Raw genomic sequence first — 57,671 nt, forward strand, 5'->3', positions numbered from 1 at the left:
GTAAAAATAATATTTCTACTAGAAATATAATATAAAATTATAGTTATGAATAGTTTAGAAGATAAAAACAAAATCATTGATTTGTCAATAAAAACAAGTGAGTTACAAAGGTATTTTATGACAGAAATAACAGATAATATGATTTATAAAACTTTTTTCAAAGATGTTAATGTAATCGATTTCAACAACAATGAAGTTATTTTAACATTTGATTATTTTTATGATAACACTGAAGCTGTTTATAATTCTCTTTATAAAGAAATTATTGATAAAACCATTTCAGAGATTTTTGGTAAAGATGTTAGATATAAAATAATCCATAAAGATGAAGTAAAAAACATAAATAACAAGAATTTAAGCAATGAAAAAGAAATAAATAAGCAAGTTAAATCCTTCTTTCAAAATGAGTATTCAGAAAAATTCACTTTTGATACTTATTTAAAAAGTGAATTTAATAAGGAATCTATCGAAATTTGCAAAAGTATCGTTAATCAAGAAAGCGATTTAAATATATTGTTTATTTCAGGACCTTCAGGTATAGGTAAAACACATTTATTACAGGCTGTTGGTAACAAATTTGATGAAATGGGTAAAAAATCTATTTATATAACCCCAATTATATTTAACAAAAAAATATTAGGCGCACTACAAGATAATAACACAAATTATATTTCTAAGTTATTAAGTCATTTAACCTCTGTAGACATTCTTTTGTTTGATGATTTTCAAATCTTTGGTGAAGGACAAAAAAAACAAACAAAAAACTTTATTTATCAAATCATTGACGCAAGAATGCAAAAAAACAAACCAACTATAATTTCGGCGGAAATGGATCTAAAAGATTTAAAAGTTTATTTTGAAGATAGGCTCTATACAAGACTTCAGGCAGGGTTTTTAACAAAAATAAAAAAACCGGAAATTAAAGAATATAAAGATTTATTGGATTTCTTGCTAGAACAAAACGGAGTGAATTCTGATATTGTTGATCAAGAATCAAAAGATTTTTTTGTTAGGGAGTTTTCAACCTCAATTAGAGCTTTATTAGGCGCTGTTACAAAAGTTAAGTATTATAAAAACGATTTATTAAAAGCTGACTATGTTTTTAGTGTTATAAAAAATATTTTTAAAGATTATTTTTCTTCCTTTATTGCTCCAACCCCAGAAATAATTGTTAAAGCTGTTTCAAATTATTACAAAGTTAATACAAGAGAAATAATGGGTAAAACAAGAAAAAAAGAAATAGTTATAGCAAGACACATTGCAATAATTTTAATGGATAATTTATTAAATATGTCTTCAACTGAAATAGGCAAGTATTTAAACAAAGATCACACAACTATATTGAATGCACTAAAAAAATCCAAGAATGATACACCTGATTCATCTTTAAAATTAACTTTAGATGAAATTAAGAACAAGTTACACACAGGTAAATAGAAGAAAAAGAAGAAATATTAAGATGTTAATAACTTTAAAAAGTTAAAAAAATATAAAAAAATAGGTTTTTTTAATGTTTTCTAAGTTATTAACATAATTCCACAAACATAATAACATTATTAATTAGGAGAATTATGAAATTTACAATTTCTAAGAATTTATTAGAAAATATAATAGAGTTTTTATCAACGTTTGTTGACTCAAATGATTCATATATGCTTTTTAGAGGTATATATATAGAATTGAATAATGAAGAGGCTACATTTATAGCTGGTAATTCAAGTATAGCTTCCAAAAAAACAATAAAAATAGATGAAAAAGAAATCAAATTAGAAAAAACAGGAAGTTTATTAATAAACACAACAATATTAAAAAACCTTGTTAAAAAGTTTGAAAAAGAAATTACATTTATAAAAAATGAAAACTCTTTAGAAGTATTTGAAAATAAGACAAGGTATACACTAACTTTATTAGACGAAACTAAATATAGTCATTTTAATTTTTCAATACCTCAAAATAAAATTGTGATTAAATCAAAAGACTTAAATGAAGCTATAAATAATGTATATATATCATCAAACTTAAACCATGAAAAATCTAATAATATAGTTAATAACCCAGTTACCAAAGTTATAAACCTTAGATCAGAAGGTAATAAAATAAGATTTACTTCAACTGATACTTATAGATTATCAACACATGTGTTGAATATAGGCCAAGAGTCGAATTTGGATATAAACATCGATGTAAAAAATTTCAAAAAACTTTATAACAAAGATATGCCAAGCGAAATAAATTTATTTATCGAAAATAATAGAATTGGTATAAGTTACGAAAATACAATAATCTTTACTTACATTGTCAATATAAAATATATTGATATAGATAGATTAATAAAATTTAAAAATACAAAAAATATAAAAATAAAAAAAGAAGAGCTTTCTAAAATTATTAATAAAACAATATTTTATAGTTCAGAAAAAATTAGAAGATTACAGTTTTCTATTTCTGAAAATGAAATAAAAACAACTTTTGAAATACCGGAGGTTGGTATTTCTGAATTTATCACAACTTCTCTAGAATATAGCGGAAATTCTTTTGAAATAGATATTGATTGACAATTTGTGAAAGAGGCTATAAGTGCATTCAACACAGAATATATATATTTGCATATAACAAATAATGAAGATAGAATTTATATAAAAGGTGAAGATAGTGATGATAATATTCAACTTCTAACACCTATAAGGAGATATTAATGGAACTACCAATTAAAACAGAATCCATAAAAATCTCTCAGGTTTTAAAAATGTGCAATATCGTAGAAACTGGTGGTCAAAGCAAAATGTTTTTAGAAAACAATGTAGTAACAATAAATGGTAAAAGAACTATTTCGAAAAGTTCGAAAGCAAGACCTGGAGATTTTATTTGGATAAATGATAAAGAAGTTATTGAAATAGTAGAAGTTTATTAAAAAATGAAAAGGTGCTTACATGCACTTTTTTATAAAAAAATTTCTTATTTTAAAAAAATTTCTTATAATATATAAAAATATTAAGTGTCAAGCATTTTTACTTGACACAACGGAGGACAAATGGTAAAAATTAGATTAAGAAGAATGGGGAGCAAATTTAGACCAGTATACAAAATTGTTGCTGCTGATGCGAGAGCTCCTCGTGACGGAAAATTTATCGAAGCTTTAGGACACTACAACCCTAACTCAAAAGAACTTGTTTTAAATAAAGAACTTGTAGAAAAATGACTTTCACAAGGTGCTAAACCAACTGACACTGTTGCAAATTTATTAAAAAAACAAAAATAGTTATCTATGAAAATTAATTTCTTAACAATATTCCCTAACTATATAAAACCATTAATCGAAGAAAGTGTAATTAATAAAGCGATATCTAAAAATATAATTGATATTGAAGTTATTGATTTTAGAGATTTTTCTAAAAATAAACACCGCAAAGTTGATGATGAGATATATGGTGGAGGACACGGGTTATTATTACAAATTGAACCTATAGATTTAGCGCTTGAGAGTTTAAGAAATAGAGGAGGATATAAGGTACTTGTTTCCCCTCAAGGAAAGAAATTCGATCAAAAAATTGCTAATGAATTATCTTCTAAAGAACAAATAACATTTATTTGTGGGAGATATGAAGGTTTTGATGAAAGAATAGTTGATCTTGTTGATGCGGAATTATCTATTGGTGATTTTGTATTGACAGGTGGTGAATTGCCTGCTATGGCTATGGCTGATAGTATAATAAGGTTAGTTCCAGGTGTTATTAAAGAGGAATCACATGTATATGATTCATTTCAAAATAAGGGTCTATTAGATTATCCTCAATATACAAGACCAAGAGAATATAAGGGTATGAAAGTACCTGAAGTACTTTTTAACGGTAATCATAAAGAAATTAATGAATGAAAAACGAAAGCGCAATGAGAAAAAACTCTCAAAAATCGCCCAGATATAATTGAAAGGATAAAAAATGAGAAATAAATTAATAGAATTAGTAGAAAAACCACAATTACGTACAGATTTACCTGAATTTCAAACAGGTGACAACGTTAAAGTTCACGTCCGTATTCGTGAAGGTGAAAAAGAACGTATCCAGGTTTTTGAAGGTTTAGTAATTTCTAAAAAAGAGTCAGGAACAAGAGAAAGTTTTACAGTAAGAAAGATTTCATATGGTGTTGGAGTTGAAAGAACATTTCCTGTTAATTCACCTTTAATTGCACATATAGAAGTAATTCGTTCAAACAAAGTTCGTAGAAAAAGATTATTCTATATGAGAGACCGTAAGGGTAAAAGTGCTCGTCTTAAAGAAATTAAGAGATAATATACAATGTTTTCCGATAATATTCATGTAAAAATAGGTAATAAAAACACGAAATAATTTTTGTACATGAATTTACATTTTAGAAACACTGGCCTTTTTGAGTCAGTGTTTTTTTATTTAAATACTATCCATTTTTATGTTGGTTTCATCTATAAAACATTCTGCTATTTTTATTCCTTTTTAAAATGACTTCCGAAATATTTAAAATGTGAAAAATGTGAAAATTTTAGTAAGTCACTAAAATATTTGGAGGAAAAATGAAAAAAATAACATTCTTATTAAATATATTAGCTATTTCTTCGCCCTTAGTTATTACATCTTGTAATTTTAATTCAAACAATATTCATAATGAAACTAAACAAAATAGATATAGTCAATTTCAATACTTGTTAGAAAAATATTATGAAGAAAACAATTTTAAAAGAGATACAACATTTATTTTGGATTTAGTAATGAAAGATAACTATCTCAATTATTTTCAACATAAACCAACTGGAAAATATTATTTTGATACTTACATAGATAGTGTGCAAGAGTTTAATGAATTAGTAATTGATAGGTTTTATGAACTTTTATCAAAAACCAATATAAAAGATAGACCAACAAAAGAAGAAATAGTAAAAGAATTTGAAAGTAAATTTTTAAATAATAAAAAACTTGAAGAAGTTTTAGACAAAAAAAGATTATATTTAAAAATATCGAATGATATTCATTTTTTTGATGAAATGCGTTATGCGATAAAAGATAGCGAAGGAAAATTTAACTGAGTTTTTCTTAATGACGCAAATTCTAATGAGCCTATGATTAAAAATAATGTTATAATTAACAATACACAGTATTTAAATGTTTTTGTATTAGAGAAAGAAGAAAAATTTAAAACAAAGATCTTTTTCTTCAAGTCAAAAAGCCAAAGATATAATTATTTTTATAATTTGCTTAACAAAAAATATTTTATTGAAAATAAAGAAATAATAAATTTTGAAACATCAATGATTAAAGATGTTGTAGAAATATCACGAAAAAAATTCGGCATTAAACAATCTGATTCTTACTTATTATCTTCAATAAACTATAATGTTGCTAAAAAAGATGATAATTTTTTAAATAATAACCATTTTATTATAAAGAATGAATCAGATTTAAATACTATTTTTGAAAAATGATATTCAATTTTACGATTAAAAAATCCTAATTCTAACAAAGAATTAGAAATTAAAAAAGCAAAAAAAGATTTTGAAGAAACTTTTCTTGAAAACAAAACATTCGAAGAAGTGTTACTTAAAAATAACATCTTTATATTTGAAGCCAAAAAAGATAAATATCGTGTTTACAAAGATAAATATGAAACTTTAATGGTCACAAAAGAAAATGATACTCAGATTCATTTAACAAATATAAGAGTTTCTGATTTTCTTTTAGGTTGAAATAATTGAGAAGAACCTTACGACTTTTCTAATGAACCAAAATCTGAAAGATGATTAGAAGTTGTGATAATCCCTAAAAATAAAGAAATAATTTATACTCCTAAATTAAAAAAATCCGATTTAATTGTTGATTTATCTTTTTATAATAATTTTGTTAAAAATAACTAAAACGCATTATGTATGAAATATTACTTAATATCTAAGTTAAGTGGAACAAATTAATTAACCCCTACCAAAACACATAAAATAATTAAGTTTTTCTGTTTTTGGGTAGGGGTTATTATTTTTTAATAAAATAAAAAATTAATTTGGTACTTAAAAAAACTAAATTATAAGCTCGGGAAGTCTTTGATATCAATTTTAAATATTTTGGTTTAAAAAAGTGAATTAGAAATTTTATTCAAAATATCTAATAACATATATTTTGATCCCGATATTGATCTATTAATTAAAAAAAATTAAGGTTTTGATTTTGGTAGTGTAGATAATTTTGTGTAAATCTCCAAATAACAAATATTTATAATGAAATATTTAATATAGGAGATTTTTTAATTTATAAAATAGCGTGTGATGAAGAATAAAAAAACAAACATACTCGATAAATCAGTGGAAGCTCTGATTTATCGAGTATGTTTGTATTTATACAAAATATTCTACAGTACCATTTTTATAAACCAAAAAGGTCTTTTGCAATTTCTAATTGTTCTTTAACAAAATAAGCAGATTTTACATCATCAAGTTGTATTTCTTTTTTTTCAGAATAAAATTCATTACTTTTATATTGGATATAAATTGTATTTTTATACATGGAAATGCTAGTTATTTGATTTAAATTTATTAAAAAATTTTCAAACTCATACTTTCTTTTTCTTTTTACTATTATACTACCGCTAATGCTTTTATCCGTTAAAAGTGCAAATTCTTTATTTTTTTTGACTCTAAAGTATGTTATTAACCTTGAGATAAATAGTATAAAAAAAATCACAGAACCAATCTTGCTACTTTTTAATAAAGGTATAGCCAGTATTAAAAATAAAATTCCTCAAAAAAGTATTTTTATTTGTTTTCTATTCCCGAAAGAAATTTCTAATAACTTTTTCTCTTTATCCATAACAATATATATTTTAATGTTTTTTTTTTTTTTTGGAAGAAAAAAACGTTATATAAAAAATATCTAGGATATTTTTTGTATAATCCAAGATATTCAGTATAAAAAGTTAAAATCTTTACTAAAAATTAATCATTTCAAATTTATTAGGGTTTCGTTTAATTTCTTCTGACAATTTATTTTTAAATGAATTAGGGTTATTATTTGTTTCATAACCAAAATAATCGTATTCGTGTGAAGCTAATAATCCAAAACCATATTGATCATCACCTATATTTTGCATAAATAAAGCAACTATATCTCCGTTTTTGTCATAAACAACACTTCCTGACCCGCCAGATATCAAGTCTAATTGGATATTAGCGTTTCTATCACTTTGAACAAAAGTTCTGAAATGTCCGTATTTTATGAACTCTGGAGCTTGATCGCTTAGCGTTATTTCTTCTATTCTATTTATAATGTGTTCTCTATACCTTCTACCACTAAAACCTGCATGCGGATCTTGTGGGAAACTGGCCAGAGATAAATTTACAATCGAATTACTATCTATATATTTTGTAGTTTTACTCAATTTTAATGATTTTAATTCTTTTCAATTCTCAAAATATTCTTTTATTTTTGTGTTATTTGTAGAAGTAGCTAAATCTAAAATCGGCTTAATATCAATGATTGAAATGGATATATCTGCATTTTGTCTTCCGTCATTTAATAATATACCCTTTCTGGAAGTTTGGTTTTTTGATTCCCAAAAATTAAATTGGAAAAAACTTTTTTCAACATTTATTGAAATATCGCTATTTGCAGTCGAAACTTTATTATCATCAAAATCAGGAATAATAATTTTTTTTAATACTCTATTATCATTCCAACGTGTTTCTAAAATATCAGTAACATGTCTATTTGTAATAAAGTAATATCTATAATCATTATCGTCGCTAGGTTTAACTTTAGATAACATTGTAGATGTACCACCACCTACAACAAATACTCTTTTTCTTATATCCTTAAATATATTTTCTTTATTATTTGTTGGATTCAATCTCTCTGAATATTTTAAAGTTTTATTTAATTCGTTATTAGAAGAAATTTTTGGAAAAACAGAATTTTTAAGGTTATCAAATCCCAAAGAAAAGTTTTTGTCTTGTCCTTCATTAACATAATAACTAATATCAGTTAATGTATTATATTTATCTACATAAATATTGTTATTTATATCATTTGCATCGAATGTAATATTTTTGTTAGTAAATTTAATTTTGGTTGTTAATACATTTTGGTCTAATTCAGTTTTAAATTGAGCAACAAAAGGACTCCCGGGTATATTAGTAAATTCATTATCGATATTTTCTAAATCAATATTAACTCTTAATAATTCGTATTCTTGAATTTGATTTTGCGAATCGTATCTTGAACTAATTTTTATATTAAAAGATAACTTCTTCTTTGTGAAATTATGTTTTGTGAAGTTTGTTAAATCCTTCTTTATGACTATTGTGTTTTCATTTTCTTTTGTTATTTCGTTGTCAACCATATCAATAGGCATTATTTTTCTTACATATTTAATAAAATTTTGATTATCCTTAAATCTAACTTGAAGATCCGGGACATTTCTAAAGAAATATCTTGGAAGACTTAAAAAATCATTTTTTGTATATCAAATAGGTAAAGAATCTTGTGTAAAATTACCAATAAAACCTGTTTTAATAACCTTTACCAATTCGTTTTCGAAGTATCTTTCTATAATTATTTTGTTATTATTACTGTTTTCTAAGACAACATTTTCAGGAAAATCAGTTTTATCAAATATCCTTTTTGGATCGCTAATATTACCTTGAGAAGTTAGTTGAGTATCATTGCTTAAGGCCACTGGGTCTTGAAATTCAAATATTTCGTTATTATTTTCTTTATCTTCTTCTGAATCCGGGATTTCTTCCTCTTTTTTATCTTTATCGGAAGTGTCAGGAATTTCATTGTTTTCTGAATTAGCTCCTTCTTTATTTGTTAAAGTTTTATCGTTTGGTTTTTCTGCTACTTCAACAGGAACTTGAGGTTTAGAGTCTTTTTTCTCTATATCCTTTTTATTTTCAGGATCTTGTATATTTGTTTCTTTTGGTTCTTTTTCAAATTCTTTTGTATTTTTAGTTTTATTATCTTTGTTATCACTATTATTATCTACTTTATTGCTTGTCTGTGTATTTGAAGGTGAACAACTAACAATAGACAAACTTGTAACTAAACTTGTTAATAGTAATAAATTTTTAATTTTTCTCATCATTAACCTTTTTCTATAATGTTTATTAAATCATTTTCATTTATGATTTTTACCCCTAATTTTTGAGCCTTAATAGTCTTTGAACTGCTACCTATTTCGTTACTTACTAAATAAGTTAAATTCTTGTTTATATTATCAGTAAAAACCCCGCCATTTTCCTTTATTAAATTTTCATAATATAATCTAGGGTTGCTCAATTTGCCTGTTATAGCAATAGAAACACCTTTTAATATACCTTCATTTAAATATACTTTATTTTCGTATTCAAATATATTATCCAATTCTAATAACATCTCTTTGTTTTTTACTCTGAAAGTATCCAATTCTTCAATAATTGAAGGACCAATGGTGTTTATATCACTTAATTCATTTAGATCAATATTTAAAAGTTCTTTAAAATTATTCACTTTTTCAGAAATTATTTCAGCTACTTTTAAACCAATATGTTTTATTCCTATCCCATAAAGAACATTTAAAAATTTAGTTTTTTTACTGTTTTGAATAGCTAGAAGTATTTTATCTATTTTAGTTTCTTTAAAACCCTCTCAAGATAATACTACTTCCCTGTATTTTTGTAAATTATATAAACTTTGAAAATTGCTTAGTATTCCATTGTTGTAAAATAAAGCAATATTTTTTTCAGCAAGCGTTTCAATATTTAATGCTTTTTTACTTGCAAAATGAATTAATTTTCTTATTTGTTTTTCAGAACAGTCTTCATTTACACAAAATTGATCAACAAGATCACCCAAATGAATTAATTCACTATTGCAACTAGGGCAAAATAATGTTTTTTGAAAAAATCCATCAACATTTTTCTCTTTTAAACCTGTTATTTTAGGTATTATTTCACCGGATTTAATTAAGTTTACTTCATCGCCTATATTTATATTCATTTCTTTAATAAATTCGTAATTATGAAGTGTGGCTCTTTTGACTGTTGTTTGAGCTAATTCAACAGGTTCTATTTCAGCAATGTAACTAATTTTACCTGTTCTTCCTACTGTAGGTATTATTTCTTTTATAATAGAACTAGTTTCCTCTGTTTCGAATTTATATGCAATTGCATATTTAGGAAATTTCGCTGTTTTCCCGAAATCTTCTCACAATCTAATTTGATTAACTTTTATAACAAAACCATCACAATCAAAATCATATGAATTTTTTAGTTTATCAAATTCCAAAACATTATTTCATATTTCTTCAAAATTATGCGATTCTCTTATGTAAGGGCTTGTTGGGAAGCCTAATTTTTTCAACTTTAAAATTGACTCTGTTTGACTGTTTACACCGAATGTTTCAGGGTCAACGATATCATAAATAATTGATGAAAGTTTTCTTTCTTTTACGAAAGTGTTATCTAATTGTTGGATAGTCCCTGAAGCCGCATTTCTTGGGTTTGCAAAAGGTTTTTCATTATTTTTTATTCTTTTTTCATTAATTTTATTAAATTCAGACTTGGGTAAATATACTTCTCCCCTAACTTCTAATGGTAGTTTATAATCTATTATTTTAGGAATTGAATCTATTTCTTTTATATTATTTGTTAAGTCGCTTCCGATAAGTCCAGTACCTCTTGTAACTGCTCTTATTAACACCCCGTCTTCGTAGTGTAAAGAAATAGAAGCACCATCTATTTTAGGCTCTAAACTAAACGTAAAACTGCGATTAATCAGCTTTGAAACGCCTGTTACAAATTTGTGTAATTCTTCCTTTGAATAAGCTTTAGCTAAAGAAAGCATAGGTTTTTTGTGTTGGTATTCTTTAAATTCTTTAACAATGTTACCACCCACTTTTTTCGTAGGTGAATCTTCTTGAATAAATTCAGGAAAATTTGCTTCTAGCACTTCTAATTTTCTTAATTCTACATCATATTTATTATCAGAAACGGAAGGTTCGGAAAGTTGATAATACTCATAATTTCATTTATTGATTTTCTTAACCAATTCTTTTATTTGTTTCTCGATCATATTTGTTTCATTCATAATAAAATTTTACCATTTAGTAAGCAAAAGAAAAAAGACTTATAAGCATATTATATAGCTTAAAAAGTCTTTTTTATTAAGTTTAAATAAGCAGTTTGAGCAATCATAGCCCCATTGTCTGTTGAATATTTTAAGTCGGGTATAATTGCGTTTTCGTGTAGTTTGATAAATTCATTTCTCAATAATTTATTCGCACTCACACCACCACCCAAAACTAATGAATTTACATTAAATTTTGCTAAAGCAAGTTTGGTTTTTGAAATTAAGTAATCTACAGCTGTTTTTTGAAAACTTACAGCAATTTTAACTTTATCAATATATATATTTTTCATATTCGCTTGATTCATTATATTTAAAACTTGAGTTTTTAACCCGCTAAAAGAAAAATCTAATTCATTTTCAGTTTTAGGTTTAGTAAATTCAATAAAATCATCATCTTTATAATTATCAAACAACTTATCGATAATTGGGCCACCAGGAAACCCTAAGCCTAACCTACTTGAAACTTTATCAAATGCCTCTCCTACAGCATCATCCAAAGTTTCCCCTACAATTTCAAAATCACTAACACTTTTAGCATAAATTAATTGTGTATGACCTCCAGAAACAAGTAAACAAAGAGCAGGAAAAGTAATTTCATTAGTAAGTGTAGAAGATAAAAAATGTCCTTGCAAATGATTTACTGGAATTAAGGGTTTATTTAATACTAAAGAAAGAGCGCTAGCAAAAAGAAAGCCAATTTGTAAAGACCCAATTAAGCCTGGTTCTTTTGTGTATGCTATATAATCAATTGTGTTTAAATCATATTTTTCTTGAATCATAGTTTGAATTAAAGAAATATTTTTAACATGTTCTCTAGATGCTATTTCAGGAATTGTACCCCCAAATTCTTTAAAAATATCAATTTGAGAAAATGTCCACATTTCTAAAACCACACCATCTTCTAGTATAGCAATAGAAGTGTCGTCATGGGATGTTTCTATACCTAAAATTCTCATTATTTTTTAGCTCCTATTTGTGGTTTTTTAATATAAAAAGGTGTTACTTCAAGAAGATTTTTTTCTTCTTTAAAAATATGCTTAAATTTCTCAAAATTTTCAACTAAATATTCATAATTAATAGAAAAAGCGGTTGAAAAATTGTTTTCATGAACTGATACTAAATTTATATAATTATCTTTTCCGAAATCTTCGGACTTTAAAACAAATACCTTACCCCCTTGCGCATCTAAAATCATGTCACAACTTAAATTATTAGCAATTTTTAGAATTTCAAATGAATTTGTTGTGTAAAATTTCTGTTTTTGAAATAAGGCAATAGTTCTTAAATATATTAACGAAGCTCTCACACCAGTAAAAAAACCAGGCCCAAGATTTGTGTAAAAGGAATGAATGTTAGAAGTCTGTAAATTATTTCTTTCTAATATTAATTTAAATTGTTCGACTATTAAATCTACTTTCTTTTTATATCCTTGAATAAAAATTTTGTCCATTATCTTAAAGTTGTTATCAAACAAAATAAGGATAAAATCACTAGTAGCAGTATCTAAAAATATATTCATTAAAATTTCTCTATTCTATAAGTATGTGAGTTATCTATGTTTAATTTACAGTTAATTAAAATATATGATTTATAAGGTAATTTAGCTAAATCTGCTCATTCAAACGCTATTATGTTATCTTCAAAAAAATCTTCAAACTCATCTATATCACCCCTAAAGTTATATAAATCAATATGAACTAGCCCATTGTAATTCTTCATATAATTAAAAGAAGGTGAAGTTATTTTGTCTTTTATACCAATTTGTTTTGCAAGTTCCTTCACAAAACTTGTTTTTCCTGAACCTAAATCACCAATTAAATAAATTTTTTTAATTTGATTAATTGTTGGCAATCATTCATTAATTACGTTAAATAATTCAGATTCCTTTATTAATGTGTATTCTTTCATTATTTTAAATATTTTTCCATTTTATCTTTTAATTTAGGCCCTTTTATAATAACAACAGCTTCAGGTCCTGTGTGGATAGATATAACATTAGGTATTGGCATAGTAAAACTTTGGATTTTATAAGTGGATTGAATGTAAGTTATTAAAGCTTCAACATCACTATTTTTTTCACCTAAGATAATGATTTGGTCTTCTTCGTTTTGATTCTGCATTTTTTCGTCAACAACATTTTGTAACGATTTATTGAAAACCCTTCCTTTTCCTTGTTTTTCTAATGACCCATTAGTGAACCTAATAAAAGGAACAATCTGTAATAATTTAGCTAAAGCAGCAGCGCTTTTTGATAATCTACCACCTTTAACCAAATAATCATTATATTTAGGTAATAAAGTTATGTCCATCTCATCATCAATTCATTTAGAACTAATTTCGAAAGCTTTTTCAAACCCTTCTTTTTTGTAGGTTTCTAAAAACTTATCAACTCTAAATAGGATAGTTTGTGCTACATCAACAGATTCAACTATGAAAACATTATCAAAATCTTGAGCAATTAAATTTAAAGAATTGTATTGACTTGAAAGTTTTGTCGAAATAGGAAAAACAACAACTCTTTTGTATTCTTTTGAAAGTTGTTCTAATAAGTTCTTTGAGTACCCTAAAGGTGTTGCTGAAGTTTTTACATTTTCACTTTTTAAGCTAAATTTTTCGAAAAAGTTTTTAGCTGTTAAATCAATACCATCATTATAGGTAACGTTATCAATTTCTATTTGTAAGGGTAAAAAATAATATCCATATAATTCTGCTTGCTTTTTATCAAGGCCACAAGCTGAATCAACTACTATAGCTAAGTCTTTCATGGTTTTAATTATATAAAATTTGTTATAATTTTAAACATGATTATAGTTAATAATATAAATAACTTTTTTAAAAATTCAGCAATTGTGTTTGTTGATTCAAGAATTAATGGAAAAAATATAGTTAAATCAAATGATTTAGTGTTTTTTGTTGATGATAAAAAAAGGATTCAAAGTATTAATGTGCTGAATAGTGATAAATATAATTTAAACAATAAAAAATTTTATACAACGGATTTAAATTCTTTGGATCTAATCAAAAAAGAAGCTGAGAAAAATGGCTTAGTATTTGAATTTTCTCAAAAATTTATTTATGTAAAAATTACCAAAAGAATTGAGCATCCTAAATCAAATAAACTTTTTATTATAACTGTAAATGATGGAAATAAAGAGTTTGATTTAGTAACAAATACATTAGATTCTGAAGTCGGAAAAGTGGTTGTAATGGCATTGCCAGGATCTGTAACATTTGCTGGAACTAAAGTGTTAAACGGAAAAATAATGGACATAGAAAGTCCTGGTATGTTAGCTGGGTACAAAACTCTTTCAATAAACAAAGAAGGTTTAATTTTTGGAGAGGAATCTCAAATAGGAAAGGATTTTATAATTTAAATATGAAAATTATTGAAGATTTAAAACAAAGAGGGATTTTAAAAGACGTAACTAACATAGAAAAATTTGAAAATATGGATTCAAACGCTGTTATTTATGCTGGTTTTGACCCGACAGCTAAGAGCTTACACTTAGGTAATTTTATTCAAATTTTAACTCTTTTAAGACTTAAAAAAGCAGGTATTAAAGTTTTGGCATTAGTTGGTGGTGCTACAGGAATGATAGGAGACCCAACTTTTAGATCATCAGAAAGAGTTTTGCTAGATAAAGAGAGTATTCTTATTAATAAAAACGCCATTATAAATCAATTAAAAAGTTATGGTTTAGATGTCTTTGATAATTTAGAATTTTATAAAGAAATGAATGTTCTAGAATTCTTGAGAGACGCAGGAACAAGTATAAATGTGTCATATATGCTTGCTAAAGATTCTATTGCAACCAGATTAGAAAATGGATTGAGTTTTACTGAATTTAGTTATACATTAATTCAAGGATGAGATTTTTATAAGTTATATAAAGACAAGAATGTTCATGGTCAATTTGGTGGTTCAGATCAGTGAGGGAATATCACTAGTGGGCTAGAAATTATTTCAAAAAAAGAAGGTAATGACCACAAAGCTTTTGCTTTTACATGTAACTTGCTAACAGATGCTAATGGTAATAAATTCGGAAAATCTACAGGTGGTGGTAGTTTATGATTAGATAAAGAAATGACTAAACCATATGATATGTATCAATTTCTTCTTAATCAACCGGATTCAGAGATTGAAAAATTACTAAAATGACTAACATTCTTATCATTAGATCAAATAAAAGAAATTGTGCAAGAACACAATAAAAATCCACAACTTAGACTAGGACAAAAAACCCTTGCATATGAAGTTATAAAGAATGTTCATAATGAAAAAGAAGCCAATAATGCAAAATCTTTATCATCCATTCTTTTTGACAAAAACTTAAAATTAAGTGACATAAGTATCGAAGATATTACTGACCTAGAAAATGATATGAAGATTTTGGTTTTAGATGAAAACAAAAATTTAGTTGATGAACTAATATCAAAGGGTATTTTGAAGTCAAAAAGAGAAGCGAGAGAATTCATTGAAAAGGGTTCAATAAAATTTAATTTAGATACAATTGAAGAATCCTTTATTATTAAGAGTTTAGTATGAGATTCTAAATATGCTTTACTACATATAGGTAAAAAGAATATATTCTTAGTTAAAATTAAATAAATTTTATAAAAAAGCATTTTCGCTAACGAAAATGCTTTTTTATAAAATAATTTCTTTTGCGTTAGGTTTGCCTGCAAAAATCTTATATGTGCTTAGTGCAACTTGATAACCAAATAAATGAATCAACGCATAAAAAGCTAGTTTTGTTGATGAGAAAGGCGAATTACCGGTAATCAATTTTTTATTTTCAGATGTTACAAGTTGATCGATTCAATTTTCTTTTCTAAAATCAACACTTCAATTAGTTGGATAACCAGAAAAACTTTCGTTTGTTATAATTTTATTTTCGCTGAGTACATTTGGCGCATCACAAACAGCAATAATTCCCTTACCTGAATTAAAATGTTCTTTAATTATTTTTAAGCTCTCTTGATTTTTTCTTAATGACTGAGCTCCGCTTCCGCCAGGGATAAAAATTAGGTCATAATCATTTATATCGATGTTGTTTAAAATATTTTCGATTTTAGCAAATCCATCAGAACCAGTCGCTATTTTAAGGTTTGGATTAAAAAAATCTATTTTATTAAATTGCCTTGATGTTTTAAAAATTGTTAAAGGAGTAACTAATTCAACATCTTTAAATTTATCTTCAATAATAACTAATAAATTCATTACGCTTTCTTTCTTATAAACTTTTTGTATATTAAAAATAATATTAGCACAAAAGGAATCAATACAACTAAAACAAAAATAACTATATAAGTTCTTATTCAAGCTTTGTTTTCAGATTTTCTTTTTAGTTCAACCGCATTTTTTACAGCAGTTTGGTTTTCGGTAGAACCAAGATTCATTAAAATATCTTGAATTCTTTTTTTGTCATAAAGAAGGATTAAAACATATATTGCTACAAAAGATAATATAACAATTGCGTTAACAATTAATAAAACATTTACATTTCCAAATGTGATTTCAAATCTCTTTTTAAAATCTATCAAAAAGTGAATATTAAAACCGTTTGCAACTTCTGTGTTGTTGAAGTTTGTGCCTACTTCAATCACCTGATCTTTGAGGGATAAAATAATTATGTTAAATAGTCCGAAATAAGTTAAAAAGAAAATTAATGCTCATGTCATTCTTAATTTTTTAAGAACTAATGATTGGTAAATTTCAGCAAACATTGAGCTTGATACTGAATCACCTGCGCTATAACTAACTCTATAACTTGCTTCTGCTTTTTTTCACCCTGAAACTCTTATTAAACTTTTAGTCATAAAACCAAATGAGATTATTGTTGGTATTGAAAGAAGTATGTAAAAACCGATCCCTTTGTTTTCTGATTCTAAATGAAAGAAAACATTAAATAAGATTCCAATAATAGAAAAAAAGAAAATACTTCCTCAAAAAATAGAAGAAAAAATTCTCATTCTTTTTTCTTTTTTAATAACTGTATAAGTAGCAGGGTTTAATTGTTTTTTAGGATCCTCATGAATTTTAGTTTGGTTAATTTGATATTGTGCTGTTTTGATTTCTAAATCTTGAGCAGAATTTTTTGGTTTAAACATTATTGATTATCATCTCTACTTTCTTTATTTGCTTTTGATTGTAAAAATGTTAATAAAGAATCAAATGTTTGATTAATATCAACTTGTTTTCTCAATTCTTCATTATCAATTATTTGATCAAGTTCATCTACAATAGCTTTTTTTGTATCTTTTTCAAGATTTGAAGTAATTCCTTGAATTAACTGAATTTTATCCTCTATTTCTGGATCAAGTGTTTTTGCTTCGTTATAAAGTTTTTCCATGTTTTCTTTAATATATTTAGAAGCTATTTCTTTCTTTTCTTTATCATCTGCTAATAAGTATTCGGGTCTATCAGCCTTCATTCTTGAAATAGCTTTATCAACTATATCTTTAACTTGTTCATCTAACTTAGCTTCTTTTGCTTTTTGTCTAAGTACAGGAGCTATAACTTTAAATACACGTTTATCATTTATTAATGAAGAAATATCACTTAACATTTCTTTGAATTGTTCTTGTTCTTCAGGTGTCAATTCAGAATATTTGCTAGCAAATAATTTAACATTAGAAATATTTTTAGCTAAGTTTTCGATATTTTCTACTCTTGTTAATAATGAAGCAAAAGATTCACCTTTTCCTGATGTCATTACTTGTACGCCTATTGTGCTTGTCATTGACTTAAACCCTGACTCTTTTTTAGATGAAACTAATAATATATCAGAAAATAATAGTGCGCCTGGTATAGTTGCAACCGCATTTGTTGCACCAAAAATGATTCTTCTAATTAATTTTAACTTTTTGATTTTAGCTTTTCTTCTTGCTTTTCCTATAAGATGTAAAATTCCGTTAATTGTAAAGAAAATTCCTCTAATAGTTCAATAAGAAAGCAACGCAATTATCGAAACAATAAAAGGTATTGCCCCTTCTGTTGATTGCACATTAGGGTCTTGACTATTTTTAATTGTTTTTACTAAAATTGCATATGCAATTCCACTTATGATCATAGTTAAAACTATCGATGCAACCTTAAAAATAGTTCACTTAAGTCTATAAATAAAACCAACTAAAAAAGCAAAAGCAATTAAAACAATAAAAACAATAGGTACTCAGATATCTGATCTACCATTTTTTAAAGTTTCTGCAAAATTTATTCAAAATTCTTTAATAGATTCCATAAAAACTCCTATAAATATTTAGCACCTTTAATTTTTCTTCAAGGATCTTTTTTGTTAATTCTGTCAATAAATAGCATACCGTTTAGGTGATCTAATTCATGTTGAAAGATAATTGCTAAATAATCTGTTACTTCAATTCTCATGAATTTACGTTCATTATAACTATAAGCATCTACAATTAATCTTTTACTTCTATGTATAAAGCCCTCTTGATTAGGCAATTCTTCAGGTACACTTAAACACCCTTCTCCTTCACTTAATGCCACTTGTGTTTTGCTTGCAAAAACAACTTTTGGATTGAATAATACATCTTTAAAAATGACATTATTATCTCCGTCCTGTAAGAAAACGTAAAAAACATTTTTAAGTATTCCGTATTGCACTGCAGCAACCCCCACACCAGGACGAAATTCAGTGTTTTCGGTTTGCGAATCGTCAATATGATAAATCATTTTTTCTGCTAATTCAATGTCTTCTTCAGTTAAAGGTAGTGTTATATCACTAGATTTTTGTCTTAAAACCTTCTCGGGTAACTCGACAATTTTAATATTAAATTTTTTTTCTTTTTTCATAATTATAATTTTAATTATATAATATTTTTTATATATATTAGGAGAAATAAATGTCAATTTTTTTAGAAATTTTATTAAATTTAGGTTTCTTTTTATTGGGTTATATTTTGGGTTCTTTAAATACTTCAATTATTTATGGAAAACTAACTAAAAGACCTGATTTGAGGGAATTTCATTCAAAAAATGCGGGTGCAACTAATTCATTAAGAGTTTATGGTTCAAAGTCTGCAATTTACATTCTAATAATCGATATTTTTAAAACCTTTTTTGTTGTTTTAATATGCAGATTAATATCAATTTGAATAAATGGTGCAATAACACAAGATTTTGTAGAAATAACACAAGGAGTAAGTTTATTAAATGGTAAATTGTTTTTAATACCATTATTAGGTGGTTTAGGAGTTGTTATTGGAAATATATTTCCTGTCTTTTATAAATTCAAAGGTGGGAAAGGTGTTGCTACTTCAATTGGTCTTTTAATTTCTATTAATATAATTTTATTGCCGATTGCAGCTATTTTCTTTTTTAGCCTTATGTTTTGAAAAAGATATGTTTCATTAGCTAGTGTTACAACTGCATTTCTAATGACTTTATTTATAGCGATTCCATGAATTAGTGAAGGTTTTTTGGGTTGAGTTTCTGGAATTCAATTAGGATTCTTTTGAGTTGCTCTTTTAATTTTTGGTATTGATGCTTCATTGATTATATTTGCGCATAGAGAAAATATAAAAAGATTAGTAAAAGGTACAGAAAGAAAATTTGGAAATAAATAATACATTTTTATATATTTTCAATAACTTTATTATTTTTTAATATAAAATATTAAGTATAAAAAATTTAGATAGGAATTTTTATGATTAAGTATAAAAGAATTTTAATTAAGCTTTCTGGTGAAGGTTTTGCTAATAAAGAAAAACATTTAGCTATTGATAATGAATTAGTTAAAAAGATTGCTCTGCAATTGAAGGATATAGTAAATAAAGGTATTCAAGTTTCTATTGTTATAGGTGGTGGAAATTTTTGAAGAGGTGCTTCAGCTGAAAAAAATGGTATTCCAAGAAATAGGGCAGATTATATAGGTATGTTAGCTACTATAATGAATGGTCTTGCCTTAAGAAGCGGATTTGAACTTGTGGGCCTTAAATCTAGAGTGCAAAGTTCTTTAGCACTTGACCCAAAAATAGCGGAAAACTATGTTAATGAAAAAACTTTAAAATATTTACAAGACGGAGAAGTTGTTATATTTGTTGGAGGAACAGGTAGACCATTTTTCACAACTGACACAGCTTCAACTTTATATGCTTCTGAAATAGGTGCAGAAGTAATTTTGATGGGGAAAAATGGAACTGATGGTGTTTATAATGCAGACCCTAAAACAAACCCAAATGCAAAACGTTATGATAAAATAACTTATGATGAAATTCTTGAGAAGAAATTACAAGTCATGGATCTAACTGCGACAAGTATGGCTCGTGATAATAATATTAATTTAATAATTTTTAATCTTTTAGAAGAAAACTCAATTTTAAAAGCATTAGAAGGAACTATAAAACACACAGAGGTAGTAAAATAATGGAATTCGATATTTACTTATTAGATTTAGAGGATAAGAGCGAAAAATCTATTAGTCATTTTAAATTTAAAATGTCAAAAATTTCAACAGGACGCGCAAATCCGCAAATTATTAAAGGTGTAAAAGTTAATTATTATGATGCATTAACACCATTAGAAGAATTAGCTAATATTAGTGTGCCTGAACCACAACAATTACTAATTAAACCCTATGATATAACATCAGTAAAAGATATAACAAAAGCTTTAGAAAAAGCAAATTTAGGAATACTACCAGTTGATGAAGGAAACCAAGTAAGACTTACATTTCCAGTTTTAACAACTGATAGAAGAAAAGAAATGATTAAAAACCTTGGAAAGTTATCTGAAGCAGCAAAAGTTGGTGTTAGAAACGCAAGACAAGATGTTAATAAAGCAATTAAGGCAGATGAAGAATTATCTGAAGACGAGCAAAAAAATTATTTAGATAGAATCCAAAAAAACGTAGATGCCTTAATAGAAAAAATAAATTCATTAACAAAAGAAAAAGAAGAAGAATTAATGAACAAATAATAAAACTCGGTTTAGTCCGAGTTTTATTATTCTGATTATATAAATCTATGTTTAAAATTGATTAAAAATGCGTGATTCAAACAGAATACACATATTTTATTTTTTATACTGGTCTTTAAGAAGTTCTTCAGGAATAGAATAAAGATTAATGTGACAGTAACCGTTCGGGTTTTTCTCAAGGTATTTTTGATGGTATTCTTCAGCTTTTGTAGCATCTGAGATAGGTAAAAATTCTAGATAATTTTCCTTACCTTCATTCGAAACAAACTCGTCATTAAGTTTTTTGTATTCATTTAGAACTGAACTATCGTTTGAATAAATACCAACTCTATATTGTGTACCTTTATCGTTTCCTTGTTGGTTTAATGAATATGGATCTACAATATTTAAGTATAAATCTCAAATAGTTTTTTCTGAAACAACATTTGAATCATAAATAATTTTAACTGCTTCAACATGATTTGTTGTTGTACAAACTTCTTTGTAACTAACACCTTCAAATCCACCATTAATATAATATGAACTTGATTCCTCAATACCTTTTAATCTAGAAAAGTAAGCTTCTACTCCTCAAAAACATCCACCAGCAATAAATATTTCTTTTTTCATAATTTAAATTATACAAAAAAAGCATGCAAAATGCATACTATCTCTTTGTGTTTTTAATTGTAAAAACAAATTGAGTTGAAAATAATGAAAATGAAATTAATTGTCAAATTATACCACCTACATATGACATATCTACACCCTGTGCAGTTTGGCTTGAACTAATAATTAATAATGCTCATCATATTATTCATACAAAATTATTTGTAATGTAAATAATGAACATCCCGTATGATAATCCGCCTCATTTATTTGTTTTAATAGATTGAATAAATTGAGGTAAAAATGCTAAAGTAGTGAAGGCAGGAAAAACAAATCCCATTGTTGTTTCGGCACTTGATGGTCATGTTAAGTTTTTTAAGTTATCTCTTGTATAGATACCGATATGTAATCCTATAAAGATTAAACCTAAGATTAAATATAATGCTACAGCACTCTGTCCAATTAATTTTTGTTTTTTATCAAACTCAATTTTATATTTATACATTAAATAAAGCATCACAGACTCAGTTACTAACGTAATACCATTAGCAGCTAAAACGTTATGATGATTGTTTGCACTAAATGCTGTTCAAAGAACTCATAACAAAATACCTGTGTGGAAAATTCAAAATGATAAAAAGTTAACATCTCCTGTTTTTTTGTCTTTAATTATTTTAAATAGTTGAGGAATACCTAAAGATGCAACAAGTATAGCACCTAATATTCCAAAAATTTGAATTGCTAGTGACATGCTTTAAATTTTATCACAAATGTGCTAAAATACTAAATTTATGCTTTGTGGAATAAAACTATTTTTTTATATTTAATATAAACAATATATAATTTATTTTATGAATGATACAATTGCTGCAATTAGCTCAGGTTCAAGGATAAATCAACCAATCTCAATAATTCGTTTAGCTGGATCTGATGCCTTAAAAATAATTAAAAAAATTTTTAAGGGCAAAATAGGAACTGACCATAACATAACTTATGGTCATATTTATGATAATGACACATTAATAGATGAAGTTTTAGTGATGTGATTTTTAGGTAAAGAAAAAAATGGAGAATTAGTTTTTAACAATTATGTAGGTGAACCTATTATTGAAATTAATAGCCACGGAGGAATTGTGGTTACTAACAAAATTTTAGAACTCTTATTAAGTCATGGTGCCAGATTAGCAGAACCAGGAGAATTTACTAGAAGAGCGTTTTTAAATGGGAAAATGGATTTAATTAAAGCTGAAGCTATTCATGATTTAATTATGTCAAAAACCATAACACAAGCACATGCAAGTGTTAATCGTTTTAAAGGGAAAACTTCAGATTTAATTGATGAACTATCTAATGACATAGCATTATTGATAGGAATTGCTGAAGTTAATATTGATTATCCAGAGTATGACGATGTTGAAAAACTCGATAATAAAATTATGCTTGAAAAATTGGAGTATTTAATCAATAAATTACAACAAATAGTAAAGGTATCTGAAGATAGCAGATACATTTTTGAAGGTGTTAGAGTATCAATACTAGGGAAACCAAACGTTGGTAAAAGTAGCATTTTAAATGCGTTGCTTTCTGAAGAAAAAGCAATAGTTACTGATATTGCAGGTACAACAAGAGATTTAGTCGAAGCATCATATCAAATTAACGGAATATTATTTAAATTAGTTGATACCGCAGGTTTAAGAACAACTGAAGAAAAAATTGAAAAAATAGGTATTGAAAAATCAATAAAACAAATAGAATTATCAGATTTAATTATTCATGTAATTGATCCGACTCAAGAAAATGATGAGTATGATGAATTAATTTCAAATCAAGCGAAAAAAATGAATAAATTTTATATAAAAGTACATAATAAAAATGACTTAGTCAGTTCAAATGATAAGTCATTAGTTTCCATTTCCGCACTCAAAAATGATATTAAAGAATTAGAAGATGCTTTAGTAGAGCAATTTAAAGATATTGATATTATGGATGAAAAAATATTTTCAAATACAAGACAACTATCTTTGATTAAGGGTTCTTTAAATTCTTTGAAAGAAGCCCAAAATTCAATTAAAAATTATGAGACTTTTGATGTTGTAATTGTTGATTTATATGATGCTTGAGATTCATTACAAAATATTAAAGGAAATGCAAATAGAGAAGACTTACTTGATGTAATGTTTAAAAACTTTTGTTTAGGTAAATAATTATGAGTAAAAAAAGAAACATGTTTATTGATGCACATTGTCATGTATCATCAAAGGCTTATCAAGATTTTCATATTGAAGAAATTGTTTTAGCTTCAAAATATAACAATATTGAGTTCTTTATCAATAATGGTGGTCACCCAGAAGAAAATCTTGAAGTTATAGAACTAGCTAAAAAATATTATGTTTTTAAAGCTTGTATAGGAATTCACCCTGAAGCTGGTGAAAACGGTGATGATTATTTGAAAATAAAACAATTATTAGAAGATAATAAAGAACACATAATTGGTATTGGTGAAATTGGGTTAGATTATTATTATGATGATGCGCCTTCAAGAGAAAACCAAATTAATAGTATGGAAAACCAAATTAAATTAGCCTACGAAAATAATTTACCTGTGGTAATACATATCAGAGATAAAGAGGGTGAGTTTTTAGCTTATGAGGATACTTATAAAATCTTGAAAAAGTATCCTAATTTAAAATCAATGTTGCATACCTTTGCTGGCAATGTAGAATGAGCCAAGAAATTTATGGAATTCCCTAACTTATTTTTTTCTTTTAGTGGCGTTGTTACTTTTGGCTCATCAAATACAACTAGAGAAGTTATTGAATTTTTACCTTTAGAGAGAATTTTGAATGAAACTGATTCACCGTTTTTAAGAGTCCATCCATATTCTGGGCAAAAAAATGAACCTAATACAGTCTTATATGTTTACTATTATATTGCGGGTATTAAAAAAGTTGGTTTAGACAAGTATGTAGATAGAATTAACAAAAATGTAAGGAAATTATTTAATTTATAATGAGAGATAAAAAAGAAGTATTTGCTAAGAAAAAGTTTGGTCAAAACTTTTTACATGATAAAAATATTATTCAAAAAATAGTTTCATTAGTTGATGTATCCGGACTTAATGTTGTTGAAATAGGACCAGGACGAGGCGCTATAACTAAGGAATTAGTTAAAAAAGTAAATAAATTAACTGCATATGAGATTGATGAAGATATGATTAAGATACTACAAAATGAAATTAGTTCTGATAATTTTGAATTAATTTATAAAGATTTTTTGAAAGCAGACATTAGCAACTTAGAAAAATCAATTGTTATCGCCAATATTCCGTATTACATTACAAGTGATATTTTGTTTAAAATTTTTGAAAATAGAGACAAATTTACCCAAGCTATTTTAATGGTACAAAAAGAAGTTGCTGAAAGACTTGTTGCAAATTATAAAACACATGATTATTCCAAATTAACTGTTAGTGCACAATTTTTATCTGATGTAAAGATAGAATTTATAGTTCCTTCAGGTTGTTTTGTCCCTGCACCAAAAGTGGATTCTGCTATTATTTCTCTAAAATTCAAAGAAGGAATTTCTAACCAAAGGTGATTTGAATTGATGGACTTTTTTAAATTATGTTTTAGCAACAGAAGAAAAAAACTTAGCTTTGCTCTTAAATCTAAATATTCAATTGAGCAAATCAATAATTCATTTGTTAAGTTAGGCCTTAATGATAACTCAAGAATACAAGAATTAAGAATAGAAGAAATTGTTCGACTTTATGATTATTTAAAAAAATAAAATGTATAAAACTTAGTTATATATTTAAAATCTTGCAAGAGATTTTTTGTGTATTACTAGGTTTTTTTATTGTATAATTTAGAAAGTTAAGAATTAACTTTAATATAAATTAAAAATAAATCAAGGAGACGAAATGTCAGCAATTAAAAAAATTCATGCTCGTGAAGTTTTAGATTCACGTGGTAATCCTACTGTTCAAGTAGAAGTTTATACACAATTAGGTGGATATGGATCAGCAATGGTTCCTTCAGGTGCTTCAACAGGTTCACGTGAAGCATTAGAATTAAGAGATAAAGGTTCAAAATACGAAGGTAACTGATTTGGAGGGAAAGGTGTTATGTTAGCTGTTGATAATGTTAACAAACACATTGCTCCTGCTATTGAAGGAATTGAAGTTACAGATCAACGTAAAATTGACCAAATTATGATCAAATTAGATGGTACACCAACAAAATCAAAATTAGGTGCTAATGCTATTTTAGGTGTTTCATTAGCTGTTGCTCGTGCTGCAGCACATGAATTAGATTTACCATTATACAAATACTTAGGTGGATTTAATGCACACCAATTACCAGTTCCTATGTTAAACGTTATTAACGGTGGAGAACATGCTTCAAATACAATTGACTTCCAAGAATTTATGATTATGCCTGTTGGAGCAAAATCATTAAGAGAAGCATTACAAATGGCTAACTTTGTTTTCCATAACTTAGCAAAATTACTTAAAAAACACGGACACGGTGTTCAAGTTGGTGATGAAGGTGGATTTGCTCCAAACTTTAAGTCACATGAAGAAGCACTTGACTTCTTAGTTGAAGCTATTAAAGTTTCAGGATATGTTCCTGCAACATCAGGTGAGAAAGCTGTTGCTATTGCAATGGACTGTGCTTCATCAGAATTATATGAAAATGGTGTATATACATTTGGAAAATTAAAAGCTGCTATCGATTCAAAACAACCAGGATTTGAAGAACTTAAAAATGTTAAATTAACATATACAACTGATGAAATGATCGCATACTTAAAAGGATTAATTAATAAATATCCAATTATTTCAATTGAAGATGGATTCGCAGAAAGTGATTGAGAAGGATTTAAGAAATTCACTAAAGAAGTTGGAAATAAAGTACAAATCGTTGGTGATGATTTAACAGTAACAAATACAGCAATTTTAAAACGTGCTATTGAAGAAAAATCAATGAACTCAATTTTAATTAAAGTTAACCAAATTGGTTCATTAACAGAAACATTTGATGCTATTCAAATGGCTCAAAAAGCAAATATGACTGCTGTTGTTTCACACCGTTCAGGAGAAACAGAAGATACAACAATTGCTGATATTGCAGTTGCTATGAATGCAGGACAAATTAAAACAGGTTCAATGTCAAGAACAGACCGTATCGCTAAATACAACCGTTTATTAGCTATTGAAGAAGAATTGGGTGAAGCATCAGAATTTCAAGGTGTAAAATCATTCTACAACATTAATAAATAGTATTAAAAGTGCAACAACTATGTTGCATTTTTTCATTTTTTGTAAATATTTTTAAATAACTTTAATGAAAAAATTTATATTATATATAATATAAATATGAATAAAATTAATAAAGAACAAAGAAGTAATATTTTTAAAGAAAGAGTTATTCCAGCAATATTAATGACATTGTTTATTCTGATATTTATGCTGTTAATTAGATATTCACTTTATTGGTCAGCATCACAGATCAATAATGACTCGTTATATTGATTTTTAATTTGCATTTCTTTGATAATAGTTTTCGCATTAGCATTTTGAGCATTTTTTGAACTGGCTAAAAGTTTTCTGAAAAATAACATTTTAGCTTTTTTTCAAGCAAGCTTAATGCTGCTTAGTTTACTCTTATGAATAAGGATGTATGATCTTTTTAAATTTCAAAGAGCAGATTATACTATTTCACTAAATTTATTACATGAGACAATAATATATGATTACATTTATTGAATTATTTTGTTTGTTAATGTAATTGTCTTTATGATTTCAAGAGCATTAGATTTAGGTAAACAAACTAATGTTATTGGATTATTGAGAAACGCATTGCATTTCTTTATTACATTTTTAGTTATCTCAGCATTTTTTAAAACTTTTCTATTTTTAAATCTTATTAAATCAGGAATTTTTTACATATTGCTGTTTGTAATAATTTCGGTAGCTCACGACATAGGAGGTTTTTTTGGGGGAATGCTTTTTGGGCATAAATTTTTTAGAAACAAATTAGCTCCAACAATAAGTCCTAAAAAGACATATGAAGGAGCTATTGTAGGTATTTTAAGCTCAATAATTATTTCAATTATTTTCTCTTTATCTTATTATGGTGGTTCACGAGCATACGCTATTGATAACGATTTGATATCACTACTAACTCAAGGTGGTGGTAGAACTATAGTATTGATAGTTTTTCTTGTTTTAGCTCCAATTTTTGCTTTAACTGGAGATCTTTATTTTTCATTTGTTAAAAGAACAGTGGAAATAAAAGATTTTTCCAGAATTTTAAGAGGTCATGGTGGTTTATTAGATAGAATTGACAGCATTACCTTTGTTTTCTTTTTATTCTTAATTTTATCTAGAGCGTTATAATTTTTTATTTAAAGGGGTATATATGAATTATAGTAACAAACAATTTGATAAGTTAGCAAAAGGTATTAATTTACCTTTTCTTTATTCAATGCAAGATATTTCTATTGTTAATGCTAGAATTATTGACGGAATTATTCATGGAACAATTCTTTTTCAAAGGGCACCAGAAATTAAAGATCTTTTAAGACTTGCATACCATATTGAAAAACATGCGAAACATATATTAAATCCTTCTTTTGAAGTATTAAATTACTTTCAAGAACAAGAAATATTTAAGACATATATAACAGGTATTTTAAGTTCTTTTCCTAGGTTTGCTAAAATTAATAGTATTTTAAATGAAAATGATATTAAGTACAGTTATGAGAAAGAAAAATGGTTAGTAAGTTATAATGATGCTAACTTAAAAAATGAGTTTGAAGAAGCAGTTAAGTTTTTGAATGCAAATTTATCCTTTTTCGGACTTAGCAGAGTTATGGTCGAAGCGTTTCATAACAAAATAATAATTGAAAATACTACTAATAATAATGAAAATATAAATAAAATATTTGCAGCTCTTAGAAGTGAACAAAAAAAAGATTCATTAAAAAAAGATTTTTCTAATTCAACAGCTAAAAAATTTAAAGGTTTTTCAAATAGAAAATATAGCCCAATTGAGATTCATGAATTAAAGGACTATGATGATGCTCAAGATTTGCCAGTCACTTTTTCTGGAAAAATTTATAAAAATGAAGCTATAGAAAAACCAAATTTAAAAATTTATAAGTATAAAATTACCAATGAGAAAGACGCAATTTCTTTAACACAATTTGTTTTTGTTGATTCAGAAGAAAAATTATTACCAGTTAATTCTGAAGTAATTGTTGAAGGAATTTATAATCCTAGCAATCAAAGCAACTATCAAAATTCTAAAATTGTTAAAGTAGATAAAATCATTCCAACTTCTTTTGATAAAAAAGAAAAGATTGATGAATACCCTGAAAAAAGAGTTGAACTAAATATAAAAACAAATATGAATGCAATGGATGGATTATTAGATCCTTCAGCTTTTGTTAATATAGCTAAAAAGTTTAACCATAAAGCGCTAGCAATTATGGATAGCGTTAGTTGTCAATCTTATCCTGCTTTTGCATCAGCAGCTAAGAAAGCGGGTATCAAACCCATTTATGGTGTTTCTTTTGATGTTATAGATAAAGGTAATATGGTATTCTTAACCGACTTTGAAAATCAAAAGATTAGTGAAGCTAGTTATGTTGTTTTTGACCTGGAAACAACAAGTATTTCGCCTAAGGTTGGTGATATTATTGAGTTTGGTGCATCAATAATAGAAAATGGTCAAATTGTTGATAACGTACAATTTTTTATAAAACCTAGAGAAAAGTTATCTGATTTCACAATTAATTTAACAAAAATAACTAATGAAATGGTTGAGAATGGTATAGAAATCGAAGAAGCGCTAGATAGAATATTTAAAATATTAGATAATAAAGTTGCAGTAGCTCATAATGCTAAATTTGATATGCACTTTTTACTCCAAAAATTTAAAGACCATAACAAAAAAATTCCAAATACAACTTTTATTGACTCCTTAATGATTTCAAAAATGATTTTTGTTGATGCAAAAAAACATGTATTAGAAAGCTTTACCAAAGGATTTAATATTGATTATGATTCAAATGTTGCCCACCGTGCAGATTACGATTCTGACGTATTAGCAAAAGCTTTCTTAAAATCAATAGATAAATTTGCTGAGCGCAATATTTTAGATTTTAAATCTTTATCTGAATATTCACCTGGTGGTGATCAATTTCTTAAAAAAATTATCGCTTACACTAATCAAGTTAGTGTAATTGCTAAAAATCAATCAGGCTTAAAGGAATTGTTTAAACTAGTTTCCTTAGCATCTACTGATAGATACTTAGATGGATCAAAGTTGTTTTGGGATGATTTAAGCAAAAGAGAAAATTTCCTTATAGGATCAGGAGGTATTAAAGGGTTATTAATTGATGCCTTATTACATTCATCTGATTTTAAAATAGATAAAATTATTGATAGATTTGATTATATTGAAATACCTCACCCAGATGCTTTTATTCATAAAATTTCAACCGGTTATTTCACTAAAAAGAATATTGAGTTCTTATTGAAAGATCTTATCCATAAAGCAAAGAAAAAGAATAAAAAAGTAGTTGTAATTGGAGATGTTAGATTCGAAAATGAATCAGATAAAATTTATTATAAATCATTAGTATATGCCAAAGGAATTGGTGGCACATCTCACTTCATTTTTGACCGTAAGAATAAGGAAAAATTAGAAATTCCTGATTTAAGTTATAAAACAACTCAAGAAATGCTTGAGCAATTTTCTTTCTTGGGAGATATTGATTTAATTAAAGAAATCGTTATAGAGAACACGAATTATATTGCTTCTCAAGTTGAAGATAAAATTCAAATTATTAAAGATGGTTTATTTACTCCCGAATTTGATGATTCAAAAAATAAGTTGCCAGAATTAGTTTATAAAACAGCCAAAGAAAAATATGGTGAGAATTTACCTGAAATTATTAAAGAAAGAATAGAAAAAGAATTAAACCCAATTATTAAATATGGATTTGATGTTATATATTGAATTTCACATATTTTGGTTAAGAAATCCAATGATGATGGTTATCTTGTTGGTAGCCGTGGATCAGTAGGCTCTTCATTAGTTGCTACTTTATCTGGTATAACAGAAATCAACCCATTAAATCCACATTATATTTGTTCTAGCTGTAAATATTTTGAAATGGTTGAAAACCCACCAACTTCATCAGGATTTGATTTAGATGATAAAAAATGCCCAAAATGTGGAGAATGATTAGGTAAAGATGGTCATTCAATTCCTTTTGAAACATTCCTTGGTTTTAATGCTGATAAAGTTCCTGATATTGATTTAAACTTCTCAGGGGACTATCAACCAACAATTCATGCGGAAGTAAGAAGGTTATTTGGTGAAGATAAAACATTTAGAGCGGGTACAATCTCCGCTATCCAAGAAAAAACTGCATATGGTTATTTAAAAGCATCTGTTGAAGATTATAAATGAAATTATTCGCCAGATTTTATTGACTATGTTTCATCTAAAATGATAGATGTCAAAAGAACTACTGGACAACACCCTGGAGGAATTATAATAATACCTCAAAATATGGATATAGAAGATTTTACTCCTATTAATTTCCCTGCTAATGATGAGAATAGTGATTGAAAAACAACTCATTTTGATTATAGAGCCATCCATGATAATGTTTTAAAACTAGATTTATTAGGACATGTTGATCCAACTGCGATAAGAATGCTTGAGAGATTAACTGGGCTTGATGTAAAAAAAGATATACCTTCAAAAGATGAGGATGTAATATCGTTATTTAGTTCGCCGAAAGCTTTAAATATAACTTCAAAAGATATAGGTGGTGAACCTACAGGTGCTTATGGTATACCTGAATTTGGTACTGACTTTGTTAGAAGAATGTTAGCAGTAGCAAAACCACAAAGTTTTTCAGATCTTATTGCTATTTCAGGGCTATCTCACGGAACAGACGTTTGAACAGGGAATGCAGAAAAATTAATATCTGAAGAAGGAATGAAATTATCTGAAGTAATTTCATGTCGTGATGATATTATGAGATTCTTGATTAAACATGGAGTACCTAATCTCGATTCTTTCAATATAATGGAAAAAGTGCGTAAAGGAAAAGGGTTGACGCCTGAAGAAGAAAAATTATTACAAGAATATAATGTTCCTGAATGATCTATTAGAAGTATGAAATTAATTAAATATATGTTCCCTAGAGCTCATGCGACTGCTTATGTATTGATGGCTTGACGTATAGCTTGGTTTAAATTATATAAACCATTAGAATATTATGCAACTTTCTTTACTACAAGACTTAGTGAATTTGATGTGGAAATTTTAGCAAGTAAACAAAAAGTGCTAGCAAAACTAGATGAATTAAAAAATAAAAAAGATAAATCAGTTAGCGAAAAAAGTTTATACACAACTTTGGAAATAGCAAGAGAAATGTACGCTCGTGGATATGGAATTTTAAATATTGATATTGAAAAATCGTTAGAAAGTGAATGAATAATTGATTATAATAAAAAATCATTAATCCCACCTTTTACATCTATTAAAGGTTTAGGTGATTCGGTTGCTAAGAAAATTATCCAAAGTAGAAATGAAGAAATTTTTCATACAAAAGAAGATTTTAAAAGAAGAAGTGGTATAAACAACACATTGTATGAAGAAGTTAATAGACTTGGAATACTTGATGATTTAAGCGAAAAAGATCAAATGACACTTTTTTAAAATTTTTAATGATAAAAAAATAATGTATGATTTTTATGTACAGAAGTACAAGAAATGTAATAGGAGATACTTATGAAAAAGAAATGATTAATAGCGTTTTCGGGAATTGCAACTTTAGCAATTCCGTTGAGTGCGCTAAGTTGTACACCTGAAAAGAAAAATGAGGAAATAAATAAAGTACCAAGTAGCGAAACTAAAAAAGAAGAAACTGATAACAAAGATAAAAATAACGCAAATTCAAGCAGCGATGGCCAAAAACCTGATCCATCAAAACCGACAGAAGCTAATCCAAGTAATAATTCTGGTGACAAAAATAATGATCAAAAAACAGATAATGGAAATGTTGAAACTCCTTCAAATCCAAAACCAAACCAAAATTCGACACAAGGAGATAACTCAAATACAGCTACTCCGAACGAAGAAACTGGTGACAAACCAATAAAAGATAATAGTGAAGACAAACCCCTAGATAAACCAAAAGTAGATGGTGAATCAGGAAATCAAAATAATACTAATGGTACAACAACAGACACCACTACACAAAATATTGATTATTCTAAAGCAGAAACTTTTGCAGTTGCTAGTTCATCATCAGTATTTGAAAATGATGCTTTATTACCAGGGAGATTATCAATTGATTTAAATTTAGATAAACAAGTTCCTGAACTAGCTAATTCAACTCATGACTTTGTTTTAGTTATGGAAAATGGGATTGAAAGCCCGCTAGATCAAATGGAAAATAACCACGGGTCTAATCAATATGCAGGATATATAGATAATCTACCTAAAGGAGATCATAAGGCAATTGCTATTAAACAAATTTCGACAAACAAATACCTCTTTTTCAATAACGAAAACAGAGCAGAAGGAAAAGCGTTCACATTAAAATAAAAACATCATTTTGATGTTTTTTTGTTCAAAATTATAGGTTTTTCCAATTTATGAAAATAAGAAAAAATAGACTTTTTGTTTTCAGAAAAAAGCGTTTATAGCTTGCTCGTAGCATTAAAAATAAAAATTTCACTTTTTTATTTTGTTATAATTAAAGAGAATAGTTATATATTCTATATATAATTCTATATATAAACTATTTTAAGACAAATAAAAGAAAAAGAGGATATATGAGCAACCCAAATAATGAAGACAAAAAGAAAAAAAGAAGAAAAAAAGCTTTAATTCTTTTAGTTCCATTACTTTTATCAGGTGCAGCGGCAGGTGGTATTGCTGCAGCATTGCTTTATAGAAATTTAAATAAAGATAATTACAATCCGTATTTAAATTACTATGGTTACAATGATAAAGGTGACATTAAACTAGAATTTGTTTTACCACAAGAAAAAGTAGAACAATACAAAAACAGAGAAGTTTCATCAGTATTTGTAGATGAAAATGGAAAAGAATACATTGTTTCAGCTACAGTTGATGCAAATGGTAAAGTAAGTTTTGATACTTCATCACTTCCTAAACCTGGTAATTATAATCTTTCAAAAGTTGTTGATAAAAATACAAATGAACAAATATTATCAAAAGAAGAATTACCAGCCGAATTAAAAACTTCAATTAAGAAACCATCTGTTGATGGAAGTTTTTCAACTAACCCAGATACAAATTCAAAGGTATTGAACTTAAATGTAAATGAAGGTCTTGCTAATAGAGAATTAGAATTAACATTCACAAATGAAAAGGGTGAAATATTCACACAAAAAGTGAAAGTGGATAAAAACGGCCAAATTTCATTTGATTCAAAAGACTTACCTAGTGGTTCAAAATGAACTTTAACAAAAGCAGTTGATGCAGATAGCAAAAACCAAAATCCAGTTATAAATGTTAATGATATTCCAGAAGAATTGAAAACTATTGACAAACAAGATTATTCATCAAGTTTTTCAAATACAAAAAACGGAAATATTGAATTATCATCAAAAGTTGATACTTCAAATGCCGGAAAACAAGTTGTTGGTGTATTTACAGATAAAGACGGTAAAGAAAATAAAGTTGAAGGAACAGTTCAACCAGATGGAACTGTTAAGTTTGATACTTCATCACTTCCTAAACCTGGCGAATATAACTTAAATAGAATTGTTGAAAAAGATAATGAGAATAATGTTATCAAATCAAATGATCAATTATCAGATGTAGAAAAATCTTCAATTAAGAGACCAGAAGTTTCTATTTCAAAAGAAAATAAAGATATCACTGGTTCTACAATCAATATTTCATTACACCCATCTAAATCAAACAAAGATGTTATTTTAACATTTACAGATGCTAATGGAGAAACATACAAGGTTCCAGCTAAAGTTGGTGTTGATGGTAAATTAGTATTTGATTCAAGTGAATTCTTAGATGAAGGTAACAAATACACCCTACAATCAATAACTGATAACGAAGGTAACAAGGTAGCTGATTTATCAGAATTAAGTCCTGAAGATTTAATAATTGATAAGATTAATTATGCAGAAGTTATTAGCAATAATTCAAAAGGTGATAAAAATATTAATCTTGACTTAGGACAAGCGAATGCAAATAAAGAAGCAGTTGCTATATTCACAGATAAAGATGGTAATGAAGTAGAAGTTCCAGCACAAGTTGACGCAAATGGTAAATTAGTAATCGACACATCTAAACTTCCAAATCACAATGAGTATAAATTAAAAGAAGTTAGAGATAATAACGAAAACGTTATTTTATCAAATAGCGAATTACCAGAAGGAGCAAAATCAACAATTAAGAAACCTGAAGTAACAGTTAATGTTATTGAAGATGAAAAAGGTTCAAAAGACTTATCATTAAATTTACCACAAGATCAAGTTGGAAAAGAAGTTGAAGCAACATTTACAAATTCAAAAGGTGAAGAAATAAAAGTAAAAGCTACAGTTGATGCTAATGGAAACTTAGTTTTAGACACATCAAATAATAATTTATTCCCTGAAGGTGAAAAATATACTCTTAACAGTATTAAAGATGCTAACGGTAATAAAGTTGTTAATTTAGATAATGTTGATACCATTGTTGTAAACAAAGTGGGTGAAAACTCAACATTAAACAACAAAAATAACTACTTAGATGATTATTCATATAACAAAGATGGACAATTAGAATTAAATGTAGCTTTACCAAAAGACAAAGCCGCTGAATATGCTAATAAACCAGTAACAGCTGTATTTGTTGATGAAAATGGTAAAAAACATGAAATTCAAGCAACAGTTGATGCTGAAGGAAATGTTAAATTTAATACAAATGACTTACCTAAACCAGGTCAATATACTTTAGATCAAGTTGTTGATTCTGCAACTAACCCAGCAACTACTTTATTATCTAAAGATCAACTTTCAGATGAACAAAAAACTCCAATTAAAAGACCAGCGGTTTCTGGAACTGTAACAACTACAGAGAATGGAAATGATAAAGTTCTTAATTTAGAATTAAACCCAGCTTTAGCTAACCGTGAATTAGAATTAGAATTTACAGATGAAAATGGAAATAAAATTAAGAAAAATGTAAAAGTTACTCCAGAAGGAAAACTTGTATTTGATTCTTCTTCATTACCTGAAGGACAAAAATGAACACTTTCTTCAGTTAAAGATGCTGATAATTTAGAGGGTGGTCAAGTATTAGATACAAACGATTTACCTGAAGAACTTAAAGTTATTGATAAAGTAGATTATTCAAAAGTACTTACACCTAACGATAAAGGGTCAGTAGATCTAAATGTTAAATTACCAAAAGATCAAGCTGGTAAAGAAGTTACTGGAGTATTCAAAGACAAAGATGGAAACTTCATTCAAGTACAAGGAACAGTTCAACCAAACGGAACTGTTAAGTTTGATACATCTTCTTTACCTGAACCTGGTGAATATAGTTTAGATAGAGTTTTAGATCCAAACAACGAAAACGCAGTTCTAAAAAGTGCAGATGATTTATCTGAAGCTGAAAAAACAACAATCAAAAAACCTGAAGCAACAATTTCAAAATCTGGAACAAATCAAGCAGATGCTAAAATTTCAATTGATTTACACCCTTCAAGAAGTGGTGAACAAGTTACAGCGACATTTGTTGATAAAAACGGAAATAAAGTTGAAGTTCCTGCAACAATTGGTCCAGAAGGTAAGTTAGAAATTGATGCAAGTAAATTACCAGATGGAAAAACATATACACTTGAATCAGTTAAAGATAACAAGAACCAACCAGTTGTTGATTTAAGTAAAGCTAATAAAGAAGATTTAGTAATTGATAAAGCAAACTATAATGATGGAAGCGTTTCTCGTGATGAAAACGGAAATGCAAAAGTTAACGCTCAATTGCCAGAAGGTAATGCTAACAAAGAAGTTAAAGCGGTATTTACAAATGAACATGGTGAAACATTTGAAGTTCCTGCAACAACAGATGCTAATGGAAAAGTTTCATTCGATACATCTTCATTACCTACACCAGGAAACTTCTCATTAGATAGAGTTGTTGATAAAGAGTCAGGTGAAGCAATTCTTTCAAATAATCAATTATCAGATTCTCAAAAAGTTAATATTAAAAAACCTGAAGTTACAGCAAAAGTTATTGAAGATGCTAAGGGTTCAAGAGACTTAGAGTTAAGCTTACCACAAGATCAAGTTGGAAAAGAAGTTGAAGCAACATTTACAAATTCAAAAGGTGAAGAAATAAAAGTAAAAGCTACAGTTGATGCTAATGGAAACTTAGTTTTAGACACATCAAATAATATTTTATTCCCTGAAGGTGAAAAATACACACTTAAGAGTTTAACTGATTCTCAAGGAAACAAAGTTGTTGACGTAGCAAAACTTCCTGAACCTATAACAGTAGCTAAAACAGGAAATAAATTAAATGGTGAAGTTTCAACAAAACCAGATGGTTCAAAACAACTTGAATTTAATGTTCCTGAAGGAGCTAACACAAATGGTGCAGTTGCTAGATTAACAGATGCTAACGGGAATGTTGTTGAAGTGCCTACACGTGTTGATGAAAATGGAAAACTTGTTGTTGATACAAGTTCGCTTGATCCTAAAAAAGTTTACACACTTGACCAAATTGTTAACCCAACAACAAGTCCAGAAACAACACTAGTTTCAGGCGATGACCTAACAGAAGATGTTAAGAGAATTAATGATACAAAAGAAGAAGCAAGAAAAGTTACATTTACAAGATGAAGTATTTCAGATCTTGCTACTACAAAAGCAAGTATCGAAGTTTCTTATGAAGATATCAATAACTTAATTGATCCTAACGCAAACTATGTTTTAACACTTAGCAAAAAAGATGATGCAAATTCAAAAGTAAGCGCTAAGGCAAAAGTTAATAAAGAAAGAAATAGATTCTTCTTTGATTTTGTTTCCTTAGATAAAGACACATTTTATGTTTTTGATTCAATAAAACCAGAATTTACTAATGATTCAATTACATTTTTAAATAATCTTGACAAGCAAGAATTTAAAACACCAAAATTTGAAGTTGCTGTTTGAGCATCAACAACTGTTTCAAACGAAACAACAAACTCAGTTTCAATCAATTTTGGAATAGATGTTTCTAATTCTGTTCAATTAGATGACGCTGCTGAAATAAAAGTTCACTATGTGAAGTTAGAGAAAACAGGAAATGAATCTGAAGAACAAACATTCACTATAACCAAAGCTAATCCTTCACATTCATTAAGTGGCTTAACAGGTAATACTATTTATGTAATTAAACAATTATCTATACAAAAAGATGGACAGAAAGTTAACTTATTTAAAAATGAAACAACTAAATTCACTCAAGAATTTAAAACCAAAGCGACCCCAATTACTTTAACATTCGATTCTTCAAATGAAATTGATAATATTATAAACTTCGAACAAGCAAGATTGACATTTGTTTATAACGATGCTGACGGAAGGTTAGAAGAGGGTAATCCGGTTGAACTAACATTTAAAAAACTTGGTTCAGAGGAAATGTTAAAAGCTAGCGGAAGAGTTGCAAACAACAATAAAATATTAATTACTACAAATAATGATTTAGAATCTAATACTGAATATGTTTTAGTTTCATTAACTACAAGTGCTAAAAACACAAATTCAGCTTATAATTATACTTTCGCAGCATTTTCTCAAGAAACTAAATTTAGAACAAGAGAAACAGTATATGACGTCGCAAATGTAGTTTTCGCTGAAGAATATGCAAGTAATAAGTTAGATAGTAGACAAGTTAGAGTAACTTTAGATAAACAAGGTAGAGCTGCAGATAACAAAACAGCAAAAATTGTGTTTAGATCAGAAAGTGATGGATCTGAAATTATTTCAGATGCTCAAACTATTTTAGAATCAACACAAGAATTAACATTTACAATCAATAATTTAATATCAAATAGAAATTATATATTTGATAGATTAGTTTATGGAGAAGGTGATCAATTAACTAAGAGATTTATTAATAAAAATAACGTTAATTTTGCATTTATAACAGAACCAGGAAGAACAGAAATTAGTAATTGAACATTTGAAGATTTTACGTTAAACTCAAATGATTTAAAAGTTACATTTAATAATCCTGATCAATCATTATCAAAAGATTCTATACTAGAATTAACTATTACAAAAACAAATGATGAGACATTTGTGCAAAAATTTGATTCAACATTAGTAACAGCAAAAGATTCTAACTTTGAAGCTTTATTCGATAATATTCCAATGGATTTAAACCAAGAATATAAAGTTGTTTCAATTAAAGTTAAATCACCTGTCACAAAATCATATAGAGGTGTTAACGGAACTTCAGAAAATATAATTTTCCAAACAAGCGAAGGAAACGAACAAAAATTCGTAAATAAATTTAAAGTTCTTTCAGTTACAAACAGTGAATTATCAGAAAAACAAACAACCGTAACAGTAACATTTGATGAAACTAATAATTTACTTCAAGGCAAATCATTCAGATTGAAATATGTTGGTAACGGAAATGATGAAAAATTATCATCAGTAGCTACATCAGTAACTGATAAAACTGCAACATTTACATTATCAGATATCGATTCAAACAGACAATACACATTTGTTGGTGTATATTATGATGAATCTAATAAAAATGACTCTTCATTTGTAATTAGTGAAGATAAGAAAATTGTAGCTGATAATTCAGTTTCAAATGTAATCACAGTGGCTCCTCAAGAAACAAAAGTTTTAAGTCATGAAATTACAGAAAAAAGCATGGAAGCAAATACACTAAGATTTGCAATTAACAATCCAGATAATGTATTCGAAAATGGACAAGTTTTTGTTTTAGAATACTTCAAAACAGAAGATGCAAATACTACATTAACAAAAGAAGGAAGCTTATCTATTGATCAAAACAATGTTTATGTAACATTCGCAAACATTGGAATGGATGTTAACAAAGAATATAAAGTAAAAAGAGTATTGGTTAAATCAAAACCAAGCAAAGCACATGTTGATGTAAATAATAACAACATTATTTATGATAAAGATTCAACTAATGCTACAGAATATGTTCTTCAAAACAGATTTAATATAACAAGTGTTAATTCAGTTGTTGCTCAAAATAATGATAATGTAACAGTTACAATTGTTGTAGATAGCAATAATAATTTATTAGAAAACAAAAAATATAAAGCAAGATTTGTTGATCATAACGGTGTAAATCCAATTTTCACTGAAGTTGCAACTGTTGCTGGTAATACATTAAGTCTTTCAATTCCTTCAATTGCAAGAAATAGAGAATATACATTTGATAAGTTGTACTTTGAAGAAGGAACAGTGGATGGTTCAAGAATTAATTCAAATTCTAAATTTGTCCCAAATACTTCAAATATTGAAAACAAATTTGAAGTAACTCCTGGTGAAACTACAATTCAAGGAACTCCGAGTGTAGAAACCAAAGCAATTGATTCAAATACTATTAAGTTTATAGTTAACAACCCTGATAAATCATTTAATGTTGGCAATTTAATAGTTGTTGAATATTACAAAGTTAAATTAGAGGAATCTGAAGCTGAAGATGTTGTAGTAGTTGATAATTTAGCATTAGCATCAGATTCAAACGGAAACTTCTCATTTACTTTAAACTTACCAATGGATATTAATAGAGAATACAAGATTAAATCTATTAAAGTTAAAGAAAAATCTAGTGTTCTATTCAAAAATGTAAATAATGACGCTGATAATGCTATTTATAAAGAAGGAAACGTTAATGGTGTTGAATATAGATATAAAAATACATTTAATTTAGATTCAATTTCATCAACAATACAATCAAATACAACATCAGCTTCAATAAGTACAACTTTCTCAATTGATGATGCTTATAAAGCAGGTAAGAAATTTGTCTTAAAATACGTTGACAATGCGGGAAATGTTAAATGATCAAACCTTGTATCAGATATCACTAACCCTGGATTTACATTATCTAACTTAAATTCAAATAGACAATATACATTTGAAGCTGCATATTTTGTTGCAAGCACAGTTGAAGAAAGTGGTTTAGAAACAGCTGATAAAACAATCATTGCTAAATCAAATACAGTTTCAGATACAATTTCAATTGAACCAGCAACAACAAATGTTTCAGAGTTCACTAAATTAGAAAAATCATTATCAGGAATGTCAATTCAATTTGAAATTAATAACCCTGACAAATTATTTGATGAACACACTGAAGTTACTTTAGAATACAACAAAGTGTCAGCTCAAGAATCAGAAGCTAATTTAACAGCTACTGCTAATTTAACTCCTGTTGCAAGTGATACAAATAAATTCACAGTTAAATTCTCAAACTTAACATTAAACTTAAACGAAGAATATGCAGTTAAGAAAATAAGATTAAGTGCAAAACCAAGCGCAGCATGAAAAAATATAAACGATAAATTAGATAACGTTATTTATAATTCAGCAGAGAATAGTGAAAGATATGAATTTGAAAATAAATTTATTGTAACATCTATCGCTGATTCTTCAAGTTCAGCAACTGATGGAAACAAAAATATAACAGTAACTTTTGAAGGTGATCAAGAATTAACTTCAAATAAATCATTTAGATTAAAATATAAAGATCAAAATGATGTTGTATATTGAACATCAATATCCGCTATGCCTACTACAGGAACAACAACTGCAGATGTACAATTAACAAACCTTAACAAAAACCGTCAATATACATTTGATTCAATCTACTATGATGCTACAGGCACAAATGATGATAGTTTTTCACAAGACTCATCAACTAACTCTATTCCTCTTAAATCAACAGTATTGCACACATTTGAAGTTGAAAAAGGAGCTACTGCATTACAATCATTTACAACTTCAAATCAAACTTTAACATCAACAGATATTAAAGTAGTTGTTAACAACCCGGATAACGCTTTATCAACTGCGGATACATTAAATATTCAGTATGTTAAAGTAAGTGATTCAAGTCAATCATATTCATTGTCAGCAAATCTTGTTGCTGAGGGTGATAACTTCAAAGTTGAATTTACTAATGTAACAATTGACTTAAATGAAGAATATATTTTAGATAGAGTTTGATTAAATGCAAAACCTGGTCTTGCATTGAAGAACATAAGTGAAAATAATGTTATTTATCAAAAAACAGATAATAATAATCACAAATTTATGAATAAATTTAAATTAGATTCATTAGAAATACCTTCAAATGAATCTAATAGAAACGTTGCTACAGTAAATGCAACTCTAGATTTCAATAATAATCTACAAACAAACAAAAAATATAGAGCTAAATTTATAGTAAATGAAGATCCTAATAGAATTGTTTGATCTAATATAGTTGATGCAACATCATTAAATGATAATTCTAAGAACTTAGCGCTAAGTCTTAGTGGTTTAGAATTAAATAGATCATATAAATTCGTTGGATTATACTGAGGAGAAGCATCTTCAACAGAAGATAATTTCCCTAATACAAATGATCACTTATTAAAACAAACATTTAGTGATGATAAGAAATTTGAAAATCCACACGGAGATACTAAAGCATCTGAATTAACTGTTTCAGATCACAAATTAAATTCTGTTGATCTTAAGTTCAAGTTAACAAACCCAGATAATGGATTTACGGCTGGAACAACAGTTGTAATGGAATATGTTAAAAATTCTGATCAGAATAATACTTTAACAAGTCAACCTGTTGCTTTAACATTGGAAGGTGATGCATATTACGCTACATTTGATGATTTCGCTATTGATTTAAATACTGAATATACAATCAAGAAGTTAAAAGTAACAGCAAAACCAAATGTTTTATTACACAACGTTAATAATAATGCTAATAATGAAATTAATGTTACTGAATTACAAAATTTAGGTATTGTAAATAAATTAAAACTAGCTTCAATTAATAATTCAAATCAACAAGATACATCAACAATAAGTGTTAAATTAGACCAAAATAATGGATTATTAAACAACAAATACTTTGCAGCTAAATACACATTAAGTTCAGGCGAAGTTGTTTGAACAAATGTTCAAGCTGCTGTTGAAAGTTCTAGTGAAACAGATAAGGCCGATTTAACCCTTACATTATCTGATTTAATTTCTAATAGAACATATACATTTGTTGATCTTTACTGAACAGATAATCAAAACGCAACTGCTAGTGACTTAACTAACTTAACAGATGCAAATAAAGTTGTAAAAGAAAATTCAATTTCAAATTCATTTACAATTGCGCTTGGTACAACAAGAATATTATCTAAATCATTAACAGATTCAACAATTAATTCTGGAAACTGAGAATTTACTGTAAATGACCCTGATAAATTAATGTCAGTAGGAAGCACAATAGTTGTTGGATATATTAAAGAAAGTGATCCAGAAGGAACAACTCTTACTGAAAAAGAAGCTGCGTTAGTTCAAGATGGTGCAAACTACAAAGTAACATTTGAAAATGTTCCAATGGATGTTAATACTAAGTATCTAGTAAAAGAACTTAGATTAAAAACAAAAACTAAAGCAGAAAATCCTAATATTAACGGAAGAGATAATAACGCTATTTACAATTCAGTTTTAGACACTGAAGAACAAAGTTTTATTAATGAATTTAAACTTACATCAGTTTCAAATAACATGAGTAGTGGTGCTGCAGGGGTTTCAGAAGCTACAATTACAGCAAACTTTAAAGCAACATCTAACTCAATTGGAGCAGATTATAAATTTGCTGTTAAATACGTTTCAGCTGATGATGCAAACGAAGTTCTTATTTCAAATTCAGTTTCATCAAATAGCACAAGTTCATTAAACTTTACTTTATCTAACTTGAACAAGAATAGAAATTATAGATTTGTAGAATTGTTATATACAAAGGATAATACTGATATTTCTAGTTCAAATGGTGCTGCATTCCCAATTGAAGGAACAGTTAATGATTCCTTTATAATAGCTCATGGATCTACAACATCTAGCACAGTTACTAATACAGTTACAGCAACATCTCAAAATATAACAAGTGTTGAACTTGAAATTATGTCAGAAGATAATGTGTTAGAAGCCGGACAACAACTTACCTTAACAGTAGGCCAAAAAGATAATAGATCAGATCAAACAGATAAAACAACAGTAGGAACAATAGTAGTAAGAGAAAATAAATTCTATGCTATATTTAATATAGAAGGTCTTGCTGCTAATATGGATTACAAAGTTTATGAACTAAAATTCAATGATAAGCCTAGAAAAGCGCATAGCGATGTATATTCAACTGACTCAAATGTTGTAGCAATACCAAACGAAGAAATAACATTTAAGACTTCATTAGAACCAGTTGCTGAAACAGGAAGCCAAATTACATTGGTTGAATCTCAAGAAAAAGATGCTAACTTAAGAGGAAAAGATATTTTAGAAGCTTCATATGAAGTATCAGGAACAATAACAAATATAAGTATTCCATTGGATCTATATGATTCAAGTCAATCAAATAATGGATTTGTTATTACCTATAATGGTACTGCTTCATTAAAAGATCGTACAACTGGAACGCATAGCGTTGTTGCTCATGATGTTTCTTATGATACATCAAATAAAACTATTTCATTTAAATTAAAAGGCATGAAAGCTGGTTATACTTATAATATTGATTCTCTTATATTTAAACAAAATAGTCATACATCTACTACAGATAAAACAGATAAAACGATTAATTTAGATAATGTTACAAAAAGTTCTCATACTGCAAAAGGTTATGGTTGAGAATATCTAGAATTTAAGTCTGATTACTCATATTGACCTTCTGCTAATGATGGAAATTCATTAGTTGCAATGCTTGGTTTCCATAAAGGTTTTGAAGCAAATGATTTTACTAGACTATTCAACTATATTAAATTTAAAGCTCCTACAGGAGAAAAAGATTACGCTATAGGTCAATCTGGTTCTGCTGTTTCTTTAGATGTTATATGATTAGAAAAATTAAAATCAGAATTAAGAGAAGCTGTACAATCCGCTCAAGCTTTAGGTAATAAAAAACCACACTTCGGAAACAATAATTTATTTGGTATTCAACTAGGTAGAAAATGAGAAGATAACGCAACTAAATTTATAAGATTAATGAACGCTCACGCTCGCCCTGAAAGTGACTTTTATAAACCTCAATTAGGTGTGACTGGTCCAAATAGCGTTTTAGGTAGAGGTATAATGAATGATACTTGAAAATTTGCTAACAATGATTCTTATTTAAACTCATTGGATAGAATTTTAAATGTCGTTAATACTTTTAATGTAGTACCTGAAGATAAGATAAACGATTCTTCAGACTATCATTCAGGAGGCAGAAGCTACAATGAAAGAGAAGCAGGAAGCAACGGATGGTATTTAATGACTGACTCAGAAAATTCTAATTGAAATTAATTAGACTAACAAAAAAATATTTCAGATTTAAGTCTGAAATATTTTTTAAAATTTTAATTTAAGTATTATAGACAACTACTGTGTATTACAGATGATAATTAAAGGTATTAATATATCAATTAAAATTTATTTATTATGTTAAAATTTAAATAAGACATTCATGAAATTTAATACTTAATAATTATTAATAATAAAAAAGGAGAAAATTATGGAAAAAGAAAGATATTTATTTGCCATTGATTTAGATGGAACTACACTACGTTCAAGTGCTACTGGTGAGGTGCATGACCAAACTATTGCTGCAATTAAAAGAGCAAAAGATGAAGGTCATGTTGTTTGTATTTTAACTGGTCGTCCATGAAGAAGCACTAAATTCATTTATGAAGCTTTAGGGCTTGATACTGTTGTTTCGAACTATAATGGTGCACACATTCACCACCCTAATGATGATGCTTTTATTCCTTACATAAAATATTTAAACCTAAATGAAGCTTTATATATATTAGGTGATGAAAAGGTTCAAAAAGAAATTTCGAATATTGCTATTGAAGGACCAGATTGAGTTCAATTACAACATAGAGATGAAGATCTTGAAAAAGTATTCGGATTTTCAACTACACCAAAATTGAAAATAGGTTTAGATTTTCATAAAATACCTTTAATGCCAACTGGAATAATCTTTGATGTTAAAAAAGACACAGATGTTGAAGATTTAAGATGCTATCTTAAAGCAAGATATGGTGATTTAGCAGAATTTTCATATTGATCTAAGGGTGAAGGACTAAGCCCTGTGTTTGATATGACAAATATCACTGCGAATAAAGGTAAAGCATTAAGTATGCTTATTAGATATTACGATATCAAAACAGAAAATACAGTTGCTCTTGGAGATGGGTTTAATGATGTTCCAATGTTCAAAGTGGCTAATGTTTCTGTAGCTATGGGTAATGCTACAAAAGATGTAAAAAGATATGCAACAGTAAGAATTTCTAAATCAAACAAAGAAGGTGGAGTTGGATGATATATAAATAAATTCTTAGACAACCCAGAATTAGAAATACAAAAATCAAATGATAAAAGAAAAAAAGTTAGACAAGCAGAGGAAGAATAATGTTTTTTCTTGATCATCTAGATTTTGATATTAACAAAGAAAATATTTTAGGCATAGATGAAACAGGAGTTGGAGATTATTTCACTCCTGTTATTTCATGTGCTGCATTGTTGCCGATAGAAATGCATGAATGAGCAAAGCAATTAGGTGTAAAGGATTCTAAATTATTATCACAATCAAAAATTAATGAAATAGCCTCTATTTTAAAAAATAAAATACCACATTTTATATACACATTATCACAAAGTGGTTATAATAAACTTACTAATAAAAAATTTAATGCTAATGAAATTAAATTTTTTATACATAGTCAATCAATCATTAATTTTGATAAAAAATTCAACATTAATTCAAAAAAAATAATTATTGACAAATACTCAACTATAAATTCTATAAACAAATATAAAGATAAGTTCAGTTTCATTAATGAATTTAATGATATTTACAATAAATACAACCAAATAACATTTATAGAAAAAGCAGAAACTATATCTTTATCTGTTGCTTGTGCATCAATACTAGCAAGAGCTCACCTAAATAAGATAATGGAAGCACAAAGAAATGAGTGAGATTTTGATTTTCTTTTAGGAGCTAGTTCAAAAGTAAAAGAACAAATCAAAGAGTTTGAACAAAAATTCGGTTCAGATTCTTTAGAAAAAGTGGCTAAAACAAGTTTTAAACTTTAATTTGTTCTTTTTTAGTTCACTTATATAAAAAAAGTTACCTTCATATTGGAGGATTAATGATAGAAGATAAAGAATTAAATCAAAATAAATCAATTATAAAATCAGCAATAAATCAAATAGAAAAGAAATTTGGAAAAGAATCGATAATGTTGCTAGGACAAGTTCCTGATGTTTCTGTTGAAACATTTCATAGTGGAAGTTATATATTAGATGATATCTTAGGAATTGGTGGATATCCCAAAGGAAGAATTATTGAAATATATGGACCTGAAAGTTCAGGGAAAACAACTTTATCACTTCATGCAATTGCTGAAATTCAAAAGCAAGGTGGAATAGCTGCATTTATTGATGCTGAGCATTCTATAGATCCAATTTTTGCAAGCAAACTTGGTGTGAATACAGATAGTTTAATTTTATCGCAACCAGACTCAGGTGAACAAGCTCTTGAAATTGTAGATATTTTAGCAAGGCTAGGAAATATTGATTTAATAGTTGTAGATAGTGTCGCTGCTTTAGTTCCATTAGCTGAATTAAACGGAGAAATGAATGAGCAACAAATAGGAGCTCAAGCAAGATTGATGTCAAAAGCATTAAGGAAAATCACTGGTAATCTTAATAAAAATAAAACAACAATTATTTTTATTAACCAAATAAGAGAAAAAGTTGGCGTTATTTTCGGAAACCCAGAAACAACACCTGGTGGTAGAGCATTGAAATTTTACTCAAGCATACGGATAGAAGTTAGAAAAGGAACACAACTTTCAGGTGATAAAGATATTTCGGGAAATGAAATCAAATTTAAAATTGTTAAAAATAAACTTGCAGCCCCTTATAAAACAGCACAAACCGAACTACTTTTCAATGAAGGAATAGATAAATTGGGCGAATTAGTAGATATCGGGGTATCACAAGGTATTTTAGATAAGAAGGGTGCATGATATTCTTTTGAAGGCAATAATATAGCACAAGGTAAGAAAAATATGAGAGAATACATTAAAGATAACATTGAATTAAAAAATAAAATTTTGGATTCACTAAAAAACAAAGGAAATTAATTTTTTAATTTTCTTTTTTTATTTAAATTAAAAAATAAATTGTAATATCATTATATTATGCAAAACAAAAATTACATAAATATTCTTTTTTTAGGTGATATATTTGGACTACCAGGAATAGTAACTATTGAAAAATACTTAAATCAAATCAAAAAAGAACACGATATTGATTTTGTAATTGCCCAAGGCGAAAATATTACAGGAAGAAAAGGTTTAAGTGACTTTGACTATTTAAGATTAAAAAAAGCTGGTATTAACTTTTTTACAATGGGTAACCATGTTTGAGCTAACCACAATATCGAAAAGGTTATATATAATAATGACATTGCCAGACCATACAATGTTGAAGAAGGATATCCAGGCGAAGGAACAAGAATTGTTAAGATTAACAACTTTACTTTAAGAATTACATCAATGATGGGTATTTCGTTTAATGAATTAAGATACCCGTGAGAACAATCTTCAGCTAACTCATTTTTACAAGCTATAGATAATATTATTGAGAATGAGGAAAAAACTGATTTTCACTTTATTGATTTTCATGGAGAAACAACAAGTGAAAAGTATATTTTTGGATTACATGTTGACGGAAAAGTTGATGCAGTTGTTGGTACTCATACACATGTTCAAACAAATGATGACCATATTCTACCAAATGGTACAGCATATATTACCGATGTAGGTATGACGGGTCCTATAGACTCTGCGATAGGAGCAAGAGTATTTGAAGTAAAAAACAAGATTATTCATCCAGATTCTAAAGAGAGATTTTATGTAAGTAGCAGTAATACACAAGTTAATGCAGTTGTTATTAGACTTGAAAAAAATGGATTAAATAATAAAAAGCATTCAATTAAAAAAATTAATTTATTCAATTTAAAAATTTATTAAATATTTTTTTGTTTTTTAAAAAGTTGTATTATAATTTTGTTGCACATTTAAAAAATGAAGTTCTTTGAAAACTAGATATACACAAAACATGACAGTCAATTTTTTCGAGAGTTTGATCCTGGCTCAGGATGAACGCTGGCTGTGTGCCTAATACATGCATGTCGAGCGGAGTTCTTCGGAACTTAGCGGCGAATGGGTGAGTAACACGTACTTAACATGCCTTTTAGATTGGGACAACGATGAGAAATTATCGCTAATACCGGATACTTATATGGTTCGCATGAACTATATATAAAAGAAGCCTTTAAAGCTTCACTAAAAGATTGGGGTGCGGAACATTAGCTAGTTGGTAAGGTAATGGCTTACCAAGGCGATGATGTTTAGCGGGGTTGAGAGACTGATCCGCCACACTGGGACTGAGATACGGCCCAGACTCCTACGGGAGGCAGCAGTAGGGAATTTTCCACAATGGACGAAAGTCTGATGGAGCGACACAGCGTGCAGGATGAAGGCCTTCGGGTTGTAAACTGCTGTTATAAGGGAAGAAAAAGCAGTAGAGGAAATGCTATTGCCTTGACGGTACCTTGTCAGAAAGCAACGGCTAACTATGTGCCAGCAGCCGCGGTAATACATAGGTTGCAAGCGTTATCCGGAATTATTGGGCGTAAAGCGTCTGTAGGTTGTATGTTAAGTCTGGCGTGAAAACTTGGGGCTCAACCCCAAATTGCGTTGGATACTGGCATGCTAGAATTGTGTAGAGGTTAGCGGAATTCCTAGTGAAGCGGTGAAATGCGTAGATATTAGGAAGAACATCAACATGGCGAAGGCAGCTAACTGGGCACATATTGACACTGAGAGACGAAAGCGTGGGGAGCAAACAGGATTAGATACCCTGGTAGTCCACGCTGTAAACGATGATGATTAGCTGATAGTAGAACTATCGGCACAGCTAACGCATTAAATCATCCGCCTGAGTAGTATGCTCGCAAGAGTGAAACTTAAAGGAATTGACGGGGATCCGCACAAGCGGTGGAGCATGTGGTTTAATTTGAAGATACGCGTAGAACCTTACCCACTCTTGACATCTTCCGCAAAGCTATAGAGATATAGTGGAGGCTAACGGAATGACAGATGGTGCATGGTTGTCGTCAGCTCGTGTCGTGAGATGTTCGGTTAAGTCCTGCAACGAGCGCAACCCTTGTCCTTAGTTAATTTTCTAGGGAGACTGCCCGAGTAATTGGGAGGAAGGTGGGGACGACGTCAAATCATCATGCCTCTTACGAGTGGGGCAACACACGTGCTACAATGGATGGTACAAAGAGAAGCAAAACGGCGACGTCAAGCAAATCTCAAAAAACCATTCTCAGTTCGGATTGTAGTCTGCAACTCGACTACATGAAGTCGGAATCGCTAGTAATCGTAGATCAGCTACGCTACGGTGAATACGTTCTCGGGTCTTGTACACACCGCCCGTCACACCATGGGAGCTGGTAATGCCCGAAGTCGGTTTTGTTAACTACGGAGACAACTGCCTAAGGCAGGGCCGGTGACTGGGGTGAAGTCGTAACAAGGTATCCCTACGAGAACGTGGGGATGGATTACCTCCTTTCTACGGAGTACATTAAGTTACAATTCATTTTAGTAACAATTACCTATTTTACATGGTTATCAATTATTATTTTAAATGTCATGTGTCGAGATAACCCGACAGTATATCTAGTTTTGAGAGAATTTCTCTCTTTGTTCTTTGAAAACTGAATAGTAAAGATAAATTAATATAACAACGACATCAATAAAAATAAATTAGTCAATTTGTTTTGTGATACCGAGTAATTATTTTTTAAATAATTTATTAAAATGTCTTTGAATACATCAACAACAATAGGAAAATATTGATCTTTTAAATAAGTAAGAGTTTGTGGTGGATGCCTTGGGTCTGGAAGTCGATGAAGGACGTGATTACCTGCGATAAGCCTCGTGGAGCTGGATATAAGCTACGATACGGGGATTTCCGAATGGGGAAACCTAGTTAGAGTAATTTCTAACTGCATCAAGATGAATAAATAGTCTTGATAGCGAGACACGTTGTGAACTGAAACATCTTAGTAGCAACAGGAAGAGAAAATAAATAATGATTCCATCAGTAGCGGCGAGCGAACGTGGAAGAGCCCAAACCATCTATATGATGGGGTTGTAGGACTATCTACACGAAGTTACAAATTTTTGTTATAGCAGAAAAAGTTGGGAAACTTTAGCATAGAGGGTGATACTCCCGTATGCGAAATGGCAAAAACTTCTGATAGTATCCTGAGTAGGGCGGGGCACGTGAAACCCTGTCTGAATCTGCCGGGACCATCCGGTAAGGCTAAATACTAACCAGACACCGATAGTGAACTAGTACCGTGAGGGAAAGGTGAAAAGAACCCCGGGAGGGGAGTGAAATAGAATCTGAAACCACTTACTTACAATTAGTCAGAGGCCGTTAATGGCTGATGGCGTACATCTTGCAGTATGGACCGGCGAGTTATGTTAACATGCGAGGTTAAGCAGAAAAAAGCGGAGCCGTAGAGAAATCGAGTCTTAATAGGGCGTTTAGTATGTTGATATATACCCGAAACCATGTGATCTATTCATGAGCAGGCTGAAGCTTGGATAACACCAAGTGGAGGGCCGAACCGTAGTACGCTGAAAAGTGCCCGGATGACTTGTGAATAGTGGAGAAATTCCAATCGAACTTGGAGATAGCTGGTTCTCCTCGAAATAGCTTTAGGGCTAGCGTGTGATGTTAAACTTTGGTGGTAGAGCACTGAATATGGAATGGCCGCGCCTAGCGGTACTGACTATAATCAAACTCCGAATACCATTGTGTATTGTCATGCAGTCGGAACCGGGGTGCTAACGTCCCGGCTCGCGAGGGCAACAACCCAGATCGTCGGCTAAGGTCCCAAAATTATGTTAAGTCAGAAAGGTTGTGAGATTTCATAAACAACTAGGAGGTTGGCTTAGAAGCAGCCACCCTTTAAAGAGTGCGTAATAGCTCACTAGTCAAGAGATCTTGCGCCAATAATGTAACGGGAGTAAAACATAATACCGAAGCCACGGGTACGAAAGTACGTTAGAGGAGCGTTCTTAGTGCGGCGAAGTCAGACCGTGAGGACTGGTGGAGCGCTAAGAAGTGAGAATGCCGGTATGAGTAACGATTCGTGGTGAGAATCCACGACGCCTATTGGGAAAGGTTTCCTGGGGAAGGTTCGTCCACCCAGGGTTAGTCAGGGCCTAAGGAGAGGCTGAAAAGCGTATCCGATGGACAACAGGTTAATATTCCTGTACCACCTTGGCATAGTGATGGAGTGACGGAGAAGGATAACACTACCTATTATTGGATTTAGGGGTAAATAACAACTGGTGAATATAGTTAAATGCGTATTCTATAACCGGGAGTTATGATGCATAGAACTTAGGTTTGAATTGTGTGATTTCATGCTTCCAAGAAAAGCTTCTAAACGTTTAAATGTCAGGGTGCCTGTACCGAGAACGGACACACGTTCCCAAGATGAGTATTCTAAGGCGAGCGAGAAAACCAATGTTAAGGAACTCTGCAAATTAACCCCGTAAGTTCGCGAAAAGGGGTGCCAACCCTAAAAAGTTGGCCACAGTAAATTGTGAGGGGCAACTGTTTATCAAAAACACAGCTCTCTGCTAAACCGCAAGGTGATGTATAGGGGGTGAAGCCTGCCCAGTGCCCGAAGGTTAAGTGGATGCGTTAGCTTTATGCGAAGCGTTGAAATGAAGCCCGGGTGAACGGCGGCCGTAACTATAACGGTCCTAAGGTAGCGAAATTCCTTGTCGGCTAAATACTGACCTGCACGAAAGGCGCAATGATCTCTCAACTGTCTCAACATTGGACTCGGTGAAATTATGGTCCCAGTGAAAACGCTGGGTACCCGCATCAAGACGAAAAGACCCCATGGAGCTTTACTACAACTTCGTATTGGAACTTGGCCTAACATGTGTAGGATAGGTGGGAGACTGTGATGCTGAGGCGCTAGCCTTAGAGGAGTCGACCTTGAAATACCACCCTTGGTATGTTGAGTTTCTAACCTGCCGCCGTTATCCGGCGGGGAGACAGTGCGTGGTGGGTAGTTTGACTGGGGCGGTCGCCTCCTAAAAGGTAACGGAGGCGTTCAAAGGTACACTCAATACGGTCAGAAACCGTATGTAGAGCGCAAAGGTAGAAGTGTGCTTGACTGCGAGACCTACAAGTCGAGCAGGTGCGAAAGCAGGACTTAGTGATCCGGCTGTACGTCATGGAACGGCAGTCGCTCAACGGATAAAAGTTACCCTGGGGATAACAGGCTTATCTTGCCCAAGAGATCACATCGACGGCAAGGTTTGGCACCTCGATGTCGGCTCATCGCATCCTGGAGCTGGAGTCGGTTCCAAGGGTTTGGCTGTTCGCCAATTAAAGCGGTACGCGAGCTGGGTTCAGAACGTCGTGAGACAGTTCGGTCCCTATCTGATGTGGGCGTTGGAATATTGATGAGAGCTGCTCTTAGTACGAGAGGACCGGAGTGGACGTACCGCTGGTGTTCCAGTTGTTCCGCCAGGAGCATAGCTGGGTAGCTAAGTACGGAAGGGATAACCGCTGAAAGCATCTAAGTGGGAAGCCTCCTCAGAGATAAGTATTCCCTTGAAATTCCTTGTAGACTACGAGGTTGATAGGATGGAAGTGTAAGTGTAGTAATACATTTAGCTGACCATTACTAATAAATTGATAGGTTTAAAAGAAATGTATTCAAGACATTTTAATAGATTATTATTTACTATTCAGTTTTCAGAGAATAAGCTCCATTAGGAGCATTTTTTTATTTCTTTTTTTAGGAATTTATGATAAAATACTAAAGCATTATAAACAGCAGTCTATTATATTTGTTTTATATAATTTATGCATGTCAAACTTTGTAAGTAAATTAGCTGATTAAATTGAAAACATTAAGCATCAAATTAATTCGAATAGAAATAGACCCTCTTAATAGTGCAGAAAGAAAGAGGAAATAATATGTCAAGATATACAGGACCAGTTTTTAAAAAATCTCGTCGTTTAGGTTTCTCAATTTTAGAAAATGGGAAAGAATTTGCAAAAGGTAAAAAAAGAACTTACGCTCCAGGACAACACGGTAATAAAAGAGTAAAATTATCAGATTACGGATTGCACTTATACGAAAAACAAAAAGTTAAACATTTATTTGGTATTAGTGAAAAACAACTTCGTAAAACTTTTGATAAAGCAGTTAAATTAAAAGGTGTTACAGGTACAAATTTATTACAATTATTAGAAGTTCGTTTAGATAACTTAGTGTATAGAGCAGGTTTTGCTTCAACAAGAAGACAAGCTCGTCAATTAGTTAATCATGGACATTTTACTTTAAATGGTAAAAAAGCTAACATTCCTTCTATGGTTGTTTCATTAAACGATGTAGTTGAATTAAGAGAAAAATCAAGAACAAATAAACAAATTACAGAATCATTAGAAGCAAAACCTGCTTCAGCATGATTAACAAGAAAAGACTTCACAGTTAAATTAGATAGATTACCAGAAAGAAACGAAATTCATCAAGAAATAAAAGATGCATTAATCGTAGAGTTCTATTCTAAATAATAATATTTAAGGAGAAATGATATGAAAAAAAATATTCACCCAGAATACCATGAAGTAAAAATTTCTTGTTCAACATGTAATACAAATTTTTCTTTTAAATCAGTAAGAAAAAACTTTTCTGTTGACGTTTGTTCAGGTTGCCATGCTGTATTTACAGGAAATAGAACACAAGTTAAAGCAACTGGAAGAATTGATAAATTCAATAAACGTTTAGAAAAAAAATCTAAATAATACAAAAACTAGCATAGCTAGTTTTTTATTTCTTTTTTAAAAAAGAAACGTCTTGACTAGTCATAAAACTATTTTATATTCCAAAAATTTTTCTTTTTTAGATTCTTTTTTACAAAAAAATCATCTATATTTTCTAGTATTTTTTTAAAAATTTAATTTAATATACTTTTTAAAGTCTTTTTCATATTTTTTCATAAAATTATGAAAACTTGCACAATTTCTCTACTTGACTAGTCAAGCAAAGAAAAAAAATTACTTTTCCTTTTTTGATATCTTTATAATATTTCCGTAAATTTTTATAACTAGATTTACAAAAATGAAACAGGAGAAATTATGAAAAATAAATATGATTTAGTTATTATTGGTGGAGGAATCATAGGTGGTGCTATCGCTTATGAGTTATCACAATATAAATTAAAAACATTATTACTAGAGAGAAATCCCGTTTTTGCAGATGAAACATCAAAAGGAAATTCAGGGGCAATACATGGAGGTTTTGATCCTGAACCACACAAGATAGAAGCAAAATTAAATGTTTTAGGTAACGAACTTTGAAGAACAAAAATATTTCAAGATTTAGATTTTCCGAAAGCACAAGTAGATTCGTTGATTTTGGCTTTTAGTGAAGAAGAAATGAAACATGTTCATATGCTATATGATAGAGGTTTAATTAACAAAGTTCCAAAAGAATTTCTTAGGGTAATATCAAAAGAAGAAGTTCTTAAAAAAGAACCTAATGTAAATCCTAAGGTTGTGGGAGCATTACTTTGCACAAGTTCATGAGCTATAGACCCAGTTAGAGCAACATATGCATTTATGGGGGCTAGTGAACAAAATGGTACCGAGCTAAAAACGAATTCTGAGGTAACTGATATCAAGTTTATAAATGATGAATTTATTATTAAGCTAAAAAATGGTGAAGAAGTTATTTCAAAAGTAGTTATTAATGCCGCAGGTCACTACGCAGATGTATTAGCTGAAAAAGCTGGATATGGTGATTTTAAACAAACAACAAGAAGAGGTGAATATAGAATTTTATCAAGAACTGAAGCAGGAATTGTTAACTCGATTTGTTTTAAAGTCCCAACCATCTATGGTAAAGGTGTTATAGTTGCTCCAATGCTCGATGGAAGAGTTTTAGTAGGTCCTACAGCTGAAGAAGGTGTTCCTAAAGAAGAAACCAGACTAGTTACAAAAGAAAAATTTGATTATATTGGGCAAATTGGAAAAGAAATTATTCCTTCAATTAGGTTAGAAAAAACAGAGATGACATTAGCAGGATCTAGACCAATTGATATTGAGACTAATGATTTTGTTATTAGATCAGCTAAAGATAATAAGAAATTTATTAATGCGGCTGGTATGCAATCTCCTGCAATAGCCTCAGCACCTGCCATTGCTATTGAAATTGCTAAACTTGTTGAAGCTGCAGGGTTAAAATTAGAAAAAAATCCAAATTATAACGCTAAATTTAAAGTTAAATTCTAAGGAGAAAAATGGAAAACAAATACATAATTACACTTGATTCTGGTACTACATCATGTCGTACTTTAGTTGTTAATCATAGTGGTGAAATAGTGGCTAGTAGCCAAGCAGAGTTTAATCAATATTTTCCTCAATCTGGTTGAGTAGAACACGATCCGCTTCAAATTTGAAACGTTCAACTTTCTACAATGCAATCAGCAAAGCATAAAGCAAAAATCAAGTCTCATGATATAGCGGCTCTTGGTATAACAAACCAACGTGAAACTGTTGTTCTTTGGGATAAAGAAACAGGATTGCCGGTTTACAATGCCATTGTTTGGCAAGATAGAAGAACAACTGAATATTGTGATAGTTTAATTGATCAAGGGTGGTCAGAAAAAATAACCGAAAAAACAGGTTTAATAATAAATCCTTATTTTAGTGGAACAAAAATACGATGAATTCTAAAAAACGTTCCTGAAGCACAACAAAAGTTTAAAGAAGGTAAGTTATTAGCAGGTACAATTGATACATGACTAATGTGAAAACTAACTGATGGAAAAGTTCATGCTACTGATGTTTCAAATGCATCTAGAACAATGATTTTCAATATTCATACTTTAGATTGAGATCAAGAAATTTTAGATTTATTAGAAATACCGCGTTCAATATTGCCAGAAGTAAAATCTTCTTCAGAACACTATGGATACGTAAAACCACAGCATTGATCTAATAAAGCTATAGGTGAAGTTCCAATTACTGGTGTTGCTGGTGATCAACAATCAGCTTTATTCGGTCAAATGTGTACAGAAGTAGGTATGGTAAAAAATACATATGGAACAGGGTGTTTTACATTAGTAAACACAGGTAATACTGCAGTAAAATCAAAAAATAAACTACTTACCACTATCGCGTGAAAACTTGGTAGTGAAAAAACAGTTTATGCACTAGAAGGATCAGTATTCATTGCTGGTGCAGCAATTAAATGGTTAAGAGATTCTATAAGAGTTTTATATGATTCTGCTGAATCAGACTTCTTTGCATCTTTAGTAGATGATGATCAAAGAGTATATGTTGTTCCATCATTTACAGGTCTTGGTGCTCCGTATTGAGATTCTAATTCAAGAGGAGCTATATTTGGTTTAGAGAGAGGTACAAAAAGAGAACATATCATTAAAGCTACTTTAGATTCAATAGCTTATCAATCAAATGACTTAATTAAAGCTATGCAAAAAGATTTAGGTAAACCTATTATTCTTCTGAAAGTAGATGGTGGTGCTTCAAAATCAAATTATTTAATGCAATTCCAATCATCTAT

Annotated in this window: 41 protein-coding genes and 2 rRNA genes (1 of these 43 running past the window's edge); 30 read left to right on the plus strand and 13 right to left on the minus strand. The window is 28.9% G+C overall.

Features of this window, described 5'->3' with window-relative positions; translation table 4 throughout:
• Positions 1-45 precede the first annotated feature (45 nt).
• The 7 genes from AXW82_RS00005 (at position 46) to AXW82_RS00035 (ending at position 5,881) form a co-directional block, all read left to right on the plus strand.
• Complete coding sequence (locus tag AXW82_RS00005; RefSeq protein ID WP_004794112.1) at positions 46-1,437, plus strand: DnaA ATPase domain-containing protein; 1,392 nt, start codon at positions 46-48, stop codon at positions 1,435-1,437.
• A 134-nt stretch (positions 1,438-1,571) separates the two neighbouring features.
• Positions 1,572-2,696 (plus strand): DNA polymerase III subunit beta, encoded by a 1,125-nt coding sequence (locus tag AXW82_RS00010; protein ID WP_004794115.1) that lies wholly within the window; start codon positions 1,572-1,574, stop codon positions 2,694-2,696.
• Positions 2,696-2,911 carry an RNA-binding S4 domain-containing protein gene (locus tag AXW82_RS00015; protein WP_004794118.1) on the plus strand — a complete coding sequence of 72 codons (216 nt, stop codon included), beginning with the start codon at positions 2,696-2,698 and terminating at the stop codon, positions 2,909-2,911. Before AXW82_RS00010 ends, AXW82_RS00015 begins: the two co-directional genes overlap by 1 nt.
• A gap of 120 nt (positions 2,912-3,031) precedes the next feature.
• Positions 3,032-3,259: a 30S ribosomal protein S16 gene (rpsP, locus tag AXW82_RS00020; RefSeq protein WP_004794119.1), complete on the plus strand. Its 228-nt coding sequence runs from the start codon at positions 3,032-3,034 to the stop codon at positions 3,257-3,259.
• A gap of 6 nt (positions 3,260-3,265) precedes the next feature.
• Entirely contained in the window at positions 3,266-3,949 is a 684-nt protein-coding gene (trmD, locus tag AXW82_RS00025) for a tRNA (guanosine(37)-N1)-methyltransferase TrmD (protein ID WP_004794122.1), read from the plus strand.
• A complete protein-coding gene (gene rplS, locus AXW82_RS00030) occupies positions 3,939-4,289 on the plus strand; it encodes a 50S ribosomal protein L19 (RefSeq protein WP_004794124.1) in 351 nt (116 codons plus the stop codon). Before trmD ends, rplS begins: the two co-directional genes overlap by 11 nt.
• 257 nt (positions 4,290-4,546) lie before the next feature.
• A complete protein-coding gene (locus tag AXW82_RS00035) occupies positions 4,547-5,881 on the plus strand; it encodes a hypothetical protein (RefSeq protein ID WP_004794126.1) in 1,335 nt (444 codons plus the stop codon).
• A gap of 499 nt (positions 5,882-6,380) precedes the next feature.
• On the opposite strand, the gene AXW82_RS00040 is transcribed toward AXW82_RS00035, so the two are convergent.
• The 7 genes from AXW82_RS00040 to AXW82_RS00070 all read right to left on the minus strand — a co-directional run bounded on the left by AXW82_RS00040 (position 6,381) and on the right by AXW82_RS00070 (position 13,885).
• Positions 6,381-6,824 (minus strand): hypothetical protein, encoded by a 444-nt coding sequence (locus AXW82_RS00040; protein ID WP_223212157.1) that lies wholly within the window; start codon positions 6,822-6,824, stop codon positions 6,381-6,383.
• A 118-nt stretch (positions 6,825-6,942) separates the two neighbouring features.
• Complete coding sequence (locus AXW82_RS00045; protein ID WP_004794130.1) at positions 6,943-9,096, minus strand: hypothetical protein; 2,154 nt, start codon at positions 9,094-9,096, stop codon at positions 6,943-6,945.
• Positions 9,096-11,078, minus strand: coding sequence for an NAD-dependent DNA ligase LigA (gene ligA, locus AXW82_RS00050; RefSeq protein ID WP_004794132.1), 1,983 nt, complete (start codon positions 11,076-11,078; stop codon positions 9,096-9,098). The genes AXW82_RS00045 and ligA overlap by 1 nt, the downstream gene beginning before the upstream one ends.
• Before the next feature lie 59 nt (positions 11,079-11,137).
• Positions 11,138-12,076, minus strand: a complete 939-nt coding sequence (tsaD, locus tag AXW82_RS00055) for a tRNA (adenosine(37)-N6)-threonylcarbamoyltransferase complex transferase subunit TsaD (RefSeq protein WP_004794133.1) — start codon at positions 12,074-12,076, stop codon at positions 11,138-11,140.
• Positions 12,076-12,639, minus strand: a complete 564-nt coding sequence (locus tag AXW82_RS00060; RefSeq protein WP_004794136.1) for a hypothetical protein — start codon at positions 12,637-12,639, stop codon at positions 12,076-12,078. Before AXW82_RS00060 ends, tsaD begins: the two co-directional genes overlap by 1 nt.
• Complete coding sequence (gene tsaE / locus AXW82_RS00065; protein ID WP_004794138.1) at positions 12,639-13,028, minus strand: tRNA (adenosine(37)-N6)-threonylcarbamoyltransferase complex ATPase subunit type 1 TsaE; 390 nt, start codon at positions 13,026-13,028, stop codon at positions 12,639-12,641. The genes AXW82_RS00060 and tsaE overlap by 1 nt, the downstream gene beginning before the upstream one ends.
• Positions 13,028-13,885 carry a DegV family protein gene (locus AXW82_RS00070; RefSeq protein ID WP_004794141.1) on the minus strand — a complete coding sequence of 286 codons (858 nt, stop codon included), beginning with the start codon at positions 13,883-13,885 and terminating at the stop codon, positions 13,028-13,030. Before AXW82_RS00070 ends, tsaE begins: the two co-directional genes overlap by 1 nt.
• 36 nt (positions 13,886-13,921) lie before the next feature.
• Between AXW82_RS00070 and tapR the strand changes: the two genes are divergently transcribed.
• Together tapR and tyrS are read left to right on the plus strand one after the other, a co-directional pair.
• The gene (tapR, locus tag AXW82_RS00075; RefSeq protein WP_004794143.1) at positions 13,922-14,494 is read left to right on the plus strand and encodes a TyrS-associated PheT N-terminal domain-related protein TapR; all 573 of its coding nucleotides are present in this window, start codon (positions 13,922-13,924) and stop codon (positions 14,492-14,494) included.
• Between the two features lie 2 nt (positions 14,495-14,496).
• Positions 14,497-15,729: a tyrosine--tRNA ligase gene (tyrS, locus tag AXW82_RS00080; RefSeq protein ID WP_004794145.1), complete on the plus strand. Its 1,233-nt coding sequence runs from the start codon at positions 14,497-14,499 to the stop codon at positions 15,727-15,729.
• Between the two features lie 39 nt (positions 15,730-15,768).
• Here the strand turns inward: tyrS and AXW82_RS00085 are convergent, their stop codons facing one another.
• From AXW82_RS00085 to def, 4 genes are read right to left on the minus strand one after another with little or no spacing between them, the layout of a single operon-like run.
• The gene (locus AXW82_RS00085) at positions 15,769-16,341 is read right to left on the minus strand and encodes a DJ-1/PfpI family protein (protein WP_004794148.1); all 573 of its coding nucleotides are present in this window, start codon (positions 16,339-16,341) and stop codon (positions 15,769-15,771) included.
• On the minus strand, positions 16,341-17,231 hold the full coding sequence (locus tag AXW82_RS00090; protein WP_004794150.1) for an MSC_0882 family membrane protein: 891 nt from the start codon (positions 17,229-17,231) through the stop codon (positions 16,341-16,343). The genes AXW82_RS00085 and AXW82_RS00090 overlap by 1 nt, the downstream gene beginning before the upstream one ends.
• Positions 17,231-18,364 (minus strand): hypothetical protein, encoded by a 1,134-nt coding sequence (locus AXW82_RS00095; RefSeq protein ID WP_004794151.1) that lies wholly within the window; start codon positions 18,362-18,364, stop codon positions 17,231-17,233. Before AXW82_RS00095 ends, AXW82_RS00090 begins: the two co-directional genes overlap by 1 nt.
• 8 nt (positions 18,365-18,372) lie before the next feature.
• Positions 18,373-18,936, minus strand: a complete 564-nt coding sequence (gene def, locus AXW82_RS00100) for a peptide deformylase (protein ID WP_044084295.1) — start codon at positions 18,934-18,936, stop codon at positions 18,373-18,375.
• 50 nt (positions 18,937-18,986) lie between these two features.
• On the opposite strand from def, the gene plsY reads away from it, so the two are divergent.
• From plsY to frr, 3 genes are all read left to right on the plus strand, one after another.
• Complete coding sequence (gene plsY, locus AXW82_RS00105) at positions 18,987-19,709, plus strand: glycerol-3-phosphate 1-O-acyltransferase PlsY (protein WP_004794155.1); 723 nt, start codon at positions 18,987-18,989, stop codon at positions 19,707-19,709.
• A gap of 80 nt (positions 19,710-19,789) precedes the next feature.
• Positions 19,790-20,509, plus strand: coding sequence for a UMP kinase (pyrH, locus tag AXW82_RS00110; protein ID WP_004794156.1), 720 nt, complete (start codon positions 19,790-19,792; stop codon positions 20,507-20,509).
• Positions 20,509-21,060, plus strand: coding sequence for a ribosome recycling factor (gene frr, locus AXW82_RS00115; protein WP_004794159.1), 552 nt, complete (start codon positions 20,509-20,511; stop codon positions 21,058-21,060). The genes pyrH and frr overlap by 1 nt, the downstream gene beginning before the upstream one ends.
• 96 nt (positions 21,061-21,156) lie before the next feature.
• On the opposite strand, the gene msrA is transcribed toward frr, so the two are convergent.
• Both msrA and AXW82_RS00125 read right to left on the minus strand, forming a co-directional pair.
• The gene (msrA, locus tag AXW82_RS00120; RefSeq protein WP_004794162.1) at positions 21,157-21,669 is read right to left on the minus strand and encodes a peptide-methionine (S)-S-oxide reductase MsrA; all 513 of its coding nucleotides are present in this window, start codon (positions 21,667-21,669) and stop codon (positions 21,157-21,159) included.
• A gap of 37 nt (positions 21,670-21,706) precedes the next feature.
• On the minus strand, positions 21,707-22,399 hold the full coding sequence (locus AXW82_RS00125; protein ID WP_004794163.1) for a PQ-loop domain-containing transporter: 693 nt from the start codon (positions 22,397-22,399) through the stop codon (positions 21,707-21,709).
• A gap of 100 nt (positions 22,400-22,499) precedes the next feature.
• Between AXW82_RS00125 and mnmE the strand changes: the two genes are divergently transcribed.
• The 18 genes from mnmE to glpK all read left to right on the plus strand — a co-directional run.
• Positions 22,500-23,852, plus strand: coding sequence for a tRNA uridine-5-carboxymethylaminomethyl(34) synthesis GTPase MnmE (gene mnmE / locus AXW82_RS00130; RefSeq protein ID WP_004794165.1), 1,353 nt, complete (start codon positions 22,500-22,502; stop codon positions 23,850-23,852).
• Between the two features lie 2 nt (positions 23,853-23,854).
• Positions 23,855-24,658: a TatD family hydrolase gene (locus tag AXW82_RS00135; protein WP_004794168.1), complete on the plus strand. Its 804-nt coding sequence runs from the start codon at positions 23,855-23,857 to the stop codon at positions 24,656-24,658.
• Entirely contained in the window at positions 24,658-25,437 is a 780-nt protein-coding gene (gene rsmA, locus AXW82_RS00140) for a 16S rRNA (adenine(1518)-N(6)/adenine(1519)-N(6))-dimethyltransferase RsmA (protein WP_004794170.1), read from the plus strand. Before AXW82_RS00135 ends, rsmA begins: the two co-directional genes overlap by 1 nt.
• 133 nt (positions 25,438-25,570) lie before the next feature.
• Complete coding sequence (gene eno, locus AXW82_RS00145) at positions 25,571-26,932, plus strand: phosphopyruvate hydratase (RefSeq protein WP_004794172.1); 1,362 nt, start codon at positions 25,571-25,573, stop codon at positions 26,930-26,932.
• A 96-nt stretch (positions 26,933-27,028) separates the two neighbouring features.
• Positions 27,029-28,051 carry a phosphatidate cytidylyltransferase gene (locus AXW82_RS00150; RefSeq protein WP_223212158.1) on the plus strand — a complete coding sequence of 341 codons (1,023 nt, stop codon included), beginning with the start codon at positions 27,029-27,031 and terminating at the stop codon, positions 28,049-28,051.
• A gap of 22 nt (positions 28,052-28,073) precedes the next feature.
• Positions 28,074-32,399, plus strand: coding sequence for a PolC-type DNA polymerase III (locus AXW82_RS00155; RefSeq protein ID WP_004794176.1), 4,326 nt, complete (start codon positions 28,074-28,076; stop codon positions 32,397-32,399).
• Positions 32,400-32,471: 72 nt separating this feature from the next.
• Entirely contained in the window at positions 32,472-33,290 is an 819-nt protein-coding gene (locus tag AXW82_RS00160) for a hypothetical protein (RefSeq protein WP_060913301.1), read from the plus strand.
• Positions 33,291-33,520: 230 nt separating this feature from the next.
• Positions 33,521-45,256 (plus strand): DUF1410 domain-containing protein, encoded by an 11,736-nt coding sequence (locus AXW82_RS00165; protein WP_223212159.1) that lies wholly within the window; start codon positions 33,521-33,523, stop codon positions 45,254-45,256.
• Between the two features lie 208 nt (positions 45,257-45,464).
• Positions 45,465-46,367, plus strand: a complete 903-nt coding sequence (locus AXW82_RS00170; RefSeq protein ID WP_004794184.1) for a Cof-type HAD-IIB family hydrolase — start codon at positions 45,465-45,467, stop codon at positions 46,365-46,367.
• Complete coding sequence (locus AXW82_RS00175; protein WP_004794185.1) at positions 46,367-47,053, plus strand: ribonuclease HIII; 687 nt, start codon at positions 46,367-46,369, stop codon at positions 47,051-47,053. Before AXW82_RS00170 ends, AXW82_RS00175 begins: the two co-directional genes overlap by 1 nt.
• Positions 47,054-47,109: 56 nt before the next feature.
• Positions 47,110-48,108 (plus strand): recombinase RecA, encoded by a 999-nt coding sequence (gene recA / locus AXW82_RS00180; protein ID WP_004794187.1) that lies wholly within the window; start codon positions 47,110-47,112, stop codon positions 48,106-48,108.
• Between the two features lie 57 nt (positions 48,109-48,165).
• Positions 48,166-48,999 (plus strand): TIGR00282 family metallophosphoesterase, encoded by an 834-nt coding sequence (locus AXW82_RS00185; RefSeq protein WP_004794189.1) that lies wholly within the window; start codon positions 48,166-48,168, stop codon positions 48,997-48,999.
• A gap of 100 nt (positions 49,000-49,099) precedes the next feature.
• Positions 49,100-50,608: ribosomal RNA gene (locus tag AXW82_RS00190) — 16S ribosomal RNA — on the plus strand.
• A 289-nt stretch (positions 50,609-50,897) separates the two neighbouring features.
• A 23S ribosomal RNA gene (locus tag AXW82_RS00195) occupies positions 50,898-53,787 on the plus strand.
• Together the 16S and 23S rRNA genes form the textbook arrangement of a ribosomal RNA operon.
• A gap of 271 nt (positions 53,788-54,058) precedes the next feature.
• Positions 54,059-54,658 (plus strand): 30S ribosomal protein S4, encoded by a 600-nt coding sequence (gene rpsD / locus AXW82_RS00200; protein ID WP_004794204.1) that lies wholly within the window; start codon positions 54,059-54,061, stop codon positions 54,656-54,658.
• A 21-nt stretch (positions 54,659-54,679) separates the two neighbouring features.
• Positions 54,680-54,889, plus strand: coding sequence for a 50S ribosomal protein L31 (gene rpmE, locus AXW82_RS00205; protein WP_004794205.1), 210 nt, complete (start codon positions 54,680-54,682; stop codon positions 54,887-54,889).
• A 333-nt stretch (positions 54,890-55,222) separates the two neighbouring features.
• Complete coding sequence (gene glpO / locus AXW82_RS00210; protein ID WP_004794207.1) at positions 55,223-56,377, plus strand: type 2 glycerol-3-phosphate oxidase; 1,155 nt, start codon at positions 55,223-55,225, stop codon at positions 56,375-56,377.
• An 8-nt stretch (positions 56,378-56,385) separates the two neighbouring features.
• Positions 56,386-57,671 carry the 5' portion of a glycerol kinase GlpK gene (glpK, locus tag AXW82_RS00215; protein ID WP_004794209.1) on the plus strand. 232 nt of this gene lie beyond the right edge of the window, so 1,286 of the gene's 1,518 nt are visible here — the first part of the coding sequence; it begins with the start codon at positions 56,386-56,388; the stop codon falls past the right edge of the window.

The sequence above is a fragment of the Mycoplasmopsis canis PG 14 genome (assembly GCF_001553195.1).
Taxonomy (GTDB): domain Bacteria; phylum Bacillota_I; class Bacilli_A; order Mycoplasmatales; family Metamycoplasmataceae; genus Mycoplasmopsis; species Mycoplasmopsis canis.